Below are 55,526 nucleotides of genomic sequence, written 5' to 3'. Positions count from 1 at the left end.
GACGGCATCGCTGCCGGCCACTGCACCCGTGGGCAACGACGCTGCCTTCCAGCGGCCGCACTGACGTGGCGTGCCATGCGTCGCAAACGCCGGCTTGCGCCTATCATGTGCGCACTGTCAGGAGCTCCAATGCCGCCCACCACCGCGTCCGCCAGAACTGCCCACTGGCTCTGGCCCCCGCTCCTGCTGCTGGGATGCGTCACCGCCCTCATTGCCTGGCTGCTCATCGCACTCGCCCTGGGCAACCAGGCCGGCTGGATGGCCGTGGTCACCGCGCTGGAGATCGTCTGGATGCTGCGCCTGGGCACCCTGCACGCCGGCCGTTTGCGCATCGGGGTGGCCGTGGTGACAACGGCGCTGATCATCGTCGGCACCAACTGGGGCATCGCCTCGGCGCAACTGGGTGGACCACTGGGCCTGGACCCATGGACCTCGGCGCAAAAAATGGGTCCACGCCTGGCCTGGACCCTGCTGCAACTGGCCACCAATGCATTCGATCTGCTGTGTTATTTCGCAGCGCTGGTGCTGGCCTGGTGGGCCGCGCGCTGAGTCAGGCGATGAAGAGCACGGCTAGTTTGCTGCAGGGCCCTTGCCGCCCATCATCGCGGGACACGCTGCAAGTACGTCCATGTAAGCTTCTTGACCGGACCCATGCCGCCAAGGGTCCCGCGCCGGTGAGCGAGCAACGACCCGTCGAGTTGGTCGGCGTGCAGAGATCTCAATCAAGCCGCTAGGAAACTGTCTGGTGAGTGTGTCCTGGCCGACTGCGGGACCGTTGGCGGCATGGATGCGGCATATAGCCCCCACATGGACGGGTTCACGGCGTGTCCTGCGAGCGGTGTACGTCGCGGCCGACCAAATACAAGTTGCTCCCCATGCAGTCGCACGACCCGGACGCCTTCCCGCAAGGCCCCGGCAGGCTGTGCTCCCGCTCTCGCCGCGCCCGCCGCCCGCGCCAATGCACCGTCAGCGACACCCATTACCCCGGTGCCCACGACCACGCCGGCGACCAGCACGTACCCCATATCCGCCTCAATGGCACATGGCTGGAACAACCGGGCTTTGCTGCCGGCACCAAGCTGCGCATCACCGCCAGCGAAGGGCAACTGCTGATGGAGGTATTGCCGCCGGTGGAGGTACCGGCCGAGGTGTGCGACGTGTGGCATGCCGCTTGCGGCGGTGATGCGACGGCTGCCAGAGGCCTTGCGATTGACCCTGGTGCCGGATGCCACTAGCGTCGCAGCCACACCAGCGCACAACGGACGCTTCATGATCGCGCGCGCTCTACGCCTTTTACAGGGTGTGCTTGCCGCGTCGCCGGTCTTGCTTGACCAATTCAATGACGCGGTCTCCAAGCAACGCGTGCTCAGCCTAAAACCTCTGACCGACCCGAATGCCGGCGGAACATTCACACCAGATGAGCATTCCATCCGGCTACCGCTGTCGAGGCTTTCCAATGGGCCTGGTGGAAAGTTGCTTGATTCGGGGGATCTGACGTTTGTGCTGGGGCATGAACTGCAACACGCCATGTACAGTCCGACCGCAGCTGCTTTCCGTAAGGCGTTCGAAGCCGCAGCGTGCAGATAGCCAAGACCACGCACAACTATTCTGATGCAGCCGAGAAAGTTCTTTCAAGCAACCGGGGCGATGAAGCAAATGCAGAAATTGCAGGCTGGAATGCAACCGTCAGTAGGGTGAAACAAGCAAATCCCCATGCTTCCTTGGAAGATATTTATCGGGAAGCACCAGGTCGTATGCACGACTTCATTGATCGCACTGGCGGTATGCCGCAATTCAATTACGCGCTCAAGTCAAACCTTACGTTGAACGCAGATATGGCGATGCCCGTCACTGCTGCCAACGTCGAGGCAATGGGGACAAACTTTTTCGATAAAGATGCCAAGAGCACACGCATCGGCCATACGGGCCAGTCCGACTACGCCAACCACTACGGCCCGTGGGTGGTTGGAACAGCTGCCATCTACGAGCGCCACTACAACAAGCCAAAGCCCGGCGAGCCAGAACAGCAGATGATTCTGGACATGCGACGTCTGGGATTTAAAGAAGACATACTGGAGCGAAACGGCATCGACCTGGGCAGCAATACGCGCCCGATGCCCTACCTCGACAGCAGCACGCAGCCACCGGCGCCCGGCCTGTTCCAACACAGCAAAAATACGCACCTGCATATCTCGCCCATCACTGCACGCGAACTCGAACAGGAGTTGCGGGAACGTGATCCTCAATCGCCAGTGCCATCGGCTCAGCTTCTTCCGTCAGACCCCGGCCATGCGGATCACTCGCTTTACCAACAGATCAAAGGCGGGGTGCAAAAGCTCGATACCGAACATGGCAGGGAATGGGACACATCAAGCCAGCGCATGACGGACAGCCTGCTTGCGCTGGCAAAAGATGAAGGGTTGTCGCGGGTGAACCATGTCGTGCTCAACAACCCAACACCTCAGCTGGCCGGTGGCGAGAAGGTGTTCGTGGTGCAGGGTGCGCTCAATGAGCCGGCACACCAGCGTGCCCATATGCCGACCGTGGAAGCCGTGCAGACGCCAGAGGCCCAGTCGTTCGATCCTCTACAGGCAACCAACCAGAGTCAGGCACAGGCGCGCGAACAGCAGCAGGCGTTGGAGCAGTCGCAACAAGCCATCACCCAGGCTGGTCCGTCGATGACGCGCTAAGTGTGTCCCTACGCAAGAAGTGAATAGCCTATCCCCGCCCGGCGGCTTCTTGCTCGACTTGAACCTCTCCAGCATGCGCTCGGTGACCACGTAGCCGCCCGCCGCGTTGCCCGCGCCCAGCGCTACTGCGACAACCCCCAATGCGTTTCCAGCGTCGTATCGGCGTGACCGGGCACCACCATCGTGCCGATCAGCAGGCTGCCGTGGATGAAATTGGACCCGGACATCAGCGGGGTATGCAGGATCACCGGCACCCGCGAGATGATCACGTGGCCGGCGATGGCCGCCAGCATGAAGATGTACAGCGCTACGAACCCGTCGCTCATCGTCGATCGCTCCACTGGCGGGTGCGGCCCGCCGATCCTGCCCATCCACAGGCCATGTCAACCGGATCGCCCCCCAACCGTTGACTTCGTATCGTCTCCGCGGAAGCTACGCTGTGCTGGTGGGAACTCCTTTCGATCCAAAACCTGCCGCACCGGCCACCGCCGCGCCGGTTTCGCTGGACGCTTTCCTGGCCGGTATCGGGCCGCGTGCGTTCCGCTTTGCCGAGGCCGGTTTGCGGCACCGCGAAGATGCCCTGGACGCGGTGCAGGACGCCATGGTCAAGCTGCTCGGCTACCGCGAGCGACCGGCCGAGGAATGGACTCCGCTGTTCTGGAACATCCTGCGCAGCCGCATCATCGACCTGCAGCGCCGGCGCAGCTTTCGCCTGAAGTTCTGGGCACCGGCCGAGCGCAGCGATGACGAAGGCCCCATCGATTGGGCCGACCCCGGCATGGGACCAGTCGGCGAACAGCAGCATCAGCAGGCCTACCAACGGCTGGTCGATGCATTGCGCACACTGCCTGCGCGCCAGCGCGAAGCCTTCACCCTGCGCGTGCTCGAAGACCTGGATGTGGCCACCACCGCCAAGGCGATGGGCTGCTCCAAAGGCTCGGTCAAAACCCACCTGTCGCGCGCCCGCGACGCGTTGCAAAAACAGTTTGAGGATTTCCTGTGAACCGCTCCCACGATCCGGCCCAGTTCGATGCGCAGCTGCGCCAGCTGCACGCCACTGCGCTGAGCAGCCTGCCGCCGCAGACATTGGCGCGGCTGCGCCAGTCCCGCCATGCATCGGCCACCACGCGCAGCCGGCGCGGCTATTGGTGGTTGGCCACCGCGTGCTCGGGTGTGCTGGCGATCGGCATCGGCCTGCAGCTGCCCCCAGGCGAGAGCGCCCCGTCCGGCGCCGCCCCGCCCCAGGTGGTTGCCAGCAGCGGCGCCACCACCGATACCGACGACCTGCTCACCCAGAACCCGGACCTCTACGTCTGGCTCGGGTCCGACACCGCCCTGGCCATGGAATGAGCACGATGACCCACACCACCCGCCTGTTGTTGACCTTGCTGCTATGCGCTGGGCCGTGCGCCTTGGTGCTGGCCCAGGACCGCCCACCCGCAACTCCGTCGGGCGCGCCCGTGGACGGGCCTGGCCCACGCGGCCAGGGCCCGCGCGACGCGACCCCAATGCCGGAGTGGGATCAGCTGACCCAGCAGCAACGCCAGGTCATGATCGATGCGCTGCGCGAGCGCTGGAACGACGTGCCCGAAGAACGCCCCAGGATGTACCGGCACGCCCGCCGCTGGCTGGACATGACACCCGAGCAGCGCAAGCAGGCCAAGGCCGGCATGGATCGCTTCCGCAACATGACCCCGGAGCAACGCCGCGAGGCCAAGGCCTTGTTCGACCGCATGCGCACGCTCAACCCGCAACAGCGCAACGAACTGCAGCAGCGCTGGCAGAAGATGACCCCGGCCGAACGTAGCACCTGGTTGCGCGAGCATCCGCCAGTCGAGGACTGAGGTTTGCGCGGAAGCGCTGCGGCGCAGATGGCGTGCCGCTGTGATCGATCAAGCACCGCGTATTGCGGTTGTGGACGGTTGCCATCCATCAGGCGTCAGGCTTGCATCGTGCAGCGCACTACCCACTGCGTGCGGCCATGCGCCGACTGCGTGCCGCTCTTATCTTGCGCGCGCTGCGCGCGCGACGCCGCGTAACTCCGGTCACACAACCAGTTGCAAGACGTCCGAGCAACCAACACACATGCCGACAGAACGTGTGGGCGTCGATGATTCCAGCGCGTCATTGATTGCAACGCGCACTAGGAAATAACCACCCGCGACAATCCCCACCGGGTTGCGGGCAAGTCATCCGCACCGGCTTGATATCACTTCACCAGGCGCCGTGGACCGTGTTCGGATGATTGCTCGCGCCGTGTGTTCTGCTATGCCGAAGAGCATCTAACGCAACGACTGTGCGGCCGGCAGGCAGGCGCGGTCGGTACTCGGAATCGGCATGTACCACTTGGACACTCCGGTTCCCGCACGCGGCACGTACCCACCTGACGAACGCTCGCGAGGTTTCGTGAGTCGCCCTAAGTCCTGCTCGCTGCCTGCGCCGACTACCGTGCGTTGACCAGCAACTCATTCGTCCCAATCGACGATCAACGCGCCGTCCTTGATCAATAAGGCGGCGAATGCGTACACGTTGCGCGCGAACATCTCGCTGGCGCGCACTGCGCCCTGGCTGGCCAGATGGAGCGGGCCGGCGATGACCCCACCGTCGAGATCGTACGTCTCGCCGGGCGGGTGGTCGCACAATTGCCATCGGTTTCTTCCGCCAGATCCACGATCACGCTGCAGGCGCGCCTACCGCGCGCCATCTCGGTGTCACGATTTTTCATGTGTCGATGGGCGGCACCTACACGCACACCACCACACCGGCCTGCAAATACGCATCGTTGTCCATGCTGTTGGCACGGCCGGCTTCCGGCTCGATCCCCGCGCTGGCGCCGAGCGCGACCAATTCTTGCCCGTGTCCAACGTCGCAGCCACGCAGCGGTCGCCATCGGCCCATTCTTTCAGCACCTGCACAGCCATGTGTTGCTCCGGTCTTGGACCCGGTCGCGGCGATGCCGGCAGAGCGCGGCACGCGCGCCGGTGGCGACGCCGCAGGTCATTCGCCGTCCAGGCGCTGACGCCGACGTTGGGCGCGCTTATCCATCGCTGCCGCAAGTGTCGCTCGCAACGGGGCACTTGGTGCAGGATGACGAGAGTCCCGCAGCTTCGCCCAGCGCCGGGCCGAATCGCCCTGAACGAGCGACGTCGTGCCTGTTTCACGCAGACGGACCGGCACGACAGCGGCACCACGCGCAGATCAGGTACGTCGCCGGCGAACCTGCTCGAACTCACCCATTACACCGCACGCGTGACCGCCCTATCCCACAGCGCAATGATCGCGCGGCCGCAACGGCTCGTTAGAAAACAATCGCCGGCCTGGGCATGAAGGCCACAAAGCGTTTCGACACGGAACGCGCTTCCCAACCGCTAACGCGCACCCTTGCGGCTGCACACGCGCGCTGGCTGGCTCAATGCACCGTAGTGTTGTGCAGCGGGTCCAGGCGGTCGATCACGCCTTGCATCGCGCTGTCGAAGGCGCCGTCGTTGATGTGCTCGCGCAGGCGGCCCAGGCGCACCATCACCGCCAGCTCTTCCGGCGAAGCAACGCAGAAGCGCACGCCACGCCGATTGACGAACAGCAGACGCTGGGAAATCGGACTCACCCACGACAGCTTGCCGGCCTGTACCTTGCCGTCCTTGTCGACGAAATCCAGCCAGGTGCCGCTCTCCATCGCGCGAAAACGTTCGGCATCGGCGCTGTCGATGCTCTGCGCCATCGCTTCGGCGCCGAGCACCACGCTGACGCTTTCTGCGGCCGGTGGCGGCAGATTGACCTGGGGCAGTTCCGGCAAGGACTTTTCCAGTTCCGGGCGCGCCTCGGCAATCGCCTGCAAGGTGTCGTGCAAGGCAGTGATCGCCACGATCACCGCATCGCCGTGCAGGCCGATGCTGGCGAACGCGCGGTGCAACGCCGGCTGCCAGACTTGCAGCCAGGGCTTGCCGACGATATGGCGGCGCGCTTCGGCCAACTCTTCCAACACGCCGTCGGCCAGTGCCAGCGCCTCGATGGTGCCGGGACCTTCGTCGCCGTCGCGCAGGATCGCCATGGTCAGATGATGCAGCCAGGGCTGGCGCAGGAAATCGTCCACCGCCTTGGGCAGGCCCGCGCCTTCGGGCGCGCGCTGTTCCAGCTCCGCCAGCGCACGGCTGCGGGCCAGTTCGAGCTTTTCCTGCCCGCGCTGCGTTTCGGTGGCACGACGCTCGGCAATTTCCACCCGGCGCCGGTGCTGCGACAGGAAGTCGCGGAATTCTTCTTCCAGGGTGAGAAAGATCGCCAGGTTCTCGTTGAATTCGGCGACCAAGCGGTCGACGATTTCTTCGACCTTGCCCATCAGCACGCGCTCGGCAGCGCTGTCGCCGTTGTTGCCTTCGCAGGCTTCGGCCAGCGAGTTGAGCAGGCGTCGCGCGGGGTGGCTCTTCTGCACGAACATCTTGCGGTCCAGCAGTGCGACCTTGACGAACGGCACCACCAGGCGGCTGATCGTGTCGCGCGAACGATTTTCCAGATCGCGCTCTTCCAGCATCACGTCGAACAACATGCCCACCAGGTCGATGGCATCTTCGTCCATCGGATCGAGTTTTGCGGTGGCCGGGTCCACGCCCAGCCGCGTGGCGCTGGACAGCACTTCGTTCTTCAAACGCTGCGCCAGCGATTCGTCGTCGTCGCCGATGGCCGCCTGCAGCGTCGCGCTGGGCGTGGCCTGCAGCAGCGACAGCACCGACATCATTTCGCGCTGGCTCAACGGGCGTTGCTGACCTACCGCGACCGTTGCTGCGGACGCTGCGGTGTCGCGCACGCTGCGGGTCTGCTGCAGCAACTCGTGCAGCGCTTCGAGCAGCATGCCCTGGCTACCGCCCGGATGATCGGCCTCGCCGTCCATGCCGCCAGCACTGCCGTCATCGGCATGGCCGCGCTGGCTCGCGGCCTGCATGCGGCCGCGGCTGTGCGCCCAGCGGTCCAGAAACCGGTTGGCCCAGGCCGGTGCGTACTGATCGGCCTGATCGTCGTCGCCCATTTCAGGCTGACCGCCCTGGGGCCGCGCCTGGGGCCGCGCCTGGGTGCGCGCCTCGGGCGTGTCGCCACGCGGCGGCATGCGTGGCTGCGCGCGCTTGGCCGGCGACATCTCCGGCATCACCCCGGCCTTGGCCAGGGTCTCGTCCAGACGTGCGTACAGCTTGCCGATAGGCTCGGCCAGATCGCGCTCGCACAATTTGATCAGCACCAGACGCACTTCCGGTGCCAGGTCGCAGATGGCGAAGGCTTCGTGGATCGCCACGCCCAGGTGTTCCGGGCCAATCGGGTTGGTATCGGCCATCAAGTCGAGCCCACCGGCGATCCAGCCCAGGCGGCGGTCGACCCGCGCCAGCACCTGCTTGAAATCGCGCAACAACACGGTGGCCAGATTGCGCACCGCCAGCCGCGATTCCAGCACATGCTCGGGCACCAGACTCAGCGGGCCGCTGCCCATTTCGCCAGCCAGCACCACCTCGGCCGACAACGGCGTGCCGAGCACCAGCGCCTGCCAGCCGTCTTCCAGCTGTTGGTGGAACTGGCTGCCAACCTCTTCGCGCTTGCGGCGCAGTTCGCGCATGCCATCGAGAAACAGCAACTGCGACGCACCAGCGGATTCGGCACGGTCGAACAGCACATCGTCGAAATGCGCGACTGCGGCAGCAAACACCTGCGCGAGCGCAGGCACGAACACGTCATGCGCCTGTTCGAGCAAGCGTTGGTCACGGCCCGGGTGTCCCGACGGACTGGGCTGAAAAGTCATGCGCAAAGGCTCCCCGCCTCTGCAGGCGTGAAAATTTTCAAACGAGGAAAAGCAGACGCGGCCCCAAATTCCGCTTTTGCATGGTAGGCGGTCCGCTCGCTTGTTAAGTGTGACTCATTTCTCACTTTAATTGAGACCGCCCGGGTTTGCGTGTCAAGCAGCCATCCTAGCTCGCTGGATCGCGGTGGAGCTTGTTTGCCAACATTCTCTTCCCGCGTGGGTTAAGGCTTTCGTTTGGCGGGCTCTTCCACGCGAGCCACCACGCCTTCCCTGCCACGCCTGGGCCAGATGCACGCGAAACCGCTCGGTGATCGGTTCGCATTACTGGCGCAGGGTCTGGATCGCCTCCATGAAATCGTTCTGCGCCGCACCCGCGTGCGCCGCCAGCCAGAACAAGGCCTCGGCCAGCGCGTCCTGCACGTCCACACACGCATCGACTAACGGCAACAGCAGCACTTCGCGCACCTGCTCGAGCGGATCCAGGTTGCGGCTGGGCAGCGTTCCGGGGGCACAAACTGGATCGTCGGACAACGCACTGCACAGGCACGGGGAGCTTGGCCGCAGGGGACACTGGCCGCGGCAAGTCATGATGCGGCGAGCGTTGGGAAGGGGCCGTCTATAATTCAATGCCTCATTGCCCCGATCCGAAATCATGCACGCACCGTATTCGCTCCAGGCGCTGGACGCGCGCCGTTCGGTTCCCTCCAAACAACTCGGCGCGCCCGGGCCGGATGAAGACACCCTGCTGCGCATGCTCACCTCGGCCGTGCGCGTGCCCGACCACGGCAAGCTGGTGCCCTTCCGCTTTCTGCGCATCAGCGGCGATGCGCGGGACGCGCTGGGCAATTTCCTCGTCGAGCGCACCCTGGCCGCCGACCCGCTGGCATCGCCGTCGGCCATCGCCAAGGAACGTGGACGCTTCAGCGACGCGCCGCTGGTCATCGTGGTGATTGCCTCGCTGCGCCCAGAACACAAGGTGCCCGTGCAGGAGCAGCTGTTGACCGCCGGCTGCGTGTGTTTCGCGTTGTTGCAGGCCGCGCAGGCGCATGGCTTCGGCGCGCAGTGGTTGAGCGCGTGGATGGCCTACGACCCGGCGGTCACCGGGTATCTGGGCCTGGAAGACAACGAACGTATCGCCGGCTTCATCCATATCGGCACGCCACGCATGCAGGTGCCCGAGCGCGAGCGTCCGGACCCGCGTGCGTTGCTGCGCGACTGGACCCCGTGACCACACCGTCCATCCCGCTCGACGCTGCCCCGTTGCCAATCCAGCGCCCAACCCCGCTGTATCTGGTGGACGCCAGCTTGTACGTGTTTCGTGCCTGGCATTCCATCCCGGACGAATTCCAGGACGCGCAGGGCTGGCCGACCAATGCGGTGCACGGGTTTGCGCGTTTTCTGCTGGACTTGCTCGAACGCGAAGACCCGCAGCACATCACCATCGCCTTCGACGAGGCGCTCGACAGCTGTTTCCGGCATGCGATCTACCCGGACTACAAGGCCAACCGCACGCCTGCGCCGGATGCGTTGCGCCGCCAGTTCGCGCATTGCAAGGCGCTGTGCGCCGCGCTCGGGCTGAGCGTGCTGGCCCACCGCGATTACGAGGCCGACGACTTGATCGGCAGCGCGCTGCACAGCGTGCGTGCGCATGGTCTGCGCGGGGTGATCGTGTCGGCCGACAAAGATCTGTCGCAGTTGCTGCTCGAACATGACGAACAGTGGGACTACGCACGCAACCAGCGCTGGGGCATGCACGGGGTGAAGGCGCGCCATGGTGTGCATGCGCACCAGATTGCCGACTACCTGGCGTTGTGCGGCGATGCCATCGACAACATCCCCGGCGTCACCGGCATCGGCGCCAAATCGGCGGCGGTGCTGTTGGCGCACTTCGGCAGCCTGGATGCGCTGTTGGAACGCATCGACGAAATTCCATTCCTGCGCCTGCGCGGCGCGGCGCAAATGGCGGTGCGGCTGCGCGAGCAACGCGAACATGCGCTGCTGTGGCGGCGACTCACCACCATCGCGCTCGACGCGCCGCTGGCGCTCACCGAGACCGGCTTCACACGTGCAACAGCCGATGCAGACATGCTGGCCAGGTTGTGCGAAAGCCTGCGCTTCGGTCCGTTTACACGCCGCCGTCTGTTGGCAGCCAGCACTGGCGCACCCGCACCGTCTCCTCCTGTTTCCCTTGCACAAGGTCCGCATCCATGAACCGACACGACACCCCGCCCACCGTGGTCTACGAAGGCAAGTATCAGCGCATGGTCGTGCGTGGCACCTGGGAGTATTCCGAGCGCGTGCATGCCGGTGGCCTGGCCGCGATCATCGTGGCGGTGACGCCGGACGATGCGATGTTGTTCGTCGAACAGTTCCGCGTGCCGCTGCAAGCGCGCACCATCGAAATGCCGGCCGGTCTGGTGGGCGATGTGCATGCCGATGAGTCGATCGAACTGTCGGCCATTCGCGAACTGGAAGAAGAAACCGGCTGGACTGCAGCGCATGCCGAAGTGCTGATGATCGGCCCCACCTCGGCCGGCGCCAGCAGCGAGAAGATCGCCTTCGTGCGCGCGACCGGCCTGCGCAAGGTCGGCGCCGGTGGCGGCGATGCCAGCGAAGACATCACGGTGCACGAAATCCCGCGCGCGCAGGTCGGCGCCTGGCTGGTGCAGAAGATGGCCGAGGGCTATCAGATGGACCCCAAGCTGTGGGCCGGGCTGTATCTGGTCGATCATGCACTGGATGGCACCCCGCGTGGTTGATGCAGCAATCGAGCCATTGCTTGGTGCCGACGATCCGGCGCCATTGACTGTGTACAACCCGCAGGCGGCATCGTCATGGCTGTTGATCGCCGACCATGCCGGCCAGCGCGTGCCGGCGCGGTTGGCCAACCTGGGCCTGCCGCAGCACGAACTGGACCGCCATATCGGCTGGGATATCGGCATCGCGGAAGTCACCCGTTTATTGGCCGATGCGCTGGATGCCTTCGCCATCGCCCAGACCTATTCGCGTCTGGTGATCGATTGCAACCGCCCGCACGACGCCCCCAGCTTGATGCCGCCCGTCAGCGACGGCACGCCGGTTCCGGGCAACCAGCACCTCACGGCCAGCGACCGCCAGCACCGTATCGACGCGATCTTCGTGCCGTATCACGCACGCATTGCCGCCGAACTGGATGCACGTGCACAGCGCAATCAACCCACGGTGTTGGTGTCGATGCACAGCTTCACCCCGGTCATGGCCGGCACTGCGCGGCCCTGGCATGCCGGCGTGCTGTACCACCGCGATACGCGGCTGGCGCATCGCCTGTTGCAGGCGTTGCGTGACGAACCCGACCTGGTGGTGGGCGACAACCAGCCGTATGCGGTCAGCGACGCCACCGATTACGCCATCCCGGTGTATGGCGAAGGCCGCGGCCTGCTGCACGTGGAGCTGGAAATCCGCCAGGACCTGATTGCCGATGCGGCCGGACAACAGGCCTGGGCAGCGCGCCTGGCGCGCATCCTGCCGCTGGCGGATGCATTACGGGTGCGTTGAGCATCCGCGCTGAGCGGCTGCATCGCTGACGCGTCGAACATCCGCAGTCTGCATTAGCACGCTGGCGCACAATGAAGCCTTGCCGGACATGCTGCATCGCGCGCCAGCGCGTTCCTATGGCATGCATGCTTGGGCGCATCTTGCAGATTGCTCACGCACATCGACCGGAGCGAACTCTGGTCGATGCGCCTGTATCACTTACGCAAACCCATCGGTCGCACGCACCAATGCATCGACGTTTTCCGGCTCGAAGGCCGAATGCCCAGCGGCCGGGCTGATCTGCAATTGCGCCTTCGGCCATACCTTGTGCAGGTCCCAAGCACTTTGCAGCGGGCACACCACGTCGTAGCGGCCGTGCACGATCACACCGGGAATGTCGGCAATGCGGTGCGCGTCGCGCAGCAACTGGTCTTCGACCTCGAAGAAACCACCGTTGACGAAGTAATGGTTCTCGATGCGCGCGAACGCCAGAGCGAAGTGCGCGTCCTCGTGTCCGGTGACGAAGTCCTGATCCACATGCAGGAAGCTGGTGGCGCCTTCCCACACGCTCCAGGCCTTGGCTGCCGCCAGACGCGTGGCCTCGTCATCGCTGGTGAGGCGACGGTGAAACGCGGACATCAAGTCTGCGCGTTCCACCGGTGGAATCGCGTTGACGTAATGCTCCCAGGCATCCGGGAACAGCCGGCTGGCGCCTTGCTGATAAAACCATTCCAACTCGAAGCGACGCAGCAGGAAGATGCCGCGCAGCACCAGCTCGGTGACCTGCTGCGGATGGGTCTGCGCATAGGCCAGCGCCAGCGTGGAGCCCCAGCTGCCGCCGAACACCTGCCAGCGGTCGATGCCCAGATGCGTCCGCAGCCGTTCGATATCGGCCACCAGATCCCAGGTGGTGTTGTCGACCAGATCGGCATGCGGCGTGGACCGGCCGGAACCGCGCTGATCGAACAGCACGATGCGGTACTTGGCCGGGTCGTGGAAACGCCGCATCTTGGCGTTGCACCCACCGCCAGGGCCGCCATGCAACATCACCACTGGCTTGCCTTGCGGGTTGCCGCACTGTTCGAAATACAGCGTGTGGCGGTCGTCGACCTTCAGGCTGCCCTGCTCGTAGGGGGCGATGTCGGGATAGAGCGTGCGCATGCGTCGGTCCTGGGCGAAAACCCGCATTGTATCGGCCGGCGGCGGGAGGCACTGCCTGCGGCGGACCGTGCCGGGTAACGGCAGATGTCGTGCTCCATCACCGGGGCGTTGCGCCGAGATGGCTGGCAGCACCATTTGCCGCGCAACACGTGACCGGTACCGCCACCTATCGACCTGGCCGGACAGTGGGCCATGGCGCGCCACCAGCGTGCGTGCTCAAACGGCCAGCGTGGTGGAGCCGCGCATCTGCAGTCTGCGCATCCTGCCGCTTTGCACACCCATGCGCTGTCGAAAGGCCCGCGCTCGGCGTTCCGGCACTCACGCCAGCGGAACCTCTGGCACTGAAGCTGGCCGGTGCTACCGTCAGCCCATGGCAGCGGTTTCCCAGCAACCCAGGCTCACCCGGTCGCGCTGCTCAAGGTCCTGGTGCGTGGCGACCTGCGCAAACCCACGCGCGCGCAGCAGCTCGGCCACCGCCTCGCCCTGATCCCAGCCATGTTCGAGCAGCAGCCACCCGCCGTTGCACAGATGCGCCGGTGCATCGGCCACGATCCGGCGGATGTCCTCCAGCCCGTCGCTACCGGAGGCCAGTGCGCTGGCCGGCTCGTGGCGCAGATCGCCCTGCGCCAGGTGCGGGTCGCCGGCGGCGATATACGGCGGGTTGCTGGCGATCAGGTCGAAGCGCTCGCCTGCCAGCGGAACGAACCAACTGCCGTGGCGGAACTGCACGTTCGCCAGGCGATGACGATCGGCGTTGCGCCGCGCGATGGCGAGCGCGGCCGCACTGGCATCGGTGGCGATCAGCTGCGCCTGCGGGCGTTCGCTGGCGATGGCCAGGGCGATCGCGCCACTGCCGGTCCCCAGATCGGCCACCCGGCGGCCAGCGGCATGGTCCAGCCGCTCCAGCGCCCGTTCGACCAGAACTTCAGTGTCGGGGCGCGGGATCAGCGTCGCCGGCGAGACTTCCAGCTCCAGCGTCCAGAAACCGCGCGAGCCGATCAGATAGGCCACCGGCTCGCCGGCCTCACGGCGCTGCACCAGGGCCTCGAAGGCCTGCGCCACCGATAGAGGCACCACATCGCGCCCGTGCATGAACAACCAGGCGCGATCACGCCCCAGCGCATGCAGCAGCAGCGCTTCGGCATCGCAGCGCTCAATCCGCTCGGCAGCCCGTCGTAGCTGCTGATCGGCGGGAATAGCAGCGAGTTCGTCGGACATACGGGCTGTTCATTGATGCGCAATATCGGCTGACCATTATCGACCATGGCGTACGCCGGGGTTGTGCCGGATGCCGCCTGAAGATTCGATAGCCTAAGCCTATTTATGCAATTCCATCAATCGATTTGAGGAATCTATCGGTCCTGCCTACCATGGCGACTGTTCCATCCCCAGCCCCTTTTCATCGCACGAGGAAACGCAATGTCTCTCATCAACACTCAGGTCCAGCCGTTCAAGGCGAATGCGTACCACAATGGCAACTTCATCGAAGTCACCGAAGCCAGCCTGAAGGGCAAGTGGTCGGTGCTGATCTTCATGCCGGCCGCATTCACGTTCAACTGCCCGACCGAAGTGGAAGACGCCGCCGACAACTATGCTGCCTTCCAGAAGGCCGGCGCCGAGGTGTACATCGTCACCACCGACACGCATTTCTCGCACAAGGTCTGGCACGAAACCTCCCCGGCCGTGGGCAAGGCGAAGTTCCCGCTGATCGGCGACCCGGCCCACAAGCTGACCCGCGCATTCGGCGTGCATATCGAAGAAGAAGGCCTGGCCCTGCGCGGCACCTTCATCATCAATCCGGAAGGCGTCATCAAGACCCTGGAAATCCACGACAACGCGATCGCCCGCGACGTCACCGAGACGCTGCGCAAGCTGACCGCAGCGCAGTTCGTGGCCAACAATCCTGGCCAGGTCTGCCCGGCCAAGTGGAAGGAAGGCGCCAAGACCCTGGCTCCGTCGCTGGACCTGGTCGGCAAGATCTAAGCCGGCTGTCACCTCCGATCTGTCGTCAGATCGGAGCATCTCCGGCCCAGTACGGGCCGGGGGTGAACCGGAGCCGGTGCCGGGCTGCCCGCCAGCCATCGCCAGCACGCATTCCCGACATCGCGCCGGCTGCGGTTCATCTCCTCCTCCCCGGCGACCTGCATCTGATTGCAGCGACGCCACGTCTTCCCCTTGCCCATTCCCAGGAGTTCTCCATGTTGGATGCCAATCTCAAGACCCAGCTGACCGCCTACCTGGAACGGGTGACGCGGCCGATTCAAATCAACTCCTCGATCGACGACAGTCCCGGCTCGCGCGAAATGCTCGAACTGCTGGAAGAATTGGTACTGCTGTCGGACAAGATCAGCCTGGACATCCACCGCGACGACAACCAGCGCAAGCCGTCGTTCGCGCTGACCACGCCGGGCCAGGACATTTCGCTGCGCTTTGCCGGCTTGCCGATGGGCCACGAATTCACCTCGCTGGTGCTGGCGCTGCTGCAGGTGGGTGGCCACCCGTCCAAGGCGGCTGCCGAACTGATCGAGCAGGTGCAGCACCTGGATGGCGATTACCAGTTCGAAACCTATTTCTCGCTGTCGTGCCAGAATTGCCCGGACGTCGTGCAGGCGTTGAACCTGGCGGCCGTGCTCAACCCGCGCATCAAACACGTCGCCATCGACGGTGCCTGGTTCCAGGACGAAGTGGAAACCCGTCAGATCATGTCGGTGCCCACCGTGTACTTGAACGGCGAGCTGTTCGACCAGGGCCGCATGACGCTGGAGCAGATCGTCGCCAAGCTCGACACCAACGCTGCCAAGCGCGATGCGGCGAAACTCGCAGCGAAAGACGCGTTCGATGTGCTGGTAGTCGGCGGTGGCCCGGCTGGCGCGGCAGCAGCCGTGTACGCCGCACGCAAGGGCATCCGCACCGGTGTGGCCGCCGAACGGTTCGGTGGGCAGGTGCTGGACACCATGTCGATCGAAAACTTCATTTCCGTGCCGGAAACCGAAGGCCCGAAGATGGCCGCCGCGCTCGAGCAGCACGTGCGCCAATACGAGGTGGACATCATGAATCTGCAGCGCGCCGAGCAGCTGATTCCTGCCGGTGCCGATGGCCTGATCGAAATCAAGCTGGCCAATGGCGCTTCGCTCAAGAGCAAGACCGTGATCCTGTCCACCGGTGCGCGCTGGAGGCAGATGAATGTGCCCGGCGAAGATCAGTACAAGAACAAGGGCGTGGCTTATTGCCCGCACTGCGACGGCCCGCTGTTCAAGGGCAAGCGCGTGGCGGTGATCGGCGGCGGCAATTCGGGCGTGGAAGCGGCGATCGATCTGGCCGGCATCGTGGCGCATGTCACGCTGGTGGAGTTCGACGACAAGCTGCGCGCCGATGAAGTGCTGCAACGCAAGGTGCGCAGCCTGCACAACGTGCGCATCATCACCAGCGCGCAGACCACCGAAGTGCTCGGCGACGGACAGAAGGTGACCGGCCTGGTCTACAAGGACCGTACCGGCGGCGATATCCAGCACATCGATCTGGAAGGCGTGTTCGTACAGATCGGCCTGCTGCCCAACACCGAATTCCTGCGCGGCACGGTAGCGCTGTCGCCGCGCGGCGAGATCATCGTCGACGACCGCGGCCAGACCGATGTGCCTGGCGTGTTCGCCGCTGGCGACGCCACCACGGTGCCGTACAAGCAGATCGTGATCGCAATGGGCGAAGGTTCCAAGGCGGCCCTGAGCGCATTCGATCATCTGATCCGCTCCAGCGCACCGGCCACTGCCGACACTGTGGCGCAGGCCGCATGAGCGAGCGCCTGCTTCGCGCCCGGCCAGCCCGGACGCGAAGCTCGCAGCACGCTCCCGTCGTTCCCAGTCACCGCAATGAAGGGTGCTGCATATGAATCTGCGTGACCTGAAATATCTGGTAGCCCTGGCCGACCACAAGCACTTCGGCCGCGCTGCAACGGCGTGTTTCGTGAGTCAGCCAACGCTGTCCACCCAGATCAAGAAACTCGAAGACGAGCTTGGCGTGTCATTGGTGGAGCGCGCCCCGCGCAAGGTCATGCTGACTCCGGCCGGCCGCGAAGCCGCGATGCGTGCGCGCAGCATCGTGGCCGAAGTGGAACAGATGAAGGAAGCCGCCCGCCGCAGCCAGGACCCGGAAGCGGGCACCGTGCGTCTGGGCATCTTCCCCACCCTTGCACCGTATCTGTTGCCGCATGTGGTGCCGCGCATCCGCGAGCGTTTTCCGCGCCTGGAACTGCTGCTGATCGAAGAAAAGAGCGACCAGTTGATGCACCAGTTGCGCGAAGGCCGCCTGGATGCCGCACTGCTGGCGCTGCCATTGCAGGACGACCAGTTGCATGCCGAATTCCTGTTCGAAGAACCGTTCGTGCTGGCAGTGCCGGAAGGTCATCCGCTGTCGCGCCACGACAGCATGACGCTGGACGATTTGTCCGAGCAGCGGCTGTTGCTGCTGGAAGATGGCCACTGCCTGCGCGAACAGGCGCTGGATGTCTGCCATCTGGCCGGCGCGATGGAAAAATCCGAATTCCAGGCCACCAGCCTGGAAACCCTGCGGCAGATGGTGGCCGCCAATGTCGGCGTGACCCTGCTGCCGCTGCTGGCAGTCAAACCGCCGGTGGCCCGCTCGGAAAACATCCGCCTGATCCGCTTCCGCGAAGACAAGCAGCCCAGCCGCCGGATCGCGATGGTCTGGCGACGCAGCTCGGCGATGACCGCGTTTCTGGAGCAGCTGTCGCAGCTGTTCAAGGAATTGCCCGATAGCCTGTTCGCGCTGGATCAGTCTGCGACAGGACCGAAAGCAGTCGCGGCTTAGGGAATCGGGAATCGGGAATTAAAAAAGCGCAACACGGCTGCGGCTGGTTTACGCGGGGTTGTCGGGGATTGAAGAAGCGGCGCGAGAGCGTCGCTTTTTTGTTTGTCTGATGCAGGCAGATCACATGCGTTAACACCATGTGGTCATGCCCTTGCGCCAGACATTCACCTCGCCGCTTTGCGGTTGCGTTGGTCGCTCGCGTCACTCGCCTGGACTTGCAATCCGGATCCGAGTGTTTGATTGCGTACGGCACCGATCACACAGCGGGCTCAGCAGCGATCGTCGCTGATTGTCGCACCGAAGGCCTGCAGTCTTCAGGCTCTGCATTGCGATCGATCCAGGGTGCCCTCATCTAGGCGATTCTGGCTGCCATTCCGGCATGCCGTATCCGTCAGGAGACTGCCATGACTTCGCACCACCGCAGCGGCTTGCCGCCCTCCATCCTGGTCTCCAGCCACGACCTTGCCCGGCTGGAAGCCCTGCTCGATTCCCAAGCGTTCAACAAGCATCCCGCCGCCACTGCGCTGAGCGATGAACTGGGCCGCGCACGCGTGCTGCCGCCCGACCAGATTCCTGACGATGTCGTCACCATGCACTCGCGCATCGAATGCGAAGACGAGCTGCATGGCGAACGGCATACGCTCACCCTCGTGTACCCGCATGAGGCCGATGTGCAGCACGGCCGCATCTCGGTGCTGGCGCCGGTCGGCAGCGCCCTGCTTGGCCTGTCGGTTGGCCAGAGCATCGATTGGCGCACGCCCGATGGACGCGACCTGCGCCTGCGCGTAACGGCCGTGCACGATCAACCCGCAGCGGCGGGCGACTTCCAGCGCGCGGCGCGCTAACGTAGCGCGCTGCGCCATCCCCGACCCGTTCCACGATTCGAGAGAACCCGCATGACTGCATCCCCCTCCAAGCTTGCCCAACTGCGCGACCTGTCCGTGGTGGTTGCCGATACCGGCGATTACGACGCCATCAAGCGCCTGAAGCCAGTCGACTGCACCACCAATCCCACCCTGGTCAAGAAAGCGCTGGACCTGCCGGTCTATGCCGATCTGATCGAGAGCGAACTGGCCTGGGGCCGCGAGCACGGCGGCGACGATCGCATCGCCACCGTCCACGAGGTCGCCGACCGCCTGACCATCGGCGTGGGCGTCAAGCTGGCCGAACTGGTGCCGGGCCGCGTGTCCACCGAGGTCGATGCCGACCTGGCCCACGACACCCAGGCCACCATCGCCAAGGCACGCAAGTTCATTGCGATGTACGCCGAGCGTGGCGTGTCCAAGGACAAGATCCTCATCAAGATCGCCGCGACCTGGGAAGGCATCGAAGCCGCCCGTCAGCTGCAGACCGAAGGCATCGACTGCAACCTGACGCTGATCTTCAACCGCTCCCAAGCCCTGGCCTGTGCAGAAGCCGGCGTCTTCCTGATTTCCCCGTTCGTGGGCCGCATCCTGGATTACTACGTCGCCCAGGGCCAGACCCCGGCCAGCATAGATGAAGACCCGGGCGTGGTGTTCGTGCGCACCGTCTACGAAGAGTTCAAGCGGCGCGGCTCGTCCACCGTGGTGATGGGCGCCTCGTTCCGCTCCACCGCGCAGATCGAAGCGCTGGCCGGCTGCGACCGTCTGACCATCTCACCGGACCTGCTGGAAAAGCTCGACGCCGAACACGGCGAGTTGCCACGCAAACTCTCGCCGTCCAAGGCCGACAACGCCCAGATCACCCCGATCGACAGCGACAGCTTCGCCTCGGGCCTGGCCGCCGACTCGATGGCCACCGAAAAGCTGGCCAGCGGCATCGACACCTTTGCCAAGGACTTGCAAGCACTGCGCAAGACCATTGCCGACAAGCTCGCTGGCTGATACAGCAGCGCCTTGTTTTGCGACACAACGCCTGCAGCGTCTTGGCTGCGGGCGTTGTCGTTTTCGGCTTGGCGTTGTGGATGGAATGAACAGCCGAAGCGATGTGTACGCAGCGATACCGACCACCGATGCGTGCGGCCTGACGGTTGCGGGCCGTGTTGTTTCGGGTCTGCTTCGTTAGGGATGACCAGCCAACGCCATGGATGTGCGGCATCCCTGCACCGATACCTGACGCTTGCTCACTGCGCGAGCTGTCGCGTCCAGATTCTGGCCTTGGTGCGATTTAGAGCAGAGCCACGTGGTGCAGAGACGCGGCAAGGTCCACGACGGCGACGGCGCGCGATCTCTGTGGCAGCCTCATGGAGGCTGACCGACCCGGACACCCACAGGCAACGATACAAGCAGCTGCTCCTGTATGTGTACCGCCACCGGCAATCATCGCTTCATCCGCGCCTGCGCCGCACAGACAGACGACCGCGCAGCACAGTACAGACGTGCGTGTACCGAAGCCCACCTAGGATCGATGCTGCAGCGCCCCGCTCTCCACATATCGCTTACACCCGATTCGTACGCACTGCCTAGCATCCGGATACCTCAACTGGCGTAACGGACAATGGCAAACATTGCAGTGGTGATGGTCGATGGCGTGGCCGACTGGGAAATCGGTGTGGTGCTGCCGGCGGCACGCGAATGGTTCGGCGACCAGGTGGCCGTCGCCAGCATCGATGGGCAGCCGGTGCAGTCCATCGGCGGTCTGCGCATCACGCCGGAATTCGCACTCTCGGATCTGGCGCCGCTCGAGGCTGACCTGTGGATTCTGCCCGGCAGCGAACGCTGGCAAGCCGGCGAGATTCCTGGCCTGAGCGGGCTGCTGGTGGCGCGCGTGCAGCAGCAGCGCCCGGTCGCGGCGATCTGCGGTGCCACCCTCGCCTTCGCCTATGCCGGCCTGCTCGATGAGCGTGCACATACCAGCAACGCGCTGGCGTTTCTGCAGGAACACGTGGTGCCCTATGCAGGCGCCGCGCACTACCGCCATGAAAAGGTCGTCAGCGCCGATGGCGTCATCACCGCACCTGGCACCAGCCCGGTGGGGTTCGCTCTGGCGTGCATGCGACAGCTGCATCCGGAGCGCACTGACACGCTTGCCCAGTTGCGCGGCATGTTCGCCGGCGAATTCGTGTAGTCCAACGGATTCAGCCGGTTCAGCTGCTGCGCTGCACCGGCCCGTGGTGCTGATTCGCCGAGTCGGTGCTTGCCTATCCATGCGATAACGACTCACGCGTGATGACGTCGCACCGCGCAGCCACAGCGATGTACTGAACCAATTTTCTGCATCGTTTGCCGTGGCCACTCGCTAACGCTGATCGCTACGCAACGTCACCGAACCGATTCGCCTCCTAGACACACCACGCCATCGTCAGCATGCGTGGCGAACGTCGCCCAAAAAAAGATGGCCACGTCGTCTCCGACGTAGCCATTCAAGTTGCCTGGCATGCACTCCCATGCACTGCCTGATCGTGGTAACGCTGCCGGTCACTGTTGGCCATCGGCACGCTGCCACGCATATGTGGACGACAGCGCTTCAATCCGGCCCGCCTTTCCGTCAGGCATCCAGCCCGATCGGGCAGCTCACTCCCGTGCCGCCAAGCCCGCAATAGCCATTGGGGTGCTTGGCGAGATACTGCTGGTGATCGTCTTCGGCGTAGTAGAACGTGGGCGCCGGGAAACGGATCTCCGTGGTGATTGCGCCATACCCTGATGCGCTCAGCTGTTGCTGATACGCATCGCGACTGGCAAGCGCGGCGTCGTACTGCGCCTGCGCGGTGCAGTAAATCGCCGAGCGGTATTGCGTCCCGACATCGTTACCCTGCTGCATGCCCTGGGTCGGGTCGTGACTTTCCCAGAAGGTGCGCAGCAATTGTTCGAACGACACCGCATGTTCGTCGAACACCACCAGCACCGCTTCGGTGTGGCCGGTCTGCCCGGAACACACTTCCGAGTAGGTCGCGTTCGGCGTCTGCCCGCCGGCATAACCCACTGCCGTGGTGTACACCCCTGGCACGTTCCAGAACTTGCGCTCTGCGCCCCAGAAGCAGCCAAGCCCGAATTGCACCTGGGCCAGGCCGGTGAACTCACCGCGCAACGGATGGCCGTTGATCAGGTGCGTGTTGTGCAGCGGCAGCGCTTGCTCGCGCCCGGGTAATGCCTCGCCCGGACGTGGCATGCGTTGTTTGAAGGCGCCGATTCCCAGCATGGTGCAACTCCGCAATCGTGAGGGTTGCCTGAGGGATGGCGCCGGCCGGAGTCGCTTTCAAGCCTACCTGGCCAGCGCATGTCGCCTGCGCCGCATTACTTGGTCTTGGCGACTGCCGCGCGCGTCTCCACTTCCGGCATCGCCGAGCTGTGGTGGTTGATGATCAGCCACTTGCCGTCGCGCTTTTCGTACACGAAGGTGTAGCGGGCCTGCACATTGCTCTTCTTGCCTTCCTTGTCGGTCAGCGTGAAGGTGTACACGCCGGCATCCACTGCACTGTCCTCATCGAGCACGCGCACGGTGCGGTAATTGACGACGCCTTGCGGCTTCTTGGTCAGGAACATTTCGAAGTAATTTTCGATCTGCTCGCGCGAGGCACGTACTTCGTTGGAAACGGTCGGCAGCAACACGCCGTCCGGGGCGTACAGATCGGCCACCTTGTGCGGGTTGCCGGTGGCCAGCGCCGCGTTCCAGGTATCGAACAGCGCGGCAACCTCGCGCTCCTCGCCGCCAGCCGGCAGCTTGGCCTTGTCGGTGTAATGCATCACGCCGCCAGCCAGCGCCGGGGTGGCAGCCAGAGCCAGGACCAGAGAGAAGAGAGTGCGACGCATGGGGTGTCTCCGTGTGATTGATGTGGTGCCTCATCGGGCAGGCTCAGTATCGAAATCAAGCAGCCCCAACAATTCTGCCGAGTGGCATATACTCAAATATGCTGATCGGCCTAGAGCAATTTCATGGAAACCCCCACCAATGCTGGCGATTGGCGCCTGACATTACGCCGCGAAGCCTCCGACAGCGCACGTTGGCAGGCGCTTTGGGAAGCCGCCGTGGCACTGCGTCAGGCGCAAACCCCCGAGCAGGCCTGCGATGCGGTCATTGGGCGGGTGCTGCTGTTGCTGGGCCTGGAACACGGCGCGGTGCTGGGACAGCGCGGCCCCCGCGCGCACGTGCTGGCCAGCCGCGGCCGTGCCTTACCGCCAGGGGCCAGCGCCGCTGGCGACGGCCATGAAGCGGCATGGTTGATGCCGCCACGCTCTTCGGACATCCGCGAAGCCAGGGTGCCGATCCATGCGCTGGGCACCACCCACGGCATGCTCTGCATTGCATGGAACGAGAACCGCCCGGCACCCGGCAACGATGATGTGCAGGCGCTGCAGGCGTTCGCGCTGCTGCTGCCGGCGATGGTGGCCGAACCGGCCAAACCGATTGCCACGCGGCGGCGCAAATCCGTGCACGACGATCGGCTGGGGGCACTGAGCAAGCGCGAAAAACAGGTATTGTCGCTGCTCCCGCGCGGACTCACGAATGCCAGCCTCGCAGCTGAACTGGGGATTTCTCCCGGCACAGTGAAAGTGCACGTGGAGCGAATCCTGCAGAAACTTGAGGTAAAAGATCGCACCCAGGCCGCGGTCTACGCGGTCCAATCCGGACTTGCGCTATGAATGCATTGGCGGTGCGTTGGAACGATTGGCCGATCACCCGCAAGAGCTTGGCGGTGGTCACCCTGCCATTACTGTTGCTGGCCGTCGCATTGATGGCGATCTACAGCGTGGAGCGGCAGAGCATCGCTGCCGAAAACGACGTGCGCCAGACGCTGGAAGTGCTGAGCGATCTGTACGAAGCACACGCACTGTTGGCCGAAACCGCGGCCGGCGTGCGCGGTTACCGCCTGGTGCGCCGCGATGAATTCCTCACCCCGTATCGCGATGCCGAGCCACGCCTGCAAGGCGTCGTCGATCGTCTGTCGCAACGCATCACCGACCCCAGCCAAGCGCAGCGCTTTGCGCGCATCAAGCCACTGTTTGCGGAAAAAATGCAGGGGTGGCGCCGTTTGCTGGCACCGGATCTGAGCCGCGAAGAAGAGATCCGGCAGCTCTGGGATGGCAAGTACAAGCTCGACATCCTGCGTGCGGAACTGCGCGAGCTGCGCAATTACGAAACCGCGCAATTGCAGGTCCGCACCGCCAAGGCGCAAGGACTGCGTCAGCGCAACCTCATCATCACCTTGAGCGCGGCGATGTTGGGCGGTCTGGGCGCGGTGTTTGCGGTGGCCTGGTTCGCCTCGGCATTGTCCGGGCGCCTGCGCACCCTGGCCGCCAACGCCGACCGCCTCGGCGAAGGTCTCCCGCTGGCACCGCAACCGCGTGCCGGCGATGAGCTCGGCCAGGTCGGTCAACGTCTGGCGCAGGCCAGCGAACTGCTGGCTGCACGCGCAGCCGAAGCGCAACTGGCACGACGCGAGGCGGAAACCGCCAACCGCGCAAAAACCGAATTCCTCTCGCGCAGCAGCCATGAATTGCGGACCCCGCTGAATGCGATCCTGGGCTATGCGCAAGTGCTGGAAATGGATCTGCCCGCGCCGGGTCATCGCCGGCATCTGCAGCACATTCTCGGTGCCGGCAGGCACTTGCTCGGGTTGATCACCGAACTGCTGGACATCGCACGTATCGAAGCCGATCAACTTGATCTGAGCCCGGAACCGATCTCGGTCCGCGCCGCTGTGCACGAAGCCTTGGGACTGATCGCACCGGACGCAGACAAGCATGGCATCGCGTTGCAACCGGCATCGATCGACGGGCCGTGGACGGTGCGCGCCGATGCGCAGCGGCTGCGTCAGGTGCTGCTCAATCTGTTGTCGAACGCGGTCAAGTTCAATCGGATCGGTGGGCAGGTGCAGGTGAGTGCGCACACCGAGGGCGAGCACGTGCGCATCACGGTGACCGACCAGGGCGCAGGGCTGACGCCGGCGCAGATCGAACGCCTGTTTACACCGTTCGAACGGCTAGGTGCCGAGCGCTCTGCAGTGGAAGGCACCGGCCTGGGGTTGGCACTGAGCAAGCGTTTGATCGAAGCCATGGGGGGGCAGATCGGAGTGGACAGCAGCCGCGAGGGTGCGCGCTTCTGGATCTCGCTACCGCAAGGCGAACCGCAGCTGAGTGAACCGGCGCGCACCCTGCTCCCGCCCAGCATCAGTGGCAGCGGCATCTGCCGTGTATTGAGCATCGAAGACAATCCCTCCAACCAGGCCCTGATCCGCACGCTCACCGAGCGCCGCCCGCAGTGGCAACTGCTCGAAGCGGCAAGCCTGGCGCAGGCGCGTGAGCTGCTGCAACACGGCGCGCCGGATCTGATCTTGCTGGATCTGCACCTGAGCGATGGCAACGGCGAAGAGCTGTTGCGCGAATTGCAGGCACAGCCGGCGATGGCGGCCATTCCGGTGGTGGTGATCAGTGCCGATGCCACGACTGCCACGCTGGCGCGTGTGGGCGACCAGGGCGTGCGCGCCTACCTGACCAAGCCGCTCGATGTGGCGGAATTCTTCACCGTGATCGACAGGTTGCTGGCATGACGCGCGACGAAATCCTCGGTTCCCGCATCCTCATCGTCGACGACGAGCCGGCCAACGTGCGGCTGCTCGAAGACTTGCTGCAACGCGAAGGCTTCCAGCAAGTGATCGCCACCACCGATCCGCTGCGTGTGATGGGGCTGGTGTCGGCGTTCGCGCCGGACCTGATCCTGCTGGATCTGAAAATGCCCGAGCTGGACGGCTACGCATTGCTGGAGCAGCTGGCGCGGCTGTCCGACCCTGGCCAGTTCCTGCCCGTGATCGTGCTCACCGCCGACCCCAGCCGCAGCGCGCGCCATCGCGCCCTGGGCCTGGGCGCCAAGGACTTCTTGACCAAGCCGTTGGACACCTTCGAGGTCGCCTTGCGGGTCTGGAACGTGGCCGAAACGACCGTGCTGTTCAAGCGCCTGCGCGCATTGGCGGCGCCGGATGCAGCGCCGCCTGGGTGGCGTCAGCAGAGCTGAGGCGGCTGCAACTCGAAACGTCTGGTGGTTTTGAACTGGTTCGGCAGGTCGCTGAGGTCAGTGGTCGAGCGGATGCTCTGTTGCGTCGCTCTAGGGCACTTGCCCCCCGCCATCGCGGAACACGCTGCACTTGTGTCCCTGTGAGCTTACGCGACGGTGAGCGAGCAAGGACCAGTTGAGATGGTCGTTGCGCAGGGTTCCAAGGAGCAACCAACATGCAGGCGACGCGGTGCTGTGCTCTTCACCAAACCACCAGCACGCCCTCTGGCGCGGTGTCCGCACCGCTTGCGGGACCGTTGGCGGCAGGGACGCGGCCATCGCGCATCCATGGACGGATTCAAAGCGTGTCCTGCGCGCGGTGCGGGCAGCGCACATTCGGTCAACTGGGCTTTCGATCTTTTAGAGCGGCTCGCAAATGACGGCGCAGCAACGCAACATCTCACACCACCCGCGTCACCTGCCCGCACAGGCCGATCTCCGCCAGCACCGCCTGTGCCTGGCTCAAATGCATGTCGGCCACGCAGACCTGCAACACGCCGAAGGCAGGTAGCTCGCCGGCGCCGCCCAGTAGCGATTCGCCGAACACGAAGGCGGTGATGCCGGCATCTTCCAGCGCGTGCTTGGCCAGATGCGCATCGATGACGTGACTGGCGCGGTAGGCAATCTGCATCTCAGCCACGCTCCGCACGTTCGCGCTCTGCGCCGTTGCGCCAGTCGCGTAGCGCCGGCAACGCATCCAGCGCGGCCAGATAATCGCCGGCGGCTTCGAACAGCGGTACGCCGTAGCTGGAAAAGCGCAGCGCCACCGGTGCAAACATCGCATCGACAATGCCGAACCCGCCACACAGGAACTGCCCGGCATGGCCGTGTTCTGCACGCAGGCTGGCCCACAGCGCCTGGATGCGCGTGATGTCGCGATCAGCGGCCGCATCCCACTGTGCCGGGCCGGGCGGGCGAGCCAGATTCATCGGCAGCTGGCTGCGCAAGGCCGCAAAGCCGGAGTGCATTTCCGCCGCGGCAGCGCGCGCCTGCGCGCGTACGGCCACGTCGGCTGGCCAGCCGCGGCCGTCCAGCCAGCGCTCGTTGATGTATTCGCAGATCGCCAACGAATCCCATACGTGCAGGGTGTCGTCCCACAGCACCGGCACCTGACGGGTCGGCGAATACCCGGCGATGCGCGCCCGGAATTCGGGCGTAGCGAGCGGCAGCGCGACTTCCTCGAACGGCACCTGGAAGTGCCGCAACAACAGCCATGGCCGCAACGACCAGGAGGACAGGGTCTTGTCGCCGATCACCAGGCGGGGCAGTGGCATGGACGGGGCGCTCCAACGGGTCGGCGCAGCGTACGCGGCGCGGCCGATGGCCGCCAGCCATGTCCGGCCGCACGGCGTGCCTTGCCCTGCAGCGCACATCGCAAGGCAGCGCTTGCAAGCCAGCCGGCGCGGACGACGCCGGACGTGACGTGAGAGAGGCCACGCACCGCTTGCCGCGGAGTGGTCGCGGCCACCGCACCCGATCGCCAGCTCCGTCGGCTGCGTTGGGTGGCGGTTGGCTGCATCGTGCCAAGGCCGGCCGTAACAGCGCCGACCATGGCCAGCCTGAGCTGCAGGCGGCTATCCGGCACGGCGGCCACACCAAAACCACCGGCCAAACGCCGCCACGCAGCGCCGCCGCCTACCCCTAACCGGTGCCACCGCCTAAACTTGCGGTTTACCTATTGCCGATGCCCCGCATGTCCGAGATTCCAGCCACCGACGCCACCGCCCCGGCGGAGAGGAAAGACTTCATCCGCCAGATCGTTCGCGAGGACCTGGCCAGCGGCAAGCACACGGTCATCCGCACCCGCTTCCCGCCCGAGCCCAACGGCTACCTGCACATCGGCCATGCCAAGGCGATCTGCCTGGACTTCGGCCTGGCCGCCGAATTCGGCGGGCTGTGCAACCTGCGCCTGGACGACACCAACCCGGCCAAGGAAGACCCCGAGTTTGCGGCCGCCATCCAGGACGACGTGCGCTGGCTGGGCTACGACTGGGCGCAGTTGCGCCACGCCTCGGACTACTTCGAGGTGTATTACCTGGCCGCGCAGAAGCTGATCCGCGATGGCCACGCCTTCGTCTGCGACCTCTCCGCAGAACAGGTCCGCGAATACCGCGGCACGCTGACCGAGCCCGGCCGCAATTCGCCGTTCCGCGAGCGCAGCGTCGAGGAAAACCTGGACCTGTTCGGCCGCATGCGCGCGGGCGAATTCCCCGATGGCGCACGCACCCTGCGCGCGAAGATCGACATGGCCAACGGCAACATCAACCTGCGCGACCCGGCGCTGTACCGCATCAAGCATGTGGAGCACCAGAACACCGGCAACACCTGGCCGATCTACCCGATGTACGACTTTGCGCATTCGCTGGGCGATGCGGTGGAAGGCATCACCCACTCGCTGTGCACGCTGGAATTCGAAGACCATCGCCCGCTGTACGACTGGTGCGTGGACAAGGTGGACCTGGCCGGCCACCCGGACTTGCTGCAGCCGCTGCTGGACAAGGGCCTGCCGCGCGAAGCGGCCAAACCGCGTCAGATCGAGTTTTCGCGCCTCAACATCAACTACACCGTGATGAGCAAGCGCAAGCTCACCGCGCTGGTGGAAGAACAGCTGGTGGATGGCTGGGACGACCCGCGCATGTACACGCTGCAGGGCCTGCGTCGTCGCGGCTATACGCCGGCGGCGATGCGCCTGTTCGTGGACCGCGTGGGCATCAGCAAGCAGAACTCGCTGATCGATTTCTCGGTACTGGAAGGCTGCCTGCGCGAAGATCTGGATGCCGCCGCAGCACGCCGCATGGCGGTGATCGACCCGCTCAAGCTGGTGTTGACCAACCTGCCCGAGGGCCACACCGAGACGCTGCAGTTTTCCAATCATCCCAAGGACGAGAGCTTCGGCACGCGCGAGGTGCCGTTTGCGCGCGAACTGTGGATCGAACGCGAGGATTTCGCTGAAGTTCCGCCCAAGGGCTGGAAGCGTCTGGTGCCGGGCGGCGAAATCCGTCTGCGCGGCGCAGGCATTGCACGCGTGGATGAGGTGATCAAGAACGAAGCGGGCGAGATCGTCGAACTGCGCGGCTGGCTGGATCCGGAATCGCGCCCAGGCATGGAGGGCGCCAACCGCAAGGTCAAGGGCACCATCCATTGGGTCAGCGCCGCGCATGCGGTGGAAGCGGAAATCCGCCTTTACGACCGTCTGTTCTCGGTGGAAAAGCCCGACGACGAATCCGAAGGCAAGACCTACCGCGACTATCTCAACCCCGAGTCCAAGCGCAACGTGCGCGGCTACGTGGAGCCGAGCGCAGCGCTGGCAGCGCCGGAGCAGGCGTTCCAGTTCGAGCGCACCGGCTACTTCGTCGCCGACCGCCGCGACCACAGCGCAGCCACGCCGGTGTTCAACCGTAGCGTGACCTTGCGCGATACCTGGGCCAAGTAACAACAAAGAAAGACAGCGGCGCCCTTGCAAGGAGGGCGTCGCGGCTACCGCGACCGGGCGGCACGGCTGCGGACGCAGCATCTTCGTCTTATCACACGCTCTTCCCGGCCTCAGCGCCGACGCTGGACAACGATTCGCCACGCATTGGATCTCTCCAGGCCATCTGGCATCGCTCGATCGATCGACGCAATCGCACCTGTAGCGCTCGGCCCGCGGCGCACGGCAGCACATCGATACGACTTGGCGACGTTCAACGTTCTGCAGCGCTCGCCTTGATCAACCACCTGCCGCACGGCACGCTGCGATGCATGCTCAGAGGAACAGCATGATGCGTGATCGCTGGATGGTGGGTGTTGCCTGTGGAATCGGTGCGGGCGCGCTATGGGGACTGGTGTTTCTGGCACCGCAGTTGCTGGCCGCATTTACGCCGCTGCAATTGACGGTGGCGCGCTATCTGGCGTATGGCGCGGTGGCGGCAGTGGTGCTGGCGCCACGCGCGCGGCAGACCGCTGCGCGGCTGGGTCGCGCTGAATGGTGGGCGCTGGTGCGCCTGAGCCTGATGGGCAATCTGATGTATTACGTGCTGCTCGGCAGCGCCGTGCAGTGGGCGGGCAGCGCGGCAACTGCGCTGATCATCGGGCTATTGCCGGTGGTGATCACGGTGATCGGTACGCGTGCCGCGGGTGCGTTGCAATTGCGACATCTGGCTGCTCCTTGCGTGCTGTGCGTGATCGGCGTGGCATTGGTGGCGCTGGACACCGTGCAGGACGGCCCCGGCCAGCAGGCGAACGACCGCCTCACCCGCATCGCCGGCTTGCTGTGCGCGTTTGGTGCGCTGATGTCGTGGTCGGCGTATTCGATCGCCAATGCGCGCTGGTTGCGGCGGCGCCCGGATCTGTCCGGCGACGACTGGTCGCTGCTCACCGGCCTGGTCACCGGCGCATTGGCGTTGTTGCTGGCGCCCGCGGCCCTGATCGGCAGCGCAGCGCATGCGCCGCTCGAATGGGCCAGTTTCTGGGGGGTGTCGCTGTTGCTGGGCATCCTGGCCTCGGTGATTGGCAACGCGCTGTGGAATCGCGCCAGCCGCGTGCTGCCGCTGACCCTGGTCGGGCAGATGATCGTATTCGAGACGGTGTTTGCGTTGCTGTACGGCTTTGTCTGGGAGATGCGCCTGCCCACGCCGTTGGAGCTGGCGGCGATCACCTGCTTGCTGGTCGGCGTGTTGTGGTGCGCGGCATTGCATGCGCCAGCGCGTGATGCCGGCCACTGACGCGCATGCGCGACCACGCTGCAAGACTGCGTCCCGCAGGACACGGCCACACCCCTTCCCGCTGCCATTCGTCACCTGCACCGAGCAGGCAGGTCTAGGATTCCGGCAGCCTTGATCGCTGATGGCCAGGCGCTGCGTGCTGATCAGGCGCCACGCGAGCACTGCGCCGTCGCCCGCATACGAGAGCGTATCTGTAAGCCGCCTGCGGCTTGTCGGCACAGAGCCTGCCTGCCGTTCCCACCCTGCACGCGGCGTGGGCTTACCATGGCCTCTCATATGGCCTGATCGGAGCAGCCGCATGTCCCGCCTTCTGTCCTGGTGTCTAAGCAGCCTGTTATTGCTGTCCTGTCTTGCCGCGATTGGATGTGTGGCAACGCCGCCGACCGATGCGGCCACGCCGCCAGCGGCCAGCATCCCGGCGCCAGCCAAACCGGTCACGGTCACCACCACCTGCCGCACCGATGCCGATTGCACGGTGAAGAACGTCGGCAACTGTTGCGGTGCGTTTCCGGCCTGCGTCAACGTCAACAGCGCCACCGACCCCAACGGCGTGCTGGCGCAGTGCCAGGCCAGCGGCATGATGAGCGTGTGCGGCTTCCGCGAGATCAGTGCCTGCCAATGCGTGGCCGGGCAATGCGCCGCAAAGGACGCGCAGGCCGATACACTGCGCCCCGCCACTCCCCCAACAGAAACGGTCCACTGATGCTTTACACGCAAGTCCATCTCACGCTGCCCGACTGGATCCACGCGCATGTCGACGACAGCCGCGCCTATCCCAGCGATGACGACAAGGTGGCGCTGGCGATCGAGCTGTCGCGGATGAATGTGCGCGAACGCAGCGGCGGCCCCTTCGGTGCGGTCGTGTTCGGCCCGGACCACCGCATCATCGCCGCTGCAGTGAACCGCGTTGTGCCGCAAACCACCTCGCTGGCGCATGCTGAAAACATGGCCTACATGCTCGCGCAGCAACGGCTGCAGACACCACGCCTGAACGATGTGCTGTCGCCGGTGACGCTGGCCGCCTCCGCGCAGCCGTGCTGCCAGTGCTATGGCGCCACTGTATGGGCCGGCATCGACCGTCTGCTGATCGGCGCGCGCGCCGAGGACGTGATGGCGCTGACGCAATTCGACGAAGGCCCGTTGCCGGCTGACTGGGTGGGCGAATTGAGCCGCCGCGGCATCGAGGTGGTGCGCGACGTGCTGCGCGACCAGGCCTGCGCGGTGCTGCGCAACTACGGCGAGGGCGGCGGTGATCACTATTGATTGCAGGTGCGCTGCTGGCACATTGCGGGCACAGCGATGAGCGGCCTGCTGTGTTACTGCCGCCAGGGCTTCGAACCTGAGCTTGCCGCAGAACTGAGTGCGCGCGCTGCATTCGTCGGGATTGCCGGTTATGCGCGCACCCAGCGCAACGACGGCTATGTGCTGTTCGTCTGCGACGAAGCCGCACAACTTGCTGTAAGGCTGCAATGGCGCGAGTTGATCTTCGCGCGGCAGAAGCTGGTCGTGATTGCCGAGTTGAAAGGCATCGACCCCAAGGACCGCATCACCCCCATCCTGGCCGCGCTGGACGGACAGCCACGCTTCGGCGATCTGTGGGTAGAACATCCGGATTCGGACGCGGGCAAGCCGTTGGCTGGACTGGCGCGCAGCTTCGGCAATGCGCTGCGCCCGGCCCTGCGCAAGGCCGGCCTGCTCAGCGACAAGCCGCAGGCACGCCAACCGCGCCTGCACATCTGTTTTCTCGATGGCGACCACGCCTTGCTGGCCATTGCCGACAGCGCCGACAGCGCACCGTGGCCATTGGGCATTCCACGCCTGAAGCTGCTACCGGAAGCGCCGTCGCGCTCTGCTCTCAAGCTCGACGAAGCCTTGCTGACGCTGCTCACGCCCGAAGAACGCGACGCACTGGTCAAACCCGGCATGCGCGCGGCCGATCTGGGCGCTGCGCCCGGCGGCTGGACCTGGGTGCTGACGCGGCAACACCTGCACGTCACCAGCGTCGACAACGGCCCGCTGCGCGAGCATGTGCTGGAGACCGGGCTGGTGGAGCATCTGCGTGCCGACGGCTTCCACTGGAAGCCGGCGCAACCGCTGGACTGGATGGTCTGCGACATGGTCGAGCAACCGCGCCGCGTGGCCGAACGCATGGCCACCTGGGTGCGCGAAGGCTGGTGCCGCCACACCATCTTCAACCTCAAGCTGCCGATGAAAAAGCGCTGGGACGAGACCCGCCTGTGCCTGGATCTGTTCGAACAGCAGGCAGAGAAACCACTGATCGTGCGCGCCAAGCAGCTGTATCACGATCGCGAGGAGATCACGGTGCTGGCGATGCGGGAGTGAGTACTGGTATTCGGGAATCGGGATTGGGCATTCGTAAAAGCGCGTAGCTGGGCAGAGTTGCTGCGGGTGCTGATGGGATCAGGAGTGCTTCGATCGAAAGCCGCTGCAATCCGCCTTGCATTTTTCAGCTGCTTACGAATGCGCCTCACGATGGCATTCCATCCGCGCACTTGGCAGTCGTGGTGCAGCACAATCGCCTGGCAACGCTTGCCAAATGTCATACAGCGCGTCCGCACGACAGCTTTGCGGAAGCCGAGCAAGCCTGCTTGCTCAGCTCACTGAGTCCCCACCCCGCTAATCAACAGAGCGGGCCACCCTCACAGCACGATGCGCTTACTGCCCTCGCGCGCAGAGCGGTAGATCGCATCGACGATGCGGATGTCGCGCAGGCCTTCTTCGCCCGGCGCACGCAACGGTGTGCCATTCATGATCGCCAAGGCGTCTTCGTCCATCTGCAAGGCCTGCTGATGCGGCACCTTGGCGTCGAACACGCGCCCGTCGCTGGCCTTGCCGGTCACGCCTTGATAGCTCTGGAACGGCGACAGCTCGTACCAGCCGCGCTCGCATTCGGCACGCAGCACATTCATGTCGGCACCGAAGCTGGTCTTGCAGGCCGCACGCACGGAATTGGGAAATTCCAGCGTGAACTCCATATGTTCGTCGACTTCATCGAACAACTCGGGACGCTCGGTCCAGCGCTTGGCGGTGACTGCCAGCGGCTCGGCCCCCGTGGTGTAACGCGCGGCATTGAGCGGGTACACGCCCATGTCGTACATCGCGCCACCACCGAACTGGGAACGCAACCGCCACGGACGGTCCGCCTTGGTCGTATCGCGATAGCCGTTGTAACCGGCCTCGGCACGCACGCGTTGCATCGCACCGAACGGTTTCTCGCTGGCCATCGCAATCACGCGCCGCGTATTGGGCTCGTGCTGCATGCGGTAGCCAATGGTCAGCGCCACCTTGTTGCGCTTGCAGGCCGCAATCATCGCCTCGCATTCGCCGGCATGCATCGCCATCGGCTTTTCGCACCATACATGCTTGCCTGCAGCAGCGGCACGCAAGGTCAGCGGCGCATGCAGAGACGTGGGCGTGACGATATACACCACGTCGATCTCGTCGTTGTCGGCGATGCGATCGAAATTCTCGTAGTTATAGACATTACGGTCGGCGATGCCGTACTTGGCCTGCCACTGCGGAATCTTCGACGGCGTGCCGGTGACGATACCGGCCAGCTTGCAATGCTTGGTCAACGCCAGGCCCGGTGCGAGCTGCTCGCTGGCATAACTGCCCAGCCCGACCAACGCCACATTCAGCGGTTTTCCAGGCTTTTTCTTCGGCACTGCCCACGTCGGTGCAGCGAGCAGGAGACCTGCACCGCCGAAGGCGGCAAGCAAGCGGCGACGTGTGATCGATTCCACGGACATGCGAACCTCCTTCGCGAGTGGGGGGCGTACTGCTCGCGCACCTTACTTGATCGCCTGTGATCACCGCCACGGCCGCGCTGCAGGTTCTGGCACGCTGCTGGCGATCACATCCGGACCATCGTGCATGCCTGCTGTTATCCGACGTCGTTTTCTGCCGCTGGCGCTGCTGTTGTCCAGCTCGCTCGCCACCGCCGCCGGCAAACCCTTCGTTGCGCGCGATCTGATCGGCGATGGCGCATTCACCCACAATGCCGAAGGCCCGGCCGCCGGTCCGGATGGCGCGCTCTACGCAGTCAATCTGGGCAAGGACGGCACCATCGCACGCATTGCGCTGAACGCAGACGGCAGCGCAGATGCGGAGGTGTTCGTCACCTTGCCCAGCGGCAGTACCGGCAATGGCATCCGCTTTCGCGACGGCAGCATGTATGTCGCCGATTACACCGGCCACAAGATTCTGCAGCTGAACATGCAAACGCGCGCGGTGAGTACGTTCGCGGCGTTGCCCGATGCCGATGGCCCAAACGATCTGGCGCTGGCGCCCGATGGCAGCTTCTACGCCAGCGACCCGAATTGGAAGGACAACCGCGGGCGCTTGTGGCAGATCAGCCGCGACGGCGTGGTGCGATTGCTGGAAGCAGGCATGACCACACCGAATGGCCTGGATGTCAGCCCCGACGGCAAGCAGCTGTATGTCAACGAAAGCATGTCGCGCAAGGTGTGGGTCTACGACCGTACCGACGATGGCAACCTGCGCAACAAACGGCTGCTGATCCGCTTTCCCGACTTCGGCATGGACGGCATGCGCTGCGATGCCGACGGCAATCTATACATCGCCCGCTACGATGCCGGGCAGATTGCAGTGGTCTTGCCGCAGGGCAAACTGCTGCGCACGGTTGCGCTGAAAGGTCGCAAGGCCAGCAACGTGGCATTTGGCGGTGCCGATGGGCGACAGGTGTTTGTCACACTGCAGGACCGCGGCGCAGTTGAAACGTTCAGGCCCGATCGCCGCGGGCGCGAAACCGGTGACTGAAACTGGTGGATGCGTCGCATTGGTTCTCAGGCCGCGCAACAGCATCCTGGCATCCTGCAGATCACCTGTAGAGGACTCCCCATGCAACCGATCGAATTGAAAGACGCGGCCGCCTTTGGCAACGAATTTCTGCGGCTAACCCTGTTGCAGGGGTTTCAGTCGTTGACCAAGCGCGACCTGGAATTATTGATCTTCGTGCTGCTCGAACGCGACGGCGCCATCTCGCGCAACAGCTCCAATGCAGCGGTCGCATTGCAGTTGCGGGTGACCTCGGCCAAGGTCAAGGCACTGCGGCGCGATGGCTATGCGCGTTGGCGTGCGCTGGTGCCCGAAGAAGGCGACGCCGCGATGCAGCGCATCGTCGCCAACGTGCTCACCGAAGAAAATCTGCGCTCCGGCGCAAAGCACGTCAGCGAACGCAGCCGCAAGGAAGGATTCCTGGCGGTGCGAATCGAACATCCCGACGATGCCCAGCAGTTCGAACAAGCCATTCTCGATGTCGGTGCGCTGCCGGTATACGAACGCAACCGCGAAGTGGTCGCGGTGCGTTTCGACACGCTGCTGAAAATCGCCGAACGCTGGGGCTATCTGCAACCGGATCCGCAAGCCACCGTGCGCGAATTGCAAAAGCTCACGCCCACCGCAGAAGAGGTCTCGGATCTGCTTAAAAAAGACATTGCGCAGGTGCGCTGGGACGACGTACGCCGCGCGCTCAACAGCCTGGGTGCCAAGGCAGTGGCAAGCACTGCGGAGGGCGGCCTGAAGGGCCTGCTGAAGATCGTGTTTCCCTTCATCCCCGGCTGAGTCGCCTCCTACGGCGAGCACTGCGCGATGCGATTTGTAGTGCCCGCTTCACGGCAACGCCGCAGCGTCGAGACCACGCGTGTTTGCCCGAGAACCCGCTCGAACGACGCCTCAGCCGTCGCCAACCGCCGCGCCACCGTCGCGCGCGCCGCAAACGGATCGCCAAGCTCTATGCTTGTCGGCTGTTCCACATCAGAGGGGGATCTGATGACCATGCGTCACACTGCCAAGTTCGTTTCCACACTCACACTGTCGTTGTTCATCTGCACTGCCGCGCATGCACAACAGGCCTCCACACCGGCCAGCAGCATGCCGCTGATCGACGTCCCCAGCGCCATCCGCACCCAGCCGCTCTCCAGCGGCGAGGTTACCCACCAAACCGAGCTGGAGCGCCCGCGCGACGAATCCAGCGTGATCGTGCGTTCGATCCAGCCCAGCAGCGTGGTCGGCAGCTACCGTATCGATTTTCAGGCCATGGACACCGATGGCGACGGCCGCATCAGCCGTGCCGAAGCGCAATCCAACCCTGCCCTGGCCGACGAATTCGACGCGCTCGACACTCATCACAGCGGCAATCTGACCCGCGAACAGCTTGCCGGCTGGCTGATTCGCTAATCCGCGCTCCCGCAGGCGCGGCCGCACTACGCAGCCGCGCACCGTGTTGCGCGTCACCCCATTGCCCCCTCTTGCAGGGCCCGCTTCGGTCGGCTAGATTGTATTTTACGGATACAATTTGGACCGACCGATGACCGCTCGCCTTTCACTTGCCGCCGATCTTGGCTACCAGCTGCAATTGGCCGCCCTGGCCTCCAGCCACGCCGCGCGCCAGGAACTGGCCGAGCTGCAGCTCACTCCAGCGCGTGTGACCGCGTTGATCCACATTCGCGATCAACCCGGCTGCGACCAGACCGAACTGGGTAACCGCCTGTTGGTCAATCGCGCGGCCGGTATGAAGATCGCCAATGCGCTGGCCGAACAAGGGCTGATCGAACGTCTCGCCGGCCGCGACCGGCGCAGCAAGGGCTTGTATCTGACTGACCTGGGCGAACGCACGCTGCTGTGGGCAAAAGGCTGTCTGGCGCGCGCGGGCGAACGGACCTGTACCGGCCTGCAGGCCAGCGAGCAACAGACCCTGCTGCGCCTGCTCTGCAAATTGAACGCCAGCGCTGCACTGGAACGCGCTGCCGCGCCAGACACCGCGCTGGCCGAAGCACTCTGAGCCCATCAACACACCAGCACTCTCACGACTTAAAGGAGACGCCGCTTGAACGAGCATGACGTGGTATCGGTTCGCATCGAAAACCGCATTGCCTGGGTGAAGTTCGCACGCCCCGACAAGCGCAACGCGATGAGCCCGGCGCTCAACCGCCGCATGATGGATGTGCTGGACGAGCTGGAGTTCGACGACAACGTCGGCGTGCTGGTGCTCGGCGGCGAAGGCACCGCGTGGTCGGCCGGCATGGACCTGAAGGAATATTTTCGCGAAACCGAAGCGCAGGGCCTGCGCGGCGTACGTCGCTCGCAGCGCGAATCGTATGGCTGGTTCCGTCGCCTGCGCTGGTACCAGAAACCGACCATCGCCATGGTCAACGGCTGGTGCTTCGGTGGCGGCTTCGGCCCCCTGTTCGCTTGCGACCTGGCGATTGCTGCCGACGAGGCGCAGTTCGGCCTGTCGGAAATCAACTGGGGCATCCTGCCCGGCGGTGGCGTCACCAAGGTCGCGGTGGAACTGCTCTCGATGCGCGATGCGATGTGGATGACCCTGACCGGCGAGATGGTGGACGGCAAGAAAGCTGCCGAATGGCGCCTGGTCAACGAAAGCGTGCCGCTGGAACGCCTCGAAGCGCGCACCCGCGAAGTGGCCGAACTGCTGCTGCGCAAGAACCCGGTCGCGCTCAAGTACGCCAAGGATGCGGTGCGCCGCGTCGGCACCCTGACCTACGACGAAGCCGAAGATTACCTGGTGCGCATGCAGGAAGCGGCCAACTCGTTCGATAACAACGCCCGCAAGGAGGGCATCCGTCAGTTCATCGACGAGAAGAGCTACAAGCCCGGCCTGGGCGAGTACGACCTCAGCAAACACAAAGCATAAGCACGTCCTACGGCGTGCGAAGCGGTGCGCGTCGTGCGCGCATCGCTGGCGCTGCCAGTGGTTTTCTGCACCGAGGAGGGAGTATGGAAGCCTTATCCGAAACGCTGCGCGGCATTGCCGCGCGAGGTCCCCTGGGCTTGTTCATCGATGGACAATGGCGGGCAAGCACGGGCGATCGCCATGTCGATGTGATCGCGCCGCATACAGAAGAAGTGCTGCTGCGCTACACCGAACCCTCGCATGCCGATACCGAAGCCGCCATCGCCGCTGCGCGTCGCGCGTTCGACAGCGGCCCCTGGCCGCAGCTCTCCCCGCAAGAACGCAGCGTGGTGCTCAAGCGGGTTGCCGAACACTTGCGCGCACGCATGCCGGAACTGGCCGAAGCATGGACGGGCCAGGTGGGTGCCACGATCGGCTTCAGCAAGCGTGCGTCGCAGCAGGCACCGGATTTATTCGATTACTACGGCGATCTGATTACCACCCATGCATTCGTCGAACCGCGGGTGCGTCCCAACGGCGGCCGCGTGCATGTGGTGCAGGACCCGGTCGGGGTGGTCGCCGCAATCACGCCCTGGAACGCGCCGCTGGTGTTGCTGTGCTACAAGGTCGCCGCCGCACTGGCTGCCGGCTGCACGGTGGTGGCCAAACCCTCGCCGGAAACGCCGATCGATGCCTACATCCTGGCCGAATGCATCAGCGCTGCCGGCGTCCCCGACGGGGTGTTCAACCTGCTCCCCGCCGGCCGCGAGGTCGGCGAGCAGTTGATCCGCCACCCGCACGTGGACAAGGTCACGTTCACCGGCTCCACCCAAGCCGGGCGCTTGATCGGCATCGCCTGCGCCGAGCGTCTGGCGCGGGTTGGCCTGGAGCTGGGCGGCAAATCGGCGGCGATCGTGCTGGAAGATGCCGACATCGCCAAGGTGCTCCCCACCTTGGTGCCCTACTCCATGCCGATCGCCGGACAGGTGTGCTTTTCGTTGACGCGCGTCCTGGTGCCCGCGCAACGCCGCGAGGAAATCCTGCAGGCGTATTGCGCGGCATTGAGCTCAGTGAAGCTAGGCGACCCATTTGCCGCCGACACCGGGATGGGGCCGTTGGCGCTGGGACGCCAACTCGAACGCGTGCAGTCCTACATCGCGCAGGGCAGTGCCGAGGGTGCGCGCTTGGTCATGGGAGGCGGCCGCCCGGCGCACCTGCCACGCGGTTTCTTCGTCGAACCGACTGTGTTTCCGAAGTCACGCCGGACATGACGATCGCGCGCGAGGAAATCTTCGGCCCGGTGGTGAGCTTCATCGACTACCACGACGAAGCCGATCTCATCGCCAAGGCCAATGCCAGCGACTACGGCTTGCACGGCACCATCTATAGCGAGGATGCCGAACGCGCCTATCGCATCGCGCGCCGCGTGCGCAGTGGCAGTCATGCGATCAACGGCATGTGGGTCGACATCAGTATGCCGTTCGGTGGCTTCAAGCACTCGGGCATCGGCCGAGAAGGCGGTGTCGAAGGTCTGCATGCATTCCTCGAAACCAGGACCATGTATCTGAGCTAGCGCACGTCCGGAAGCGCGCGCATGCCTGCGCGTTGGCATGCACCTTCTCCACTGGATTGCTCACTGTTTGCCTGCTGTGTGCCGGTATGTCGCGTGCCTGCACGCGACATCTGCTCATCGCACTGTTCGTTTCGTTTAAACCTTCCACACGCAGCAGTCGCACTCAAACCAGTCACTCCTCACATTTCAGAAGACAGCGCCATGGCCATGCCGACCGACTCGATCGCTTTCCACGCCCGTCTCACGCCGCAACAGCTCGCCGCACGCGATCTCATGCTGGGCATCGAATGGACCTACGCCGAACTCGATGCGTTGGTCGGCCGCCTGGCTGCGTTGCTGCGCAAGCGTGGCTGCGTCGATGGGGAGCGGCTGGCGGTATTGGCGCGCAATTCGGTGTGGCAAGTGGCACTGCATTTCGCCTGCGGGCGGGTCGGCGCGCTCTATGTCCCGCTCAATTGGCGACTAAGCGCAACCGAGCTGGATGCGCTGCTCCAGCGCGCCGAGCCGCATCTGCTGCTGCGCGATGATGTCGCTGCCGGTCGCACGGACGTGGAAGCCTTGGCGGATTTCATCGCAAGTGCCGATGCCCTGGAGCCCGCTGACACGCCGTCGATTCCACCGGATCAGATCAGCCTGATCCTGTTCACCTCCGGCACCTCCGGTCAGCCCAAGGGCGTGATGCTGAGCGAGCAGAATTTGCGGCACACGGCACACAACTTCGGTGTCACCACGCGGGTGGACGCGAGCAGCAGCTTTCTGTGCGAAGCGCCGATGTTTCACATCATCGGTCTGGTCACCAATGTGCGTCCGGTGCTGGCGGTGGGCGGCTCGATCCAGGTGTCCAATGGCTTCGAGCCTCAACGCACGTTGGGCTGGCTGGCCGACCGAGCATTGGGTATCACCCACTATGTCGGCGTGCCGCAGATGATGCAGGCGTTTCGCAATCAACCCGGATTCGATGCGGCAGCGCTACGTCATCTCACCGCATTGGTCAGCGGCGGTGCTCCGCACGCCAACGACGATCTGCTCGGCTGGCTGGAGGACGGCATCCCGATGGTCTGCGGCTTCGGCATGAGCGAGGCAGGCACGGTGTTCGGCATGTCGGTGAATTGCGATGTGATCCGCAACAAGCTGGGCGCTGCCGGCATCGCATCGCCATCGGTGCAAACGCGCGTGGTCGATGACAATGGCGACGACTGCCCGGCGGGGGTTCCCGGTGAGCTGCTATTGCGCGGCCCCAATCTCAGCCCCGGTTACTGGCGCGACCCGCAAGCCAGCGCCGAGGTGCTCGATGAGCAGGGATGGTTCCGTACCGGCGATATCGTGCAGCGCGATGCCGACGGCTTTTTCTGGGTGGTCGACCGCAAGAAGGACATGTTCATTTCCGGGGGCGAGAACGTGTATCCGGCAGAGATCGAAGCGGTGCTCGCCCAGCACCCGAGCATCCGCGAATGCGCCGTGGTCGGCATGGCCGATCAACAATGGGGCGAGGTGGGCTATCTGGCGATCGTGCCGGCCGATGAGGCGCTGGATTTGGAGGAGATTCGTCGCTATCTGACCGCGCGGCTGGCCAAGTACAAGGTGCCCAAGCACCTGCGGTTGGTGGATGCATTGCCGCGCACTGCAACCGGCAAGTTGCAGAAAGCGCGTTTGAGGGACGCTTTGGTCAGCGAGACCTGATGTGCGACGCAGCGTGCCATCGCGTCGGCGCGAGTACGCCCCCGAACGGCACAACGGGCAGGCTGGGCCGCCCGTTGCTGTAGCACTGTGCACTGTCCGAGGTATCTGGCCGCGATGAGTTCGACGCACGTCACCATGAGCAGAACTCTATGCGATCACGCAGACGCGTCCAGCAGAACGTCGTCTTCGCCGATATGTTCATCCACCCATACCGCACCCTGTCCGGCCATGAGCGCGAGTTGGTGCTCCAGCTCGCGCATCAGCAAGCGCACGCCGGGCTTGTGGATTGCACCGCCATCTCGGTAGATCACCCCACCTGCGCGCGCCTGCGAGGGCTGCTGCAGCTGGAAGGCACGCAACTCGCCTCGTGCGAGGTCGCCGGCCACCATCATGCTCGGCATTACCGCAATGCTGTCGGTACCGAGCAGAATTTCACGCGTGAAACTGGCCGAGCTGGAACGCAGCTGATCGCGCATTGCCAAGCCGTGTTCGCGCATGACCTGTGCCACATCGCGTTCGACATGCTGACTCAGGGTCGGCAATACCTGCCGGTACGCCGCCGCTTCGGCAATGCGCACCGGGCCATTGGCGAACAGCGGGTGGTCGCTGCGTGCCACCAGCGCAATCGGGTCCTGGTAGAGCACCTTGCGAATCAGTGCGTCGTAGCGAGCCAGCGGATACAAGCGCCCGACCACCAGATCGATTTCGTTACCGGCCAACTTGGGCAACAGCTCGTCGGTACGGCCATGCAGCAGACGCACTCGTAGCGTAGGTTCGGTGCGATACAACGCGGCCAACACCGCCGGCAGCAAACCGCTGGCCGCCACCGGCAAGGCGCCGACCGTAATCGTGAGCGCATCGTCCTGCAGAAGCCCTTCGAAGGTGTCCTGAGCGCGCCGTAGCTGGCCCAGCACCACATGCGCGGTCTGCACCAGCACCTCGCCCATTGCATTAGGACGCACACCGCGCGAATGCCGCTCGAACAACGGCGCACCGACGATCTCTTCGATCTCCTGCAGGGCACGCGTGAGCGCGGGCTGGGTGACATTCAAAACGCGTGAGGCGCGCAACAGGCTTTTTTGCCGGTCCAGCGCTTCGATGACACGCAGATGCCGCACCTTGATGCGGTGTTCGAAGAACACGGAGGACATGGTCATGGAGGTGGGCCTTACGTTAGGGAGTCGGGTAACGCGGCGATGCGGCGCACAGCCGGTACGCGCAACTCAGCGCGCATGGGGCACACGCCGCGTCTGCATGAAGTCTTCGAACGATTCTCCGCGCATGATGGCGTAAACCTGCAGATTGGTCATGCGCACCACACGCGCGAATTTTTCGATGACGAAGAAGTTGGCGCCGTACTGCACCAGGCCAAGCCAGTCGCGTGCACGGATCAGCGCCTTCTCCTGCTCGGTGAGGTCGGCTTCCTGCATCAAGACTTCCGCATCCTGCAAAAAGCGATCGCGCCACGGCGCGCGGATCATGTGCCAGAAGAACCGGTTCAGGCGCAGCGCGCGATTGCTGGTACGCAGATCGAACAGATACGTGCCGCCGATCTGCTCCATACCATGTGTTTGCGGATTCATCAGCGTCTCCTCATGCCGCGTGGGCAGTGCGCGCAAGCCATTCGGCCGAACGCGGCGCGTCGGCGGCCTCTTCGCCCGGCTCGTACAGCACCACGGTCATGGCGGTCGTGGTCATCAGGTAGTAGTTCTGGTGCAGCTTGCGGATCGGCCCATCCAGCGCGCCGCGCATCGCCAGCCACATGATCTGCTCCACGCTCTCTGCACCGCCCAGGCGCACGTAGTCGGTGTGGGTGAGATCGGTGAGGGTCTCCGGCGCGTGCTGGAACCGGTCGAGAAATTCCATGTCCCAATCGGTATTGTTGAAACCGGTGCGCTCGCCATGGATCTGATGCGATAGCCCACCGGTGCCCACCACCACCACCCTGAGATCTTCCGGATACGACTCGATCGCCCGACGCACCGCCTGGCCCAGGCGATAACAGCGACGCGCTGTCGGCAGCGGGTACTGCAGCACGTTGATGGCGATCGGCACCACCGTGCCCGGCCAGTCCGGCACATGCGGCCATAGCAGCGGCAGCGGCGCCGCACAGCCATGGTCGATGGGCTTGTCCTGGAAGACGGTGAGGTCGAATTCGTCATTGACCAGGCATTCGGCGATATGTGCCTGCAACTGCACATCGCCGCGAATCGGCGGCAGGTTGCGCAGCCCCGCCCCCTCATCGGCAACCGGGAAGCGCTCGCCCACGCCCAACGCGAAGGTGGGGTACAGATCGAAGAAGAAGGTCGTGCAGTGGTCGTTGTAGAAAAACACCAGCACGTCGGCCCGTTGTTCGGCCAGCCACTCGGCTACTGGCGTGTAGCCGTCGAACAGGGGCTTCCACACCGGATCCTGCTGCTTGCCCCTGTCGTAGGCGACCCCGATGGTGGGAACGTGCGAGGTCCCGATGCCGCCGATGATGCTTGCCATGCTGCGCTCCTGCGACGCGGCCCGGGCGCTGATCAGGGCGGGCGCGCATCAGTGTGTGAATCGGGACCTGCACCGCAATGGATCCCAAAGAGGAAGACCAACGACTACGGATCGCCAAAACGGTATCCTTGGGATCCAAATTGCCATTAAGCGATCTCGTCCGCAAGTTTTTTTTATACCAGTAATTGCGAGTTTTCCCTTTCGAAGGAACGTGCGCTGCGGTATGGCGCGAGAGAATGTAGCCAATGGCGAACAACCACCGATCGCAAGCGATCCAGCAACTGCGCGAATTGATCCTGTCCGGCACCTTTGCCCCCGGCGAGCGCATCACCGAGGCGGCGCTGGCCGAGCGCCTGGGGATTTCACGCACGCCGATCCGTCAGGCCCTGCCTGCGTTATGCCAGGAAGGCTTGCTGGTGCAGGCGGGTAACCGCGGTTATGCGGTCAGGCGTTTCAGCCAGCAGGAAAGCCTGGATGCCCTGGCAGTGCGCGCACTGATGGAAGGCATGGCCGCGCGCACGGTGGCCGAACAGGGCGCCTCTGCGGCGTTACTTGCCACACTGCATGCCTGCCTGGGCGAAGGCGACCGCATCCTGGCCGGCCGCAGCCTCTGCGCCGACGATGAGCAGGCCTATGGCGCGATGAACGCCCGTTTCCATCGCGCCATCGTGGTGGCGGCCAACAAGCCGATCCTCATCGAAACCGTGGAACGGTGCACACTGGTGCCGTTCGTCAGCCCGATCAACGTGGTGTTCGGCCAACGCTCCGCCACGCTCGCCTACGACGATCTGTATTACGGACACAGGCAACACGGCGCCATCGTATCGGCCATCGAACAACGCGACGCCGCGCGCGCGGAGTTGCTGTTCCGCGAACACGCCAACACCCAACGGCATAGCATGGGAATCTGAGACGACCGTGTTGCGATGATTGGTCCCGTTGCACGGGCATCGCCATAGATTGATCGATGACCTTGAGCGCACAGCGCAAGCCGATCCATTCGGCACCTCGCATCGGCGCCCCCCATTAACGCCACCACGGCGCTGGCAATGGGGGGCGCACAGCCTTTGCGCGTTACAGCGAGTGCACGAACATCAGGTTGTAGGTATTGCCCGCCACCGAGTTCTGGACATCGATCGGGAGATAGACGTTGAAATTGAGCAGATTCTTTTCGTCGAATCGCCAGGACAGCCCGGGGCCCGCGTAGAACTGCCTGCGCTTGCTGTCCGCCACGCGTTCGCCGTTGGTGCGGTTGTCTTTCAGCTGCTGCAGATAAAACCCATTGATGCCGACGCGCAGCTGTTCGGTGACCTTGACCGAGCTGGCGAAATTGGCCCACAGCGCATCGCCGGCCTGACCATTGCGAAAGCGGAAGCCGGGAACCGGCGGCACGCCGCCAGCGCGGTTGCTGCGGAAGTTGTAGAGGTAATTCACCCGCCCGCTGATTTCCCAGTTGTCACTGGGCTGCACGGTGAAGGCCCAGTGCGGGACGACCGACCAGAAACCGGTGCTCTGGTTGATGGCGGTATCGCGATCGAACTTGCCCACGGGCGCGAATGCGTCGACGGCAAATCGCTGGATGAAGAACAACCGCCCATCGCGCATGACCGGTGGCATCTGCAGCGCCGGCCCGAACGAAATATCGCCCATGCCGAAACCATTGCTGCTCAAGCGCACCGGGCTATCGGCGCCGAAAGAGGTGTCGTAGTTGACCAGCGGCACGATGGTGTTGAGGCTCAACACACCGCCTTTCCAGGTGTACGGCGTGACGTAAATGAGCTGGGTCAAGGCCACGCTGACGCCAATATTGGGATCGCGGAACGCCGGCGAATTGTCGCCGTTCGCATCCTTGACCGCATCGAAATCTGAGTGCCGCAGATATTCGATGGCTGTCCATCCGGGCTTCATGGAACTATACCCATCAAAGAAGCTGGTCCCGCCGAGGTTGATGCCCTGGGGTACCGCCGCAGTTTCCGGCACGGCCTGCGCCCATGCCGCTGGCGACGCCGCGACAAGCAAGGCAGCGATGATCAATGCAGGTTGACGACGCGACAGCGCACGCGGCAACACGGAACCAAAACGAGCAGACGAACGGACGCGTTCCACTAGGCGAATCTCCGATGCGGATGGATGGATGACTGCGATGCAACGCGGCGGGGGGAGGAGAAAGCAGTATTGCAAGAATGCGGCACGCGGCATGAACGATCAGGACTGCGGTGAGCAAAAAGTGGGCGTCTGCAACAGGAATGCATTGACTCAGCCGGTGCCGACCCGAAGCAGCAGCGACCCGAGCCGCTGCTGGAACAGCCAGTTCCCCTGGTCGAGCACCAGCACATCATCGAAGCTGCCCAGCAGTGCCGGCGATTGCGCCGTCCACGGTGGCGGTGTGGAGGTATCGCCCGCGGTGTAAAGCAGGACGTGGCTATGTGCGTGCGCCAGCGTGGGCGACTGGACGCTGACGAACGTATTGAGCATCAGGTGGCACGTGGTGCGCGGTGGCCGCTCGCGAAACGACTGCAAGATCGCCTCGCGCCCGCGCACGGGCGCATCCGGCGCACTGGGGCGGGCGAAGACGCCATCGACGGTGAACAACGCGGCGAGGCCAGCATGATCCTGGCGATCGTTGTACAGCGCGAACCGTCGGATCACTTGTTCGCAAGCAATGATGATTGAAACATCTTCGTGCACGCAGCGTTCCTCAAGGCTTTATAAATGCAATTTTGATCCGCTGCCGGCAGTGCGTGTCGGCAACAACCAGGCAACGCCACGCGTTCGGCCGGCGCGCCATCACGCGGCCTGCAACCAGTCGCGCAGCGCGTCGCAGACGGCGACAGGTGCTTCGATCGGCGCCATGTGACCGCAGTGTTCGAAGATCGCCAGCCGCGCCTGCGGAATGTGCCGCGCCATGTCCTGATGCCGTGCCAGGGGACTCCACGTGTCCTGGCGCCCGACCCCCAACAACGTGGGGCACGCGATCTGCGCGAGGACCGGCGCCGCATCGGGGCGCTCCAACAACGCGTTGGTCTGCCCGGCGAAGCTCTGCGCGCTCTGCCGCTGCACCATGGCCATCAAGTCGTCCATCAGGTCGGCATTGGCGGTGTGATCGGGATGCAGCATCGGCGGCAACCAGCGCTGCGCCAACGCCTGCATGCCCTGTGCATGCGCCAGTCGCACCAGTGCCAGCCGCTCTTCGCGTTCGCCGTCGCGACGCGGGGCGATGCCTGTATCCAGCAATGCCAGCCGCAGCACGCGTGCGGGCGCCTGTCGCATGATTTCCAACGCAACCCGTCCACCCATCGAATGCCCAGCCAGCGCAAAGTGCGGCGGTGCGACGGCCAGCACATGCGCCGCCATCCGCGTGATGCTGTCGAATCCCGCGAAGTCCAGCACCTGCACATCGGCCAGATCGCCTAGCGCGGCGCGCTGCGGTCGCCAGATGGCAGCGTCGCACAGCAGGCCGCACAACAGCAGCAATGCCGGTTTGGGCGAAGAGTGGGTGGACGAGGTCATGACACGACTGTAGCCACACCGGCCACGCCCGTCGTATGGAAACTGAGGCCTTAACTATAACAATAAAGGCATATCAGGACATCACTGACAGCCGCCGACGCGGGTTTAGGCCGCTCTCGTGCCTGGATCACGCGCCGCCGGAGGCGCGCTTCCACAGCACATCGACCAGCGGCGGCAACTTGCCGGCCAAGCCAAGCACCGATCCGCGCAACAAGGTCAGGTGCATTTCGTCATTCGAAAACACCGTGTTGATCGCGTCGAAGCCATAGGCGGCGACGGTGTTCTCGCTGCGTCGGGTGCGCGCCCAACGCTGCAGGCGAGGGGGCGCGGCCCAATCCGCACGCTTGGCGATCGCCTCGCGCACGGTCTGACGCAACGCGGCCACATCGCGCAGGCCCAGGTTGACGCCTTGCCCGGCCAACGGATGCACCACATGCGCGGCGTCGCCCAGGGTCAGCACACGGTCGCTGACGTACTGCTGCACCAACTGCCGCTGCAGCGGGAAGGCAGTGCGCGCCGACACCACGCGCACTTCGCCCAGGCGGGCGGCGAAGGCCTGGGTCAACTCGCGCGAAAAATCCGCATCGTCCAGCAACAGCACCCGCTCGGCCTCGACGTCCGGCAACGTCCACACGATCGAACTGCGGCCATCGGCGAACGGCAGGAAGGCCAACGGACCGGTGGTGAGGAAGCGCTGCCAGGCGGTGGCCTGATGCGGCAGCTCAGTTTCCACGAAGGCGACCACACCGCGTTGCGCATAGGCGTGCCGCGAGACCGGCACGCCGGCGAGTTCGCGCAGGGTGGACGCCGCGCCATCGGCGGCAAGCGCCATTGCGGCTTCCAGCCGGCTGCCATCGTCCAGGCGCAGGCGCACGCTGTTGGCATCCTGCTCCAGTTCGACCACGCGGGCGGGGCAATGCACTTCGATGCCGGACGCATGCACCGCCGCCCACAGGCGGTCGACCAGCACGTCGTTTTCGATGATCCAGCCGAGTTGCTCGCGTCCCAGCGTGTCGGCATCGAAGCCAAGCTCGCCACCGCCGCCGGCATCCCAGACCCGCATGCGCCGGTAGGGCTGCACGCGCGCGCTGCGCACCGCGTTCCACACGCCCAGGCTGTCCAGCAACGCAGCGTTATCGGCAGCGAACGCATAGACGCGTAGGTCAGGTTGATCGGCGCGCCACCGTGCGGGCTCGCGTCCCTCGACCAGGGCAACGCTCAGGCCGGCATCGGTCAACGCCAGCGCACAGGCGGCGCCGACAACGCCACCGCCGACGATCACGGCGTCACGCGTGCTACGCCGGCTCATGCGCTGCCCCGGCAGAGCTGCGGCACATTGCCACGGAAGCCCATGGCACCGCCGACCAGCATCGATTGCAGCGGCGCTGCCTGTGAGGTTGCGAACAAGCCGAGGCTGCGCAACGGCCGCAGCAATGGAGCCGGGTTGCCGGTGAGCCGGGCCAGACCGCTGGAAAACCCGATGGTGTGCTCGCGGTCCACCCGCCGCCGCGCCTGATACTCCGCCAGCAACGCGCCTGCACCGGCATCGCTGCGATCGTGTTCGATCAATTCCGCCAGCGTCAGCGCATCGCGCAACCCCAGATTGAAGCCCTGCGCGCCGATCGGATGCAGCGCCTGCGCGGCATTGCCCAGCAGCACCACCCGCTCGGCGATCAGGCTGTTGGCCAGCACCTGCACCAACGGGTAGGCACTGCGCTCGCCGGTGGCGATGAAGCGCCCGGCCCGCCAGCCGGCTGCACGCTGCAGGCGGGCCAGCCAACCAGCATCATCGAGCGCAGCCACGACCTCCGCTTCGACGCGCGCCACGCAATGGATCGCGCCGTAATGGCGATCGCCGCGTGGCAGCAGCGCGGTTGGCCCATGTTCGCCAAAACGCTCCCAGGCCGTGCCATCGGGCGGTCGCGACGCTCGCACGCGCGCCACGAACAGGGTCTGCAGGAAATCGTGAGCGTCGGTGCCGATATGCAGCAACTCGCGCACCGCGCTGTGGCTGCCGTCGGCACCGACCACCAGTTTGGCGTGCACGCGCTGTTCGCCAGTCTCGGTGGTCAGGCGCACCGCGCGCAGGCCGTCCTGCACCGGTTCCACGCCGATGCACCGCGCAGGGCGATAGCGGCGCAGATGGGTCAATTCGTCCAGGCGCGCCTGCAAGGCATCGCCGAAGTCGCGCGCCACCACCACCTGGCCGAAGGCGTCGCGGCCGTAATCGGCTGCATCCAGTTGCACGCGACCGAAGTCGCCGGCGCGGCTGACATGGATGCGCCGGATCGGCCCGGGCGGGCTGCGCAGCTTGGCCATCACCCCGAGCGCGCCGAGCGCGTTCACGGTGGCCGCAGCAAAACTGAGGTTGCGTTGGTCGAACACCGCCGGCGGGGTGCCGGCCGGGGTGGCCTCCACCAGCCCGACATCCAGGCCGAGGCGATCCAGCGCAATCGCCAGGCTGGAGCCGACCAGGCCGCCGCCAACGATCAGAACGTCATGGGGATGTGTCATTCCCCCATGATAAGCCTTCGCTCCATGCGTGTTGCCGCCGGGGGGCGGGACATCTTGCCGCGCCCGCTGTCGCCTGCGCCCTGCCCGATTCCTACGCACGGTAGCGATCCAAGCGCCCCTTGCAGGCTGACCGAAGCCGCGAGCAGCGCCGCTTCCACGCTACACTCCCGGATCTGTGCTCCGGCCCCTTTCCGCATGACTTCTCGCTCGCACGACACCCTGATTCTGAGCCTGCTTGCCGTGTTGATGGCGGCCACGCGGATCAATCACTTCGCGCCGATTCCGGATGCGTCCTGGGCGGTGTTCTTCATCGGTGGATTTCATCTGGCGGCGCGCACCAGGCTGGCATTTCCATTGCTGATGCTGCTGGCCGTGGCGGTGGACTGGCTGGTGATCACCCGGCAGAGCCTGAGCTTCTGGCAGCACTACTGCGTATCGCCGGCGTACTGGTGCCTGATCCCGGCGTACTTCGCGCTGTGGGCCGGTGGCGTGTGGCTGCGCCGGCACTACCACGGCGCGCAGTGGAGCGCGCTCGCCCGGCTGCTGCCGGCGCTGCTGATCGCCGTGGCACTGTGCCAGCTGATCGCCCAGGGCAGCTTCTACTGGATCGGCGCCAGCGTGGTCGAACCCACCGTAGCCGGCTGGTTCAAGAATTACACCGACTGGCTGGGTCCGTACCTGCGCAGCGCCGCGCTCTACGTGACCGCCGCCGCGGCGATCCAGGTGGCTGCCGAGCGTCTGGCCGCACCGCGCCACCAGCCCCACGCAGGCTAAGGCCATGGGCAACCGACTCTCTCGTATCTATACCCGCACCGGCGACGACGGCAGCACCGGCCTGGGCGACGGCAGCCGGACCGGCAAGGATGCGCTGCGCGTCAATGCCTATGGCACCGTGGACGAAGCGAATTCGGCCATCGGCGTGCTGCTGGCCGCGCCCGGCGTGCCGGAGCCGGTCGCCGCACTGCTGACCACCGTGCAGCACCAGTTGTTCGACCTGGGCGGCGAGTTATGCATCCCTGGCCACGCCGCCATCGACGCGGCCGACATCGAGGCGCTGGAGCGCCAGCTGGATGCCTTCAACGACACGCTGCCCGCGCTGAAGGAATTCATCCTGCCGGCCGGTGGCGAAGCCGCCGCGCGCTGTCATCTTGCCCGCACCATCGTGCGCCGGGCCGAGCGCGAGACCGTTGCGCTGTCGCGCCAGGAAGCGGTGCGCAGCGAGGCGATCGGCTATCTCAATCGCTTGTCCGACCTGCTGTTCGTGTTGGCGCGCGTGCTGGCGCGTGCCGATGGTCAGCAGGAAGTCTTGTGGCGGCACGACCGCCGGCGCAGTTGAGCAGGTGCCCGAGTCGGCGGAGAGGCTAGAGTTTCCCCATGTTGGTCTTTACCCATCCTGCCTGCCTCGGTCACGACGCCGGCCCTGAGCACCCGGAAAGCCCCGCCCGCCTGGAAGCGGTGGTCGAGGCCCTGCGCGCCGCATTCCCGGATCTGGGCTGGCGCGAAGCGCCGTTGGCCAAGCTGGGCGACCTGTGCCGCGTGCATGGGCGCGAGCAGGTGGACGGGGTGCTGGAAACCGCCTTCGACGGCTATCGCCAGCTGGACGTGGACACGCGCATGGTACCGGCCTCGCGCGCGGCCGCCTTGCGCGCCGCAGGCGCCGGCATCGCCGCAGTGGACGCAGTGATGCAAGACCAGACCCGCACCGCCTTCTGCGCAGTGCGCCCGCCAGGTCACCACGCCACCGCGCAGGTGTCGATGGGGTTCTGCCTGTTCAACAATATCGCCGTGGCCGCCGCCCACGCGCGCGACCGGCATGGGCTGGAGCGCATCACCATCGTGGATTTCGACGTCCACCACGGCAACGGCACCCAGGCAATCTTCGAGCGCGACCCGGCCGTGCAGTACCTGAGCACCCACCAGTCCGGGCTGTATCCGCACTCGGGCAGCGTGTACGAGCGCGGCGTCGGCAACATCCACAACTTGCTGCTGCCGCCGGGCAGCGACGGCTTGCGCTTCCGCAATGTCTGGGAAGACGAGATGCTGCCGCTGGTCGATGCCTTCCGCCCGCAGTTGATCCTGATCTCCGCCGGCTTCGATGCGCATCTGCGCGATCCGCTGGCCGATCTGATGCTCGACGACCACGATTTCGCCTGGCTGACCGGCGCGCTCCGCACCCTGGCCGACCGCCATGCGCGCGGCCGCGTGGTGTCGATACTGGAAGGCGGCTACGACTTGCAGGCGCTGCGCGAAAGCAGTGTGGCGCACGTGGCGGCGCTGCGCTGAATCCCGGCCGAGGCGACAGTCGCGCCGCTGATTGCGATGAACCTCGCCCTCCCGACGCCGACACTCTTCATTGCCCGTATGCGGGGTATGCGGCAAGCTAGTCGTCATTTTATTGGTTGACCCCCCGCGTGCGCCGAGCTCTCCGCCTGCTGCCCCTGCCTTTGAGCATCGCCATCTGCCTTCCGGCCATGGCTGCCGACAAGCCGTTGAACTGGGGACTGTGCCCGGCCGTAGACCCGCTACCCGGCTTCGACGGCGCCCCCGCCGCCGACGCCAAGGCGGCCGAGATGCGCCAGCGGTTGCCGACCGACATCCAGGGCGACCAGCTCTCCGGCACCAGCACTACCCCGCAATATCAGGGCAATGTTGCGCTGAAGCGCGGCGACCAGTTCCTGGGCGCGGACAACCTGCGCATGGACACCGAAACCGGCAACTACATCGCCGAGGGCAATGTCCGTTACCAGGACACCTCCTTCCGCATGGTCGCCGACCGCGCCGAAGGCAATCAGGACACCGACACCCACAAGGTCACCAACATCCAGTACCAGTTGGTGGAGCGCCGCGGCAATGGCGCCGCCGAATCGGTGGACTTACAGGGTCAGGTCGGGCAGATGCACCGTTCGACGTACACCACCTGCGACCCGTCGCAGCCGATCTGGCGCGTCCGCGCGCCCGAGATCGACGTCGACAACGAAGAGGGTTTCGGCACCGCGCGTAACGCGGTGTTGCAGATCGGCAAGGTGCCGGTGCTGTACTTCCCGTGGTTCAAGTTCCCGATAGACGACCGCCGCCAGACCGGCTTGCTGTTTCCACAATTCGGCCTATCCGGGCGCAATGGCTTCGACTATCTGCAACCGATCTACCTGAATCTGGCACCGAATTACGACGCCACCTTGCTGCCGCGCTACATGAGCAAGCGCGGTTTCATGTTCGGTACCGAGTTCCGTTACCTGTACGACGGCGGTCGCGGCGAAATCACCGGCAATTACCTGCCCAACGACAAGTTGCGCGACAAGGACCGTGGCAGCGTCTTCTATAGCGGCTTCCACAACGTCAATAAATACTGGCAGGCGCGCAGCAGTGTTTCGTGGGTCAGCGACACGCGCTACGTTGAGGACTTCACCAGCCGCCTGAACGGCATGGGCTCGGCCTCAGCCTTGCAGAGCACTGTCGGCATCTACGGCACCGGCGAGACCTGGACCGCAGGCTTGATGGCCGACCGTTGGCAGCTCACCGACTACACGCTGGACGAGAAAGCCCTTCCGTACAACCGGCAGCCGCGCGCGTATTTCACCTGGGAAAAGCCGCTGGGCATTTTCGAGGCGGGCGTCTACGCCGAAGCCGTGCGTTTCACCCATGACGACTCCTACTTCGTCCAGCCTCCGAGCCCCGGCGCTCCAGGCGAAACAAACAACCGCGACGATAAAGACGAGTACGTCCGCACCAATATCCGCAACAAGGAATACGGCAGCGGCGCGCGCCTGGACGTCAAACCATATATTTCGATGCCGCTGTCGGGTGCTGCGTGGTTTGTGACGCCTACCGTGGCATGGCGCTATACCGCGTACCAGTTGGATTCCACGCTGGCCAATACCGCACCGCTGACCGGCAACCGCACGCCCACGCGTAGCTTGCCGATCGCGTCCGTAGACGCCGGCCTGTATTTTGATCGCGAGACATCTCTGTTCGGCACCAACTATCTCAATACGTTGGAGCCGCGCATGTACTACCTGTACGTGCCGTATCGCGACCAGGACGATCTGCCGGTCTTCGACACCCGTCCGTTCACCTTCAGCTACGGGCAGCTGTTCCGCGACACCCGCTACACCGGTGCCGACCGCCAGAACGATGCCAACCAGTTGACCCTGGCGGTGACCTCGCGCTGGCTGCGCCAGGACGATGGCCGCGAGAAGCTCTCGCTTAGTGCCGGGCAGATCCTGTATTTCAGCGACTCGTTGGTCACCATCAACACTGCGGCTGCCGGTAGCGAGCAGCAGATCGACCAGGGCAAGTCCGCCTGGGTGGCCGACGCCAACTACATGATCAACGACCGCTGGTCGATGGGTGCCACTTACCAGTGGAACCCGAACTCGCGCAAGGAAGATCTGGCCAGCCTGCGCACGCGCTACCTGCTGAACAACGACGGCATCATCAACCTGGCGTATCGCTATCGTCGCAACCTCATCGACAACAGCGACCAGCTCAAGCAGGCCGATTTCTCCTTCCTGTACCCGATCAGCCCCAGCTGGAGCGCGGTCGGCCGATATTACTATTCGCTGCTGGACCGCAAGCCCCTGGAAATCATCGGTGGCGTGCAATGGGATAGCTGCTGCCTCGCAGTGCGTGGGCTGGTTCGGCGCTTCGTGCGCAACCGCGACGGCGAGATGGACAACTCCATCCAGTTCGAGTTCGTGCTCAAGGGCTTGAGTTCGTTCGGTCAGAACACGGACCGCACTTTGCGCCGTGCTATTCTCGGCTATTACCGCGACGACCTCTACTTGGTCCCGCCCAGCAACACCACGACCAATCCGGACGATTACGATCCGAACCTGATTCCATGACCAAGCCTTTCTCTGTTGTTCTTGCCTCGTTGCTGGCTATCACCAGCACGGTCTCGCCGTTGGCCTCGGCACAGCAATCCCAGCCGCTGGATCGCATCGCTGCCATCGTCGACGAAGACGTTGTGCTGCAGAGCGAGCTGGATCGTGCCGTCCGCAGCGTCAAGTCGCAGTACGCGGGCCGCGAAAGTCAGCTGCCGCCGGACGATGTGCTGCAGCGCCAGGTGCTTGAGCGTTTGGTGCTGGTCAAGTTGCAGGTCGGCCGCGCCGACGGCAGCGGCATCCGCGTCAGCGACGAGGAACTCAACCGCGCCATCGCCAGCATCGCCCAGCAGAACGGCACTACCGTGGATGGCTTGCGCCAGAAGCTGGCTGCCGACGGCATGGGCTACGCGGATTTCCGCGCTTCGGTGCGCGACGAAATCATCGTGCAGCGCCTGCGCCAGAGCTTTGCGCAGAGCCGCATCAGCGTGAGCGAAGGCGAAGTGGATACCGCGCTGGCCCAGCAGGTCGCCACCGGTAGCCAGTATCACCTGGCGCACATTCTGGTTGGCTTGCCGGAAGGCGCGACCGCCGAGCAGATCGCCACGGGCCAGAAGAAGGTCGAT

Annotated in this window: 51 protein-coding genes, 1 other RNA gene and 6 pseudogenes (1 of these 58 running past the window's edge); 38 read left to right on the top strand and 20 right to left on the bottom strand. The window is 64.8% G+C overall.

Annotated features, from left to right (window positions below; genetic code table 11):
* The first annotated feature begins 129 nt into the window (after positions 1–129).
* The 3 genes and pseudogenes from XBLMG947_RS01190 (at position 130) to XBLMG947_RS20955 (ending at position 2,690) form a co-directional block, all read left to right on the top strand.
* The gene (locus tag XBLMG947_RS01190) at positions 130–549 is read left to right on the top strand and encodes a hypothetical protein (RefSeq protein WP_065466018.1); all 420 of its coding nucleotides are present in this window, start codon (positions 130–132) and stop codon (positions 547–549) included.
* A gap of 326 nt (positions 550–875) precedes the next feature.
* Positions 876–1,160, top strand: a pseudogene (locus tag XBLMG947_RS01185) (SymE family type I addiction module toxin); the annotation flags it as partial.
* Between the two features lie 367 nt (positions 1,161–1,527).
* Positions 1,528–2,690, top strand: a pseudogene (locus XBLMG947_RS20955) (XVIPCD domain-containing protein).
* Between the two features lie 30 nt (positions 2,691–2,720).
* On the opposite strand, the pseudogene XBLMG947_RS01175 reads toward XBLMG947_RS20955, so the two are convergent.
* Positions 2,721–3,016, bottom strand: a pseudogene (locus XBLMG947_RS01175) (proton-translocating transhydrogenase family protein); the annotation flags it as partial.
* 113 nt (positions 3,017–3,129) lie between these two features.
* Here XBLMG947_RS01175 and XBLMG947_RS01170 point away from each other — a divergent pair.
* The 4 genes from XBLMG947_RS01170 to XBLMG947_RS01155 all read left to right on the top strand — a co-directional run bounded on the left by XBLMG947_RS01170 (position 3,130) and on the right by XBLMG947_RS01155 (position 5,103).
* A complete protein-coding gene (locus XBLMG947_RS01170; protein ID WP_065466017.1) occupies positions 3,130–3,693 on the top strand; it encodes an RNA polymerase sigma factor in 564 nt (187 codons plus the stop codon).
* Entirely contained in the window at positions 3,690–4,040 is a 351-nt protein-coding gene (locus XBLMG947_RS01165) for a hypothetical protein (RefSeq protein ID WP_065466016.1), read from the top strand. Before XBLMG947_RS01170 ends, XBLMG947_RS01165 begins: the two co-directional genes overlap by 4 nt.
* 5 nt (positions 4,041–4,045) lie before the next feature.
* A complete protein-coding gene (locus XBLMG947_RS01160; protein ID WP_065466055.1) occupies positions 4,046–4,534 on the top strand; it encodes a DUF3106 domain-containing protein in 489 nt (162 codons plus the stop codon).
* Between the two features lie 493 nt (positions 4,535–5,027).
* Positions 5,028–5,103, top strand: a non-coding RNA gene (locus tag XBLMG947_RS01155) — sX9 sRNA.
* Positions 5,104–5,155: 52 nt separating this feature from the next.
* Here the strand turns inward: XBLMG947_RS01155 and XBLMG947_RS23320 are convergent.
* From XBLMG947_RS23320 to XBLMG947_RS01140, 4 genes and pseudogenes are all read right to left on the bottom strand, one after another.
* Positions 5,156–5,400, bottom strand: a pseudogene (locus XBLMG947_RS23320) (NAD(P)(+) transhydrogenase (Re/Si-specific) subunit alpha); the annotation flags it as partial.
* A 32-nt stretch (positions 5,401–5,432) separates the two neighbouring features.
* On the bottom strand, positions 5,433–5,588 hold the full coding sequence (locus XBLMG947_RS23315; protein WP_181093087.1) for a hypothetical protein: 156 nt from the start codon (positions 5,586–5,588) through the stop codon (positions 5,433–5,435).
* Between the two features lie 511 nt (positions 5,589–6,099).
* Entirely contained in the window at positions 6,100–8,466 is a 2,367-nt protein-coding gene (locus tag XBLMG947_RS01145; RefSeq protein WP_065466015.1) for a DUF1631 domain-containing protein, read from the bottom strand.
* Between the two features lie 210 nt (positions 8,467–8,676).
* A pseudogene (locus XBLMG947_RS01140) lies at positions 8,677–9,054 on the bottom strand (DUF1631 family protein); the annotation flags it as partial.
* 64 nt (positions 9,055–9,118) lie between these two features.
* On the opposite strand from XBLMG947_RS01140, the gene XBLMG947_RS01135 reads away from it, so the two are divergent.
* The 4 genes from XBLMG947_RS01135 to XBLMG947_RS01120 are packed head-to-tail and all read left to right on the top strand — an operon-like array spanning position 9,119 to position 12,000.
* Positions 9,119–9,694 (top strand): nitroreductase family protein, encoded by a 576-nt coding sequence (locus tag XBLMG947_RS01135; RefSeq protein WP_065466013.1) that lies wholly within the window; start codon positions 9,119–9,121, stop codon positions 9,692–9,694.
* Positions 9,691–10,677 (top strand): 5'-3' exonuclease, encoded by a 987-nt coding sequence (locus XBLMG947_RS01130; protein ID WP_065466012.1) that lies wholly within the window; start codon positions 9,691–9,693, stop codon positions 10,675–10,677. Before XBLMG947_RS01135 ends, XBLMG947_RS01130 begins: the two co-directional genes overlap by 4 nt.
* Positions 10,674–11,225 carry an NUDIX hydrolase gene (locus tag XBLMG947_RS01125; protein ID WP_065466011.1) on the top strand — a complete coding sequence of 184 codons (552 nt, stop codon included), beginning with the start codon at positions 10,674–10,676 and terminating at the stop codon, positions 11,223–11,225. The genes XBLMG947_RS01130 and XBLMG947_RS01125 overlap by 4 nt, the downstream gene beginning before the upstream one ends.
* On the top strand, positions 11,206–12,000 hold the full coding sequence (locus tag XBLMG947_RS01120; RefSeq protein WP_065466010.1) for an N-formylglutamate amidohydrolase: 795 nt from the start codon (positions 11,206–11,208) through the stop codon (positions 11,998–12,000). The genes XBLMG947_RS01125 and XBLMG947_RS01120 overlap by 20 nt, the downstream gene beginning before the upstream one ends.
* 198 nt (positions 12,001–12,198) lie before the next feature.
* On the opposite strand, the gene pip is transcribed toward XBLMG947_RS01120, so the two are convergent.
* Together pip and prmC are read right to left on the bottom strand one after the other, a co-directional pair.
* A complete protein-coding gene (pip, locus tag XBLMG947_RS01115; RefSeq protein WP_065466009.1) occupies positions 12,199–13,140 on the bottom strand; it encodes a prolyl aminopeptidase in 942 nt (313 codons plus the stop codon).
* Positions 13,141–13,503: 363 nt separating this feature from the next.
* A complete protein-coding gene (prmC, locus tag XBLMG947_RS01110; RefSeq protein WP_065466008.1) occupies positions 13,504–14,358 on the bottom strand; it encodes a peptide chain release factor N(5)-glutamine methyltransferase in 855 nt (284 codons plus the stop codon).
* A gap of 201 nt (positions 14,359–14,559) precedes the next feature.
* Here prmC and ahpC point away from each other — a divergent pair, with 201 nt between their 5' ends.
* The 6 genes from ahpC to XBLMG947_RS01080 all read left to right on the top strand — a co-directional run bounded on the left by ahpC (position 14,560) and on the right by XBLMG947_RS01080 (position 21,012).
* A complete protein-coding gene (gene ahpC / locus XBLMG947_RS01105) occupies positions 14,560–15,123 on the top strand; it encodes an alkyl hydroperoxide reductase subunit C (RefSeq protein ID WP_065466007.1) in 564 nt (187 codons plus the stop codon).
* A gap of 215 nt (positions 15,124–15,338) precedes the next feature.
* Complete coding sequence (gene ahpF / locus XBLMG947_RS01100) at positions 15,339–16,931, top strand: alkyl hydroperoxide reductase subunit F (protein WP_065466006.1); 1,593 nt, start codon at positions 15,339–15,341, stop codon at positions 16,929–16,931.
* 91 nt (positions 16,932–17,022) lie between these two features.
* Entirely contained in the window at positions 17,023–17,964 is a 942-nt protein-coding gene (locus tag XBLMG947_RS01095; RefSeq protein WP_065466005.1) for a LysR substrate-binding domain-containing protein, read from the top strand.
* Positions 17,965–18,368: 404 nt separating this feature from the next.
* Entirely contained in the window at positions 18,369–18,809 is a 441-nt protein-coding gene (gene rnk / locus XBLMG947_RS01090) for a nucleoside diphosphate kinase regulator (RefSeq protein WP_065466004.1), read from the top strand.
* Between the two features lie 51 nt (positions 18,810–18,860).
* Positions 18,861–19,829: a transaldolase gene (locus XBLMG947_RS01085; protein ID WP_065466003.1), complete on the top strand. Its 969-nt coding sequence runs from the start codon at positions 18,861–18,863 to the stop codon at positions 19,827–19,829.
* Between the two features lie 613 nt (positions 19,830–20,442).
* Positions 20,443–21,012: a type 1 glutamine amidotransferase family protein gene (locus XBLMG947_RS01080; RefSeq protein WP_065466002.1), complete on the top strand. Its 570-nt coding sequence runs from the start codon at positions 20,443–20,445 to the stop codon at positions 21,010–21,012.
* A gap of 420 nt (positions 21,013–21,432) precedes the next feature.
* On the opposite strand, the gene msrA is transcribed toward XBLMG947_RS01080, so the two are convergent.
* Together msrA and XBLMG947_RS01070 are read right to left on the bottom strand one after the other, a co-directional pair.
* Positions 21,433–22,083 (bottom strand): peptide-methionine (S)-S-oxide reductase MsrA, encoded by a 651-nt coding sequence (gene msrA, locus XBLMG947_RS01075; RefSeq protein WP_065466001.1) that lies wholly within the window; start codon positions 22,081–22,083, stop codon positions 21,433–21,435.
* Positions 22,084–22,178: 95 nt separating this feature from the next.
* Complete coding sequence (locus tag XBLMG947_RS01070; protein ID WP_065466000.1) at positions 22,179–22,694, bottom strand: SgcJ/EcaC family oxidoreductase; 516 nt, start codon at positions 22,692–22,694, stop codon at positions 22,179–22,181.
* 123 nt (positions 22,695–22,817) lie between these two features.
* Here XBLMG947_RS01070 and XBLMG947_RS01065 point away from each other — a divergent pair, with 123 nt between their 5' ends.
* Genes XBLMG947_RS01065 through XBLMG947_RS01055 form a run of 3 tightly spaced genes read left to right on the top strand, consistent with a single transcriptional unit; the run spans position 22,818 to position 25,893 of the window.
* The gene (locus tag XBLMG947_RS01065) at positions 22,818–23,525 is read left to right on the top strand and encodes a helix-turn-helix transcriptional regulator (protein WP_065465999.1); all 708 of its coding nucleotides are present in this window, start codon (positions 22,818–22,820) and stop codon (positions 23,523–23,525) included.
* Positions 23,522–25,432, top strand: coding sequence for an ATP-binding protein (locus XBLMG947_RS01060; protein ID WP_065465998.1), 1,911 nt, complete (start codon positions 23,522–23,524; stop codon positions 25,430–25,432). Before XBLMG947_RS01065 ends, XBLMG947_RS01060 begins: the two co-directional genes overlap by 4 nt.
* Positions 25,429–25,893 carry a response regulator gene (locus tag XBLMG947_RS01055; RefSeq protein WP_017157282.1) on the top strand — a complete coding sequence of 155 codons (465 nt, stop codon included), beginning with the start codon at positions 25,429–25,431 and terminating at the stop codon, positions 25,891–25,893. Before XBLMG947_RS01060 ends, XBLMG947_RS01055 begins: the two co-directional genes overlap by 4 nt.
* Positions 25,894–26,332: 439 nt before the next feature.
* Here the strand turns inward: XBLMG947_RS01055 and XBLMG947_RS01050 are convergent, their stop codons facing one another.
* Complete coding sequence (locus XBLMG947_RS01050; protein WP_065465997.1) at positions 26,333–26,563, bottom strand: putative signal transducing protein; 231 nt, start codon at positions 26,561–26,563, stop codon at positions 26,333–26,335.
* Position 26,564: 1 nt separating this feature from the next.
* Entirely contained in the window at positions 26,565–27,206 is a 642-nt protein-coding gene (locus XBLMG947_RS01045) for a glutathione S-transferase family protein (protein WP_065466054.1), read from the bottom strand.
* Between the two features lie 419 nt (positions 27,207–27,625).
* Between XBLMG947_RS01045 and XBLMG947_RS01040 the strand changes: the two genes are divergently transcribed.
* From XBLMG947_RS01040 to rlmM, 5 genes are all read left to right on the top strand, one after another.
* Complete coding sequence (locus XBLMG947_RS01040) at positions 27,626–29,365, top strand: glutamine--tRNA ligase/YqeY domain fusion protein (RefSeq protein WP_065465996.1); 1,740 nt, start codon at positions 27,626–27,628, stop codon at positions 29,363–29,365.
* A gap of 328 nt (positions 29,366–29,693) precedes the next feature.
* Positions 29,694–30,635, top strand: a complete 942-nt coding sequence (locus XBLMG947_RS01035; RefSeq protein WP_065466053.1) for a DMT family transporter — start codon at positions 29,694–29,696, stop codon at positions 30,633–30,635.
* A 298-nt stretch (positions 30,636–30,933) separates the two neighbouring features.
* A complete protein-coding gene (locus tag XBLMG947_RS01030; RefSeq protein ID WP_065465995.1) occupies positions 30,934–31,338 on the top strand; it encodes a hypothetical protein in 405 nt (134 codons plus the stop codon).
* Entirely contained in the window at positions 31,338–31,898 is a 561-nt protein-coding gene (locus tag XBLMG947_RS01025; RefSeq protein ID WP_065465994.1) for a nucleoside deaminase, read from the top strand. The genes XBLMG947_RS01030 and XBLMG947_RS01025 overlap by 1 nt, the downstream gene beginning before the upstream one ends.
* A 36-nt stretch (positions 31,899–31,934) precedes the next feature.
* A complete protein-coding gene (gene rlmM, locus XBLMG947_RS01020) occupies positions 31,935–32,978 on the top strand; it encodes a 23S rRNA (cytidine(2498)-2'-O)-methyltransferase RlmM (RefSeq protein WP_065466052.1) in 1,044 nt (347 codons plus the stop codon).
* Positions 32,979–33,295: 317 nt separating this feature from the next.
* Here rlmM and XBLMG947_RS01015 read toward each other — a convergent pair whose 3' ends face one another.
* Entirely contained in the window at positions 33,296–34,405 is a 1,110-nt protein-coding gene (locus tag XBLMG947_RS01015) for a Gfo/Idh/MocA family protein (protein ID WP_065465993.1), read from the bottom strand.
* Between the two features lie 124 nt (positions 34,406–34,529).
* Between XBLMG947_RS01015 and XBLMG947_RS01010 the strand changes: the two genes are divergently transcribed.
* From XBLMG947_RS01010 to XBLMG947_RS00980, 7 genes and pseudogenes are all read left to right on the top strand, one after another.
* Entirely contained in the window at positions 34,530–35,435 is a 906-nt protein-coding gene (locus XBLMG947_RS01010) for an SMP-30/gluconolactonase/LRE family protein (protein WP_065465992.1), read from the top strand.
* A gap of 81 nt (positions 35,436–35,516) precedes the next feature.
* Positions 35,517–36,239 carry a hypothetical protein gene (locus XBLMG947_RS01005; RefSeq protein ID WP_065465991.1) on the top strand — a complete coding sequence of 241 codons (723 nt, stop codon included), beginning with the start codon at positions 35,517–35,519 and terminating at the stop codon, positions 36,237–36,239.
* A 207-nt stretch (positions 36,240–36,446) separates the two neighbouring features.
* Complete coding sequence (locus tag XBLMG947_RS01000; protein WP_065465990.1) at positions 36,447–36,854, top strand: EF-hand domain-containing protein; 408 nt, start codon at positions 36,447–36,449, stop codon at positions 36,852–36,854.
* A 130-nt stretch (positions 36,855–36,984) separates the two neighbouring features.
* Positions 36,985–37,458, top strand: a complete 474-nt coding sequence (locus XBLMG947_RS00995; protein WP_065465989.1) for a MarR family winged helix-turn-helix transcriptional regulator — start codon at positions 36,985–36,987, stop codon at positions 37,456–37,458.
* A 45-nt stretch (positions 37,459–37,503) separates the two neighbouring features.
* Positions 37,504–38,331, top strand: a complete 828-nt coding sequence (locus XBLMG947_RS00990) for a p-hydroxycinnamoyl CoA hydratase/lyase (RefSeq protein WP_065465988.1) — start codon at positions 37,504–37,506, stop codon at positions 38,329–38,331.
* Positions 38,332–38,414: 83 nt separating this feature from the next.
* Positions 38,415–39,883: pseudogene (locus tag XBLMG947_RS00985) on the top strand (aldehyde dehydrogenase).
* A gap of 201 nt (positions 39,884–40,084) precedes the next feature.
* Complete coding sequence (locus XBLMG947_RS00980; RefSeq protein ID WP_065465987.1) at positions 40,085–41,563, top strand: AMP-binding protein; 1,479 nt, start codon at positions 40,085–40,087, stop codon at positions 41,561–41,563.
* A 155-nt stretch (positions 41,564–41,718) separates the two neighbouring features.
* Here XBLMG947_RS00980 and XBLMG947_RS00975 read toward each other — a convergent pair whose 3' ends face one another.
* The 3 genes from XBLMG947_RS00975 to XBLMG947_RS00965 all read right to left on the bottom strand — a co-directional run bounded on the left by XBLMG947_RS00975 (position 41,719) and on the right by XBLMG947_RS00965 (position 44,053).
* Positions 41,719–42,720, bottom strand: a complete 1,002-nt coding sequence (locus XBLMG947_RS00975; protein ID WP_065465986.1) for a LysR substrate-binding domain-containing protein — start codon at positions 42,718–42,720, stop codon at positions 41,719–41,721.
* Between the two features lie 66 nt (positions 42,721–42,786).
* Positions 42,787–43,146 carry a protocatechuate 3,4-dioxygenase subunit alpha gene (locus XBLMG947_RS00970; protein WP_003487477.1) on the bottom strand — a complete coding sequence of 120 codons (360 nt, stop codon included), beginning with the start codon at positions 43,144–43,146 and terminating at the stop codon, positions 42,787–42,789.
* Positions 43,147–43,156: 10 nt separating this feature from the next.
* Entirely contained in the window at positions 43,157–44,053 is an 897-nt protein-coding gene (locus XBLMG947_RS00965; RefSeq protein ID WP_065465985.1) for a gallate dioxygenase, read from the bottom strand.
* Positions 44,054–44,298: 245 nt separating this feature from the next.
* Here XBLMG947_RS00965 and XBLMG947_RS00960 point away from each other — a divergent pair, with 245 nt between their 5' ends.
* Positions 44,299–44,964 (top strand): GntR family transcriptional regulator, encoded by a 666-nt coding sequence (locus XBLMG947_RS00960; protein WP_065465984.1) that lies wholly within the window; start codon positions 44,299–44,301, stop codon positions 44,962–44,964.
* A 163-nt stretch (positions 44,965–45,127) separates the two neighbouring features.
* Here XBLMG947_RS00960 and XBLMG947_RS00955 read toward each other — a convergent pair whose 3' ends face one another.
* The 5 genes from XBLMG947_RS00955 to ubiH all read right to left on the bottom strand — a co-directional run bounded on the left by XBLMG947_RS00955 (position 45,128) and on the right by ubiH (position 50,077).
* On the bottom strand, positions 45,128–46,159 hold the full coding sequence (locus tag XBLMG947_RS00955; protein WP_065465983.1) for a SphA family protein: 1,032 nt from the start codon (positions 46,157–46,159) through the stop codon (positions 45,128–45,130).
* A 150-nt stretch (positions 46,160–46,309) separates the two neighbouring features.
* Positions 46,310–46,741 carry a nuclear transport factor 2 family protein gene (locus tag XBLMG947_RS00950; protein WP_065465982.1) on the bottom strand — a complete coding sequence of 144 codons (432 nt, stop codon included), beginning with the start codon at positions 46,739–46,741 and terminating at the stop codon, positions 46,310–46,312.
* A gap of 99 nt (positions 46,742–46,840) precedes the next feature.
* On the bottom strand, positions 46,841–47,563 hold the full coding sequence (locus XBLMG947_RS00945; RefSeq protein ID WP_065465981.1) for an alpha/beta fold hydrolase: 723 nt from the start codon (positions 47,561–47,563) through the stop codon (positions 46,841–46,843).
* Positions 47,564–47,690: 127 nt separating this feature from the next.
* Positions 47,691–48,872, bottom strand: a complete 1,182-nt coding sequence (locus tag XBLMG947_RS00940) for a UbiH/UbiF family hydroxylase (RefSeq protein ID WP_065465980.1) — start codon at positions 48,870–48,872, stop codon at positions 47,691–47,693.
* Entirely contained in the window at positions 48,869–50,077 is a 1,209-nt protein-coding gene (gene ubiH / locus XBLMG947_RS00935; protein ID WP_065465979.1) for a 2-octaprenyl-6-methoxyphenyl hydroxylase, read from the bottom strand. Before ubiH ends, XBLMG947_RS00940 begins: the two co-directional genes overlap by 4 nt.
* 195 nt (positions 50,078–50,272) lie before the next feature.
* Between ubiH and XBLMG947_RS00925 the strand changes: the two genes are divergently transcribed.
* From XBLMG947_RS00925 to XBLMG947_RS00905, 5 genes are all read left to right on the top strand, one after another.
* Positions 50,273–50,851: a hypothetical protein gene (locus XBLMG947_RS00925; RefSeq protein WP_065465977.1), complete on the top strand. Its 579-nt coding sequence runs from the start codon at positions 50,273–50,275 to the stop codon at positions 50,849–50,851.
* A 4-nt stretch (positions 50,852–50,855) separates the two neighbouring features.
* On the top strand, positions 50,856–51,413 hold the full coding sequence (locus tag XBLMG947_RS00920; RefSeq protein WP_065465976.1) for a cob(I)yrinic acid a,c-diamide adenosyltransferase: 558 nt from the start codon (positions 50,856–50,858) through the stop codon (positions 51,411–51,413).
* A gap of 38 nt (positions 51,414–51,451) precedes the next feature.
* Positions 51,452–52,360 (top strand): histone deacetylase family protein, encoded by a 909-nt coding sequence (locus XBLMG947_RS00915; protein WP_065465975.1) that lies wholly within the window; start codon positions 51,452–51,454, stop codon positions 52,358–52,360.
* A gap of 128 nt (positions 52,361–52,488) precedes the next feature.
* Entirely contained in the window at positions 52,489–54,921 is a 2,433-nt protein-coding gene (gene lptD, locus XBLMG947_RS00910; protein ID WP_083992777.1) for an LPS-assembly protein LptD, read from the top strand.
* Positions 54,918–55,526, top strand: partial view of a peptidylprolyl isomerase gene (locus XBLMG947_RS00905; RefSeq protein ID WP_065465973.1) — the start only. It continues 783 nt past the right edge of the window; the window shows 609 of its 1,392 coding nt (coding positions 1–609); its start codon is at positions 54,918–54,920; the stop codon falls past the right edge of the window. The genes lptD and XBLMG947_RS00905 overlap by 4 nt, the downstream gene beginning before the upstream one ends.

Source organism: Xanthomonas bromi (assembly GCF_900092025.1).
Taxonomy (GTDB): Bacteria; Pseudomonadota; Gammaproteobacteria; order Xanthomonadales; family Xanthomonadaceae; genus Xanthomonas; species Xanthomonas bromi.
This window is presented reverse-complemented; position numbering and strand designations above follow the sequence as displayed.

Bases quoted from the DNA above. Each gene is read 5' to 3' on its own strand.
- XBLMG947_RS01190 (WP_065466018.1), top strand. From the start codon at position 130: ATGCCGCCCACCACCGCGTCCGCCAGAACTGCCCACTGGCTCTGGCCC.
- XBLMG947_RS01160 (WP_065466055.1), top strand. From the start codon at position 4,046: ATGACCCACACCACCCGCCTGTTGTTGACCTTGCTGCTATGCGCTGGG.
- XBLMG947_RS23315 (WP_181093087.1), bottom strand. From the start codon at position 5,588: ATGGGCCGATGGCGACCGCTGCGTGGCTGCGACGTTGGACACGGGCAA.
- XBLMG947_RS01145 (WP_065466015.1), bottom strand. From the start codon at position 8,466: ATGACTTTTCAGCCCAGTCCGTCGGGACACCCGGGCCGTGACCAACGC.
- XBLMG947_RS01135 (WP_065466013.1), top strand. From the start codon at position 9,119: ATGCACGCACCGTATTCGCTCCAGGCGCTGGACGCGCGCCGTTCGGTT.
- XBLMG947_RS01125 (WP_065466011.1), top strand. From the start codon at position 10,674: ATGAACCGACACGACACCCCGCCCACCGTGGTCTACGAAGGCAAGTAT.
- XBLMG947_RS01120 (WP_065466010.1), top strand. From the start codon at position 11,206: ATGGCACCCCGCGTGGTTGATGCAGCAATCGAGCCATTGCTTGGTGCC.
- pip (WP_065466009.1), bottom strand. From the start codon at position 13,140: ATGCGCACGCTCTATCCCGACATCGCCCCCTACGAGCAGGGCAGCCTG.
- prmC (WP_065466008.1), bottom strand. From the start codon at position 14,358: ATGTCCGACGAACTCGCTGCTATTCCCGCCGATCAGCAGCTACGACGG.
- ahpC (WP_065466007.1), top strand. From the start codon at position 14,560: ATGTCTCTCATCAACACTCAGGTCCAGCCGTTCAAGGCGAATGCGTAC.
- ahpF (WP_065466006.1), top strand. From the start codon at position 15,339: ATGTTGGATGCCAATCTCAAGACCCAGCTGACCGCCTACCTGGAACGG.
- XBLMG947_RS01095 (WP_065466005.1), top strand. From the start codon at position 17,023: ATGAATCTGCGTGACCTGAAATATCTGGTAGCCCTGGCCGACCACAAG.
- rnk (WP_065466004.1), top strand. From the start codon at position 18,369: ATGACTTCGCACCACCGCAGCGGCTTGCCGCCCTCCATCCTGGTCTCC.
- XBLMG947_RS01085 (WP_065466003.1), top strand. From the start codon at position 18,861: ATGACTGCATCCCCCTCCAAGCTTGCCCAACTGCGCGACCTGTCCGTG.
- XBLMG947_RS01080 (WP_065466002.1), top strand. From the start codon at position 20,443: ATGGCAAACATTGCAGTGGTGATGGTCGATGGCGTGGCCGACTGGGAA.
- msrA (WP_065466001.1), bottom strand. From the start codon at position 22,083: ATGCTGGGAATCGGCGCCTTCAAACAACGCATGCCACGTCCGGGCGAG.
- XBLMG947_RS01070 (WP_065466000.1), bottom strand. From the start codon at position 22,694: ATGCGTCGCACTCTCTTCTCTCTGGTCCTGGCTCTGGCTGCCACCCCG.
- XBLMG947_RS01065 (WP_065465999.1), top strand. From the start codon at position 22,818: ATGGAAACCCCCACCAATGCTGGCGATTGGCGCCTGACATTACGCCGC.
- XBLMG947_RS01060 (WP_065465998.1), top strand. From the start codon at position 23,522: ATGAATGCATTGGCGGTGCGTTGGAACGATTGGCCGATCACCCGCAAG.
- XBLMG947_RS01055 (WP_017157282.1), top strand. From the start codon at position 25,429: ATGACGCGCGACGAAATCCTCGGTTCCCGCATCCTCATCGTCGACGAC.
- XBLMG947_RS01050 (WP_065465997.1), bottom strand. From the start codon at position 26,563: ATGCAGATTGCCTACCGCGCCAGTCACGTCATCGATGCGCATCTGGCC.
- XBLMG947_RS01045 (WP_065466054.1), bottom strand. From the start codon at position 27,206: ATGCCACTGCCCCGCCTGGTGATCGGCGACAAGACCCTGTCCTCCTGG.
- XBLMG947_RS01040 (WP_065465996.1), top strand. From the start codon at position 27,626: ATGTCCGAGATTCCAGCCACCGACGCCACCGCCCCGGCGGAGAGGAAA.
- XBLMG947_RS01035 (WP_065466053.1), top strand. From the start codon at position 29,694: ATGCGTGATCGCTGGATGGTGGGTGTTGCCTGTGGAATCGGTGCGGGC.
- XBLMG947_RS01030 (WP_065465995.1), top strand. From the start codon at position 30,934: ATGTCCCGCCTTCTGTCCTGGTGTCTAAGCAGCCTGTTATTGCTGTCC.
- XBLMG947_RS01025 (WP_065465994.1), top strand. From the start codon at position 31,338: ATGCTTTACACGCAAGTCCATCTCACGCTGCCCGACTGGATCCACGCG.
- rlmM (WP_065466052.1), top strand. From the start codon at position 31,935: ATGAGCGGCCTGCTGTGTTACTGCCGCCAGGGCTTCGAACCTGAGCTT.
- XBLMG947_RS01015 (WP_065465993.1), bottom strand. From the start codon at position 34,405: ATGTCCGTGGAATCGATCACACGTCGCCGCTTGCTTGCCGCCTTCGGC.
- XBLMG947_RS01010 (WP_065465992.1), top strand. From the start codon at position 34,530: ATGCCTGCTGTTATCCGACGTCGTTTTCTGCCGCTGGCGCTGCTGTTG.
- XBLMG947_RS01005 (WP_065465991.1), top strand. From the start codon at position 35,517: ATGCAACCGATCGAATTGAAAGACGCGGCCGCCTTTGGCAACGAATTT.
- XBLMG947_RS01000 (WP_065465990.1), top strand. From the start codon at position 36,447: ATGACCATGCGTCACACTGCCAAGTTCGTTTCCACACTCACACTGTCG.
- XBLMG947_RS00995 (WP_065465989.1), top strand. From the start codon at position 36,985: ATGACCGCTCGCCTTTCACTTGCCGCCGATCTTGGCTACCAGCTGCAA.
- XBLMG947_RS00980 (WP_065465987.1), top strand. From the start codon at position 40,085: ATGGCCATGCCGACCGACTCGATCGCTTTCCACGCCCGTCTCACGCCG.
- XBLMG947_RS00975 (WP_065465986.1), bottom strand. From the start codon at position 42,720: ATGACCATGTCCTCCGTGTTCTTCGAACACCGCATCAAGGTGCGGCAT.
- XBLMG947_RS00970 (WP_003487477.1), bottom strand. From the start codon at position 43,146: ATGAATCCGCAAACACATGGTATGGAGCAGATCGGCGGCACGTATCTG.
- XBLMG947_RS00965 (WP_065465985.1), bottom strand. From the start codon at position 44,053: ATGGCAAGCATCATCGGCGGCATCGGGACCTCGCACGTTCCCACCATC.
- XBLMG947_RS00960 (WP_065465984.1), top strand. From the start codon at position 44,299: ATGGCGAACAACCACCGATCGCAAGCGATCCAGCAACTGCGCGAATTG.
- XBLMG947_RS00945 (WP_065465981.1), bottom strand. From the start codon at position 47,563: ATGACCTCGTCCACCCACTCTTCGCCCAAACCGGCATTGCTGCTGTTG.
- XBLMG947_RS00940 (WP_065465980.1), bottom strand. From the start codon at position 48,872: ATGAGCCGGCGTAGCACGCGTGACGCCGTGATCGTCGGCGGTGGCGTT.
- ubiH (WP_065465979.1), bottom strand. From the start codon at position 50,077: ATGACACATCCCCATGACGTTCTGATCGTTGGCGGCGGCCTGGTCGGC.
- XBLMG947_RS00925 (WP_065465977.1), top strand. From the start codon at position 50,273: ATGACTTCTCGCTCGCACGACACCCTGATTCTGAGCCTGCTTGCCGTG.
- XBLMG947_RS00920 (WP_065465976.1), top strand. From the start codon at position 50,856: ATGGGCAACCGACTCTCTCGTATCTATACCCGCACCGGCGACGACGGC.
- XBLMG947_RS00915 (WP_065465975.1), top strand. From the start codon at position 51,452: ATGTTGGTCTTTACCCATCCTGCCTGCCTCGGTCACGACGCCGGCCCT.